Genomic DNA, 47,563 nt, shown 5'->3' on the forward strand with positions numbered 1-47,563 from the left:
GACTAATGTTCAGTGTTCGGCAGACATGGCTTTTCTTCTCTCCTTTTTCTACTGCACTTACCGCTTTCTCTCTTAGATCTATACTGTAGGGGGCTGGCATCGCTTTTTTCCTAACTCTTTCCCTATATTATGTCCTAACCTTAGCAATCTTTGCTATAAAAGTTAAGTAGAGGTTAAGGATCCATTAAGCAAAGTTTAATGGGGTAGAGCACTTATAAAAATATTTTATGAATAAGACGACAGCATATATGGAGTTGCCAAACTTGGGGTGGAAGTCTGGGGAAGGCAAAGGCTCAAACCAGATAAATTGATCAGCCAAAGGCTTACTCTATGGTGGTTATACGTTTTTTGCATAGCTTTTGGTCAGTGCCCTTGGAATTGTTCAAAATAGATGCTAGAATCCCTATCGAGGAATTTCTTGGTCTTCGCTGATCAAGGATCAGGTCAATAAACCAAGTTTCAACTGCTATCCAATTTATCAGTTGTGCCTGGCTTGATTAATGTCATCGGTGTGAGGATCCCCCTGTTATGAATAAGTTGACCAGTAATTTACTAAAGTTATTTCCGTTGGCCCTGGGTAGTTCTTTGGCAGTGGCCCCTGGCGCCATGGCGGAACCCGTAGCTCAGTTAGCTACCCCCGCAGATTTTCCCCAAATTAACCACCGGGGCGACAGTCTGGAACTGATGCGTCGTCGTCAGAATGCTGGCACCTTCAATGCGGCTACCCCAGATGTGACTAATATGTCCCAGGTGACCAGTGTGTCTGAGTTGCGGGATGTGCAACCCACTGCCTGGGCCTATGAAGCACTAAAAAGTTTAGTTGAGCGCTACGGGTGTATTGTTGGTTACCCTGACCGGACTTTCCGGGGCGATCGGGCCCTGTCCCGTTGGGAATTTGCCGCTGGTTTGAACGCCTGTATGAACGTAATGGAACGTTTAATCCAGGAGAACGTAGCGGTTCTACGGGAAGATATTGATAAGCTCAAACGCTTGATGCAAGAGTTTGAAGCGGAATTGGCCGCCCTGGGAGCTCGCATTGATAATCTAGAAGTCCGCACTTCTTTTCTGGAAGACCATCAGTTCTCTACCACCACCAAGTTAAACGGGGTAGCGGTTTTTGCCCTGGTTAACCAATGGGGAGAGAACAAAGCAGTGGATTGGCGACAACAGGACAACATCAATAACTTTGGTGCCGCCGCCCCTGCTCCCGTGGATGAAAATGCCACCCTTTCCAGTCGGGTGCGTTTGAACTTCGACACCAGCTTCACTGGCAAAGACTTATTGCGGACCCGTTTGCAGGCAGGCACCGTGCCCAACCTAGCTGGTCCCACCGGCACCAACATGGCTCGTCTTGCCTTTGATGGTTCTAGCCCTGATAACAACGTTGACATTAATAAGTTGTTCTACCGTTTCCCGGTGGGTAACTTGACCACTTGGGTTGGGGCCCGGGGCTTGGATTTGGATGATGTCTTCAAAACCTATAACCCTTACTTGGAAAGTGGCGACAGCGGTGCTTTGAGCCGTTTCAGTCGGTACAACCCCTTTGTTAACCGGGGGCCTGCCGGTACCGGTGGGGCGATGCGCTATAAGTTCAATGACATTTTCACCGTTAGTGCAGCTTATTTGGCGGACCAAGGACAGGCCAGCAATCCCAGTGATGATGTTTTCACCAGCGGTGGCAATACCTTCCGCAGTGGTAACGGTTTCTTGAATGGTAGCTACAGCACCGGGGTTCAGTTTGACATCAAGCCTACCCAGGACTTTAGCTTTGGTATTTCTTATCTGCATAAGTACTTCACCCAAGGTGACGTTAACTTAACCGGTAGCACTGGTAGCCGTATTGCCAGCAACCCCTTCTACCAAGCGGCCACGACCATGGATACCTACAACATCCAAACGTCCTGGCAGATCACCGAGAAGTTTAATCTCTCCGGTTGGTTTGGTTATGCCAATGCCACGGCCCAGGGCTTCAACACTGGCGGTAATCCCCAAAATCGTAATGGTTTAGGGGCTGACCTGTGGACTTGGAATGCGGCCCTATCTATCATCGATGTGTTCAAGGAAGGGGCGGTGTTCTCCCTGAGTGGTGGTTTGATGCCCTACGCTCCCTATGTGGCTAGCCTCAACGGCGATCGGATCAGCAATGACCGCAACTCTCCCTACATCATCGAGGCTCAGTACCAGTTCCCTGTGAACAAAAACATCCAGATTACCCCTGGTGCCTACGTAATCCTTAACCCGGAAGCCAACAGCAATAACAGTGCTATCTGGGTTGGGGTACTCCGCACCACCTTCAAGTTCTAGAAACTTTGTTGGGGTAAAACCAACACTCACACCAAAACTTCCAGATATTTGGCCCCCACTTCGTTGCTGGGGGTTTTTTATCAACTTTGGTGCGATTGAGGCTCCCTCAGCCAGATCTAGATTTTCCAAACTTGGGCAATCAAAGCGGGTTCTAGGGATTGTGCTCAATTTTTAATTTTTACTTTGCTTTTATGCTTTTGCCTGACCAATCTCGGCGATCGCCTATGGGAGAGAGAAGAAAATCTATATCTAGCAAAACTATTTAGACGGTACAGTTCGTCGGTTAGGATTATTTAGGGATGATGCTAATCGGAAAAATTCTTAGATAAGCCCTAGTTTTGCCCCCGATCGCCAAGGTCACCCTGGTTAACCTGCAAGAATTAATCGCCATGAGCCAATCCAAGGAAAATTATCATCTATTGTTGGTGGACGACGATCCCAACCTACTCCTTTTGGTCAAGGATTATTTGGAATATCAGGGTTACCAAGTCACCACCGCTGGTAACGGTCGTGAAGCCCTGGCTGCGTTGGCAAACATGGTGCCTGATATGATTATTTGCGACATTATGATGCCGGAGATGGATGGCTACGCTTTCATCGAGCAGGTGCGCCAAAACCCCAGTATTAGTTGGATTCCGGTGATGTTTCTTTCCGCCAAGGGCCAAAGCCACAATCGGGTGAAGGGCCTCAATGTGGGGGCGGATATTTATATGGCCAAACCCTTTGAGCCGGAAGAACTGGCTGCCCAAGTACAATCTTGTCTCCGTCAAGCCGATCGCCTATTGCAACACAATAACCATCCTCTGGGGGAAAACTCCCGGGTGCAGGTAGCTAGGGACGTGGAACTCACCCCCACGGAAACCAAGGTAATTCAACTGGTGGCCCAGGGATTGGCTAATCGAGAAATTGCCGACCACTTAAAAGTCAGTCAGCGCACCGTCGAAAGTCATGTGTCGAATATGTTAAACAAGACAGGACTACATAACCGCACCGAGTTAGCCCGTTGGGCCATCCAAAAAAGTATTGCTTGAGGTTCTTTACCACTGGTTTTCTAGTGGACCAGCACCAATCAGAAAAATAACATATTCATGAACTATTTTTCCTGTTCCCTGCAAAAAAGTCTGGGCCTAATTTGTGCCAGCTTGCTGAGTTTACCGGCCCTGGCACCACTGGTCTGGGCTGGCTCTTTGGAATATTGGAAATTTGACCTGCGGGATAGTCGTCTAGACATCATTACCGATGAGGATGTCAGGCCACAGGTAAATGTGCTGCGCAATCCCACTAGGGTGGTGGTGGATTTACCGGGCATTGAACACCGGGGCCCCACCATTTATAAGCCTTTGACCCAGTATGTTAAAGAGGCAAGGGTTGGTCGATGGAATAATAATTCGACTCGCATTGTTTTGGAATTGACGGAGCCTTTCACAGTCAAGCCCTGGGAGGTGCAGGTGCGGGGGTTAGCGCCCAATCGATGGTATGCCCGCCTGCCCACCATCCTCCAACCTTCGGAATATAGTTTGCCCCAGGAAACAGTGGCGGTTAATGTACCAGCCCCAGCCCCCAGACCCCTACGACGCTTTACGGTGGTGTTGGACGCAGGGCACGGCGGTAGGGATCCAGGGGCGATCGGACAGCGGGGCATGCGGGAAAAAGATGTGGTTCTGGCCATCACTAGGGGCGTAGCCAGGGAGCTGGAGAAACAGGGCATTGGGGTGGTGATGACCCGCAACAGTGATGTGTTTATTTCTCTCCAGGGTCGGGTGCAAAGGGCGGCGGCGGCCCGGGCAGATATCTTTGTGAGCATCCATGCCAACTCCATCGGCTTAGGGCGACCGGAAGTCAATGGAGTGGAAACCTATTATTTCCAAACGGGGCGTTCCCTAGCCCAGAGCATCCATCGCAGTATCCTACAACGGCTTAATGTCCGCGATCGCCGGGTAAAGCAAGCCAGATTTTATGTTTTGCGCCGTACTTCCATGCCTTCCACCCTAGTGGAGGTGGGTTTTGTGACGGGGAGTCAAGACAGCCGGAACCTCAGCAATCCCCGCTTTCAACAGCAAATGGCTGAGGCGATCGCCGCCGGTATCGTACAGTATTTGAAGTAAGTTTATCTACGACTGCAGTCGCATGTTTTCCCCAGACCCCGTGCTTCCCGACGATGGCCAACATCCCTGGCGTTACCGACTAGACCAGTTCACCAAGGAAGAACAGACCACCCTAGCGGCCCTGGCCTGGGCCTTTTACCAGCAATGGCCGGCCAAAGAACAGTATTTGGGGTTAGACCTCCATCCCCAAGCCCATTTCATTAGCTGTGCCCCCCAGGCGATCGCCCAACTAAATGACCAGGTGAACGGGCGTATCCAGGAAATGGTGGGGATTTTGCACGGCTATGATCCGGTCAAGGAAGTGGCCATTTTTGTCATTGGCCACACCCAGTTCAAACTGCTCTTTTTCCAGCCAACCCCTGATCCTGCTAACTGTTTTGCTGAATTGGGGCTGACCATCGAAGAACTCAAACACAGACTAGAAAAGACCCTCCAGGAAAAACTGACCTAGCGACCAGTGGACTTAATCAGTTCTAAATTGGCGCCCGGGTTAATAAATGTTTGACTATTACCCCCAGCATTGCCGCAGGCAGAACTACTGTCCGATTGGAATGCGGTGAAGCGGTCATTAACTTGACATAGTTTGATGGACTCACTGCCTGCCATCTCAGCCATGGCTTTGCGGTTCGGTGCCACCCCATCGCTAACTTTGAAGTAGGTAAAAGCATTATCGGAGTAGACCACACACTCCCCCGGTTCCACCACCCACCAACCTTCACTCACCCAGATCCCATTGGGATTTTCGTAGCCCTGGGCCATGAATAAATTAGTGTTGAGATAGTTGCAACTTTTTCCGGCGATCGCCGGGGCTGGGGTAAAAACACTGCCCACCAGAGCAGACCCCATTACCATCACCGCTGCAGACCATAACCCTTTATTAACCATAAAAACTCCTCAAACCACAGAAATTGTTAACGCCAATCTTACTAGAACTAGGCTGGCTTTGCCCACGGCCATGGACGGGGTTCTCCGGGGGGTAAATAGTTTCTCGGTATTAAACTAAACAAGCCGTAACGGACAATACGGAAATTGTCGCCCCTAAAACACAAAATGGTCAGCACATCGACATAATTGACGGCGATCGCCTAAATTACTAGAGTTGGGGCCGGTTTTGCCGTTGCCGTTTTTTCTTTTGTGTGAGGAGTCAGGATTATGCCGTTTAACCCCCAGGTTGTGGCGAGGGATGTTTTCTATCCCCAGGGCACATTGAGTGCCGCCGTCACCCAAGCTTTTCAAGCTGATTTAGCCAGTTGGTTAGCCACTACCTCCAGTCCGGCGGTGGTGATCGACTTTAGCCAGGTGGATTTCCTCGATAGCGCTATTTTGGTGGTGCTGGTTAACGCTTACAAAGAACTCCAAAGTCAAAAGAGAACATTACTGTTAAGTGGGGTTTCCCCGGAACTGAAAATCATTTTTGAGTTGACCCAACTAAATCGAGTTTTTCCCATTTATAGCAATCCAGAGGCGGCCTTGGTCAATGGGGAAAAGCCCGCCATGGCTGCATAGAACCTAAGAACTAGCAAAGGCAAACGAATTCACCTCCCTGGTCAATTTTTATCAGGGTCGATGGGGTTGAATGGACTTTGGGGACTAAAATCTAGGTAATCCGCCCGGTTCATCGTTATTTTTTGCCATCGTGTCTTCCCCGAAAAGCAAAGCCATCACTGTTCGTCCCACTCCCCCCCTGTCCCCTAGATTGGCCGCAGAGGAAAAGTTCAAGCAGGAAAAACTCCACGACACGGAGCTCCTGTTACAGGATATGTTTATTCGAGAGGAAGCTACCATTAAATTAATTCTTGATTCCCTCTACGACATTGGCGCCATCAACATAATCAATAAAAAATTTCCCTTCCGCCCCCTAAATCGCTTGCTCAAATCTATTGTCGGGGTGCCAAAGCCCATTGCCAGGATATTGTTATTTCGCTGGTTTGTGGCCAATTGTCCTGGCTTGCTCACCAATTTCCTCCACAGTAAAGTCCGCTTCAAGTAGGGGGTCAATCTAGATTATGGTAGCTCCGGGTCGGTGTGAACAGCCAGGGCATCAACGGCAACCAAGGCATTGGGGCCCATGGCTGGTATTGTGGACTGCCAGTCTCGCTATTTTGCCCCTAGCCCCCAGTTTGGCCCAGTCTCCGGTCCTACCTCCCCCGGATGACATTCCCGAAGAAATTTTGCGCACAGAAATCATCCTCGAAGGGCGATCGCCTCTGGATGGAGAACCGTTAACGGCAACGGAATACACAGAATTAATGGAAGCTTTGGCAGAAAACCCCAATCCGCCCCAACTTAGTCCCCGAATTCGCCATCTGGTCTTTTTGTTGAGGGTAAGGAAATTTTTTCGGACTTTCCTACCGTTTCTTTGATGGTTGTCCCCATAGCTAAGGCATAGCTAATTCAAATAATAATGAAGTCACATAGCCAGCCAACACGTTCCTAATAGAAGTTTTTTGGAAAATACCCCTATCCTAGTTTTGTATTTCATTTCGGGTAACTATACCACTACTCCAAAATCAAAGTATCTTTAGTTTTTTGTCGACGTTGCCTCTCCTTATCTTGATATTCTTGGATGCAACCATCCTGTTCCACCATTACACAACTGAGGTAATCGGTAATCTCGACTAATCCAGCCCTTAAGGCCTTGCCCACAGGAGCTCTGGCGGTGCTTTGGTTATCCTGTCCCGTATTAACAATGCCTAAAATACTGACGTTATTAGCAGAGCTAGCGGCGGTATCAGCGGCACGGCCCTCCACTGTTCTGGCATAAACCACTTCCCCTGTGCTGCTATCAACCACCCGCAGATCTATGGCAACATAGGCCTCCTGTTTAGCCTGACGCTCACTGTTGCCAATGCTGAAAAGTCCTAGGTTAAGCCCAAAATTATTGCCTCCAGATTCCGAGCTTACCCCTTCCTCATAGGCGGTAACTCTACCCAAAACAATATACTGAGCCCCTGTCAACTGTCCTCTTTGGGCAGAGGTTTCCGGTCTAGTTAATCCTAATTCTGCCAATTCCTGTTCCGACAGAACACTACCGAGATTTTGTCTTTCTACTACTTGAAAGTTACCGGTAGAGGTAAGTTCATTGCTGAGGGCATCGGCCAGTTCCCGCGAAGTATTGCCACTCCACCACCACCAACTCATATTAGTGTCATTTTTAAACTCCGGCACGGAAATAGTGGGTTTACCTTGGGCTTCGGCCGTCAGGCTTCCCGAGAACATTCCCGCCAATACCAGGAAGAATGGTAGAGCCTTCGATGTCAAGGAGGCAGCGACTCTGTCTAGGTTTTGAGTGGCCATGGTATTTCCAGCAAATTTTTTAACCAAGGCTACAGTAGTGATGAGACAACAGTCAATAGATATTTGATTTTCGATTAACTTTGACTTCCTAGGCTCAACGAGATAGGTGTTTTGCTGCGATATTTAACCTAATAATTGCCGCCGTTTTTGTTCAAATTCGTATTCTGTTAGCAGTCCCTCTAGGCGTAACTGTTCTAACTCTCGCATAGCTTCGGCCATGGTAATGACCTGTTGGGATGGTTGCAGGCTATCTCCATTTTGGTGCCAGCTTCCCTCAAGGCTGTTGAACTGACGGTTAAAATCCTCTTCCCCTTGGACAAAATACCAGACTGCATCAATGGCGCAGGCAATTCTGGGTATGGGAGTATTCCACAGTAACCAATAGACCCCCGCCCACACCGGTTGCCCCAGGTAAAGTTTATGGAGACCCGCCATGGGCCAGGGCAGCACCGCCGATGTCACCGCCAAGGCGATCGCCCAGTAGCGACGTTTTGGCAGAGATAACAGGGGACTTAAAAAAGACATAATTGCAATGCTGAACAAGTTCTGAATCAGTGGTAATTTTAGCCTTAGCTAGGGGCGATCGGGGTGGGTAGACACTAGTCCATGGCGTTGTTTCAAGGCTAGTCTGCCAACCATAACTCCGGCGATCGCCGGCAAATTCGGGAAACCGTATTTTACTAAGCAAAAATAAGCTTTTACAATGGGAAAGACTCCATGATATGGGATCCCCCGTAAATACAGAGAGTCTTTGCTCCCCTTTGGTTCCCCCGGGGGTTAAGCATAACTTCCCTCAGGAACTCACTTAAAATTCCCAAGAAACTTCAATTTCTAATTCATTTTTTGTTCTTATTATTTTAGATTTTTACAGATTTTTACTGAATTTTTTTACTAAATTTTCATTGTTAATCGAGTTAAATTTGATTGAATTTTTATTGGTTGCTGAATTGGGATAATCATGGCTCCTCCTTTCATCCAGTTGCTTTAATTACGTTTCACTCGACTGCACCATTTACCCCAGAGGTCATAACCATGAGCTTTTTTGATTCAGATATTATTCAACAAGAAGCCAAACAATTGTTTGAAGACTATCAATCCCTGACCAAATTGGGTGGTGACTATGGCAAATTTGATCGGGATGGCAAAATGATTTTCATCGAGCAGATGGAAGCTCTGATGGAACGCTATAAAATCTTTATGAAACGCTTCGAGCTTTCCGATGACTTTATGGCCAAGATGACCGTCGAGCAGATGAAAACCCAACTAGGACAGTTTGGTATGTCTCCTCAACAAATGTTCGACCAGATGAATCTCACCTTGGAAAGAATGAAAGCCGAAATTAAGTAAATTCCCTGATGTCAGCATTGCCTAGCCAGACGCTCCCCCCAATGTCAGAATGGTGAAAGTAGGTTCCCCGTAGCAACTGCGAGAACTATGCCCACCCTGGATCTTTTGGGTTTTCCTCACCACTATCAACAATCTGGCTCTGGTCAACGGGGGTCTGCCCCCAGCTTGATTTTTGTCCATGGTTGGCTCCTTAGTCACCATTATTGGTTGCCCTTAATGGAAATGTTATCTGGGCAATATTCCTGCGTGGGCTATGATCTGAGGGGGTTTGGGGAATCCCAGAGTCCAGATCGTCTCCATTCAAACTATGACCTAGAAGCCTACGGCCGAGATTTGGTTGCTCTACTGGAAAAATTGAATATTGAACAAGCTTGGTTAGTGGGCCATTCCCTAGGGGGAAGTGTGGCCATCTGGGCGGCTCACCTGTGTCCGGAGCGAGTTAAGGGGGTAATTTGTGTTAATGCTGGCGGCGGAATTTACCTCAAGGAAGAATTTGAAAAGTTTCGCACCGCCGGGGAAAGATTATTGGATTTTCGTCCCCCTTGGTTGGGGAAATTACCGTTGCTGGATTTGGCCTTCAGTCGGTTAATGGTGCAAAAACCCCTGGCTAGAAAGTGGGGCAAACAACGGTTGCTGGATTTTTTGCGAGCGGACCAGCAGGCTGCCCGGGGCTCTTTGTTGGAAAGTACAACGGAAGCGGCGGTGCATTTACTGCCCAAATTGGTAGCGGAGTTACCCCAGCCCATGTATTTCCTGGCAGGACAAAATGACCGGGTAATGGAATTGCAATATGTTAAGTATCTAGCCAGCTTCCATAGTTTATTTGCCCAGTTAGGGACAAATGTGTTGGAAATAGAAGACTGCGGCCATTTTGCCATGCTGGAACAGTTGCCGGTGGTGGCGGATAAACTCCAACAAATTCTGGCTACTTCCCTCTAGATAGGGACAATTGCTGGCTGTTAACAATGCTTTTATCAGCAAATTCAGTCACCATAGAAATCAATGCTTCAAACTTGATTCGGCCCCGCTATGGTATCCCTAGAATCTTCTCCCCCAGCCCTGTCTCCCCACACTCCCCCCCTGTTTTGGCAATGGCGCGACCAGGCGATCGCCTATCAGCAAAGGGGCGATCGGGGACCAGCGGTATTACTAATCCATGGTTTTGGGGCCTCCTGGGGCCATTGGCGCAAAAATATCCCTGTCCTGGGGGAATATTGTCGTTGCTACGCCATCGATTTGTTGGGTTTTGGTGCTTCGGCCAAACCTATCCCTAGTCAAACATTGGGTTACACTTTCACAACCTGGGCGGCCCTGGTGGCGGACTTTTGCCGGGAAGTAATTGGTGGACCGGCGGTGCTAGTTGGTAATTCCATCGGCTGTGTGGTGGCCATGCAAACTGCCACGGACTATCCAGAACTGGTCACTGGTTTGATTGCCCTCAACTGTTCTCTGCGGTTACTCCATGACCGCAAACGGTCAGCTTTGCCCTGGTATCGCCGGGTAGGGGCGGGGGTATTGCAAACGGTGCTGGGCTATCCTCAGATTGGCAAACTGTTCTTCCGACAGGTGGCCCGGGCTAAAACCGTTCGTCAGGCTCTCTGCCAAGCCTACGGAGATAAAAATGCTGTCACGGATGAGTTGGTGGCTATGCTTCTGCGGCCAGCCCAGGATGAAGGGGCGGCGGAAGTATTTTTAGCTTTCACCGGCTATTCCCAGGGGCCTTTGCCGGAGGATTTGTTACCCCGAATCCATTGCCCAACGGTGCTGATTTGGGGGGAGGCCGATCCCTGGGAACCGATCGCCTTGGGGAGAGGGTTGCAAAACTATGAGTGTGTGGAACAATTCATCAGTTTGCCCGGATTGGGTCACTGTCCCCAGGATGAAGCTCCAGAGGTAATTAATCCAATTTTGCGACAATGGATCACAGAGTGGAGTTAAACCGGCCATGGTCACCATTGATCAGGGACGGGAATGGCTTTTCTCCCTAGGGAGGCGAGGATGTCAATGGTAAGATCTTTGGGCATACTGGATGTCAGCACTCCCAATCAAGCATTCAAGGAAATTCAACCAGAGGAGGTTTAGGACAATGGGTGAACAAACTCCCTATCAGACGTTGGGCATATCAGAGGAAGCAACTTTTGAAGATATCCAAGCCGTCAAAACTCGCCTGTTTCGGGAACATGAGGGGAACACCCAGTTGTTGGAAGAGGTGGAGGCCGCCTACGACGCCATTATTATGGAACGACTGCGTCTGCGCCAGGAAGGAAAAATTAAAGTACCGGAAAAAATTCGCTTCCCTGAACGCCAGGCAGAAAGCACCGGCAATGGCTTCCCCTCCCTTCCAGCTCCCACCGCTCCCAGCTGGCTAGCCAATTCCCTGGATACTCCTTCCCAAAACGATATTCTCTGGCCCGCTGGCTTTTTCGCTAGCCTGATTTTGATCAGTTGGTTGACCCAAGGGGCGGGGGGGTCAATCCAGTCCTTGCTGTTGGTGGTGGGGGTGTTTGGCAATATTTTCTTCCTCAACCGCAAGCAGCGCAAATTCGGTAAAGCCCTACTGCTCAGTTTGGGAGCCCTGTTGGTGGGAATTATTTTGGGCACGGTCTTGGGTCAGTTACTGTTGGGGGCAAATGTGGCGATCGGCCCCAACTTGGAACAAATTGCCGCCACCATCACCTTTGTCATCCTCTGGTTGATTAGCAGTTTTGTCCGCTAGCCACGGCTCCATTGATCCCCGGTGTCCATGAATAAAACCTGCCGGGGTAAATTTATTGCGGTTGGGAAGGGGGAATGCCCTTAATGGCAATGAGAGCTTCCATGACATTTTTAACCACCGGGGCGGCCACAGTGCCCCCATAGGCATTGGCTCCCTTAGGTTCATCGATAATGGCAACCACCACATAGCGGGGATTATCCACTGGCAAAATCGACACAAAGCTAGTGATTTTGGCGTTGGCTAAATAACCGCCCCTGGGGCCTGCCTTTTGGGCCGTGCCGGTTTTCCCTCCTACCCGATAGCCTGGGATCTGGGCCGCCTTACCGGTGCCTCCATCGCCACTAACTACCGATTCCATCATTTGCACCACAGAATGAGCCACTTCCGGCTTCACTACCTGCTCGACGGGGTGATCTGGTTGCCAGTGCAGATGGTTACGGGCATCCACCAGGCCCTTGACTACGTGGGGAGTAACTAATTTGCCCCCATTGGCCAACATGGCGTTGAGTTGGAGTAGTTTGATGGGAGTGAGGGAGAGACCCTGGCCAAAGGAAGTGGTGGCCTGCTCAATGGGGTCGTCCATAAAGCTTTTTCTGGGCTTGAGGTAACTGGCCGCTTCTCCCGGTAGGTCAATGCCAGTCTTACTGTCCAGTCCTACCCCCTGCAGTAATTCATAGTAGCGTTGCGGTTTAAGACGACGGGCGATCGCCACCATGGCGACGTTACTGGAATAGCGGATGGCTTGGGTGACATTAATCATACCGGCGCCACTTTTACTAGCATTGGAAATGGTCCAGGGGCCCACCCGCACCGAACCACTATCATTGATGCGGTCCTCTGGTTTCAGCACCCCTTCATTCATGGCCAGGGCCACAATCACCGGCTTAAAGGTTGAGCCTGGTTCATACAGATCGCTCACGGACCAGTTTTTGAAATACTCCACCTTGGCTTTGTAATATTCGTTGGGGTTGAAGGTGGGCTCATTAACCATGGCCACAATGGCTCCATCCTGGGCATCCATGACTAAAACAGTGCCCCGCTTAGCCTTTTGTTGGGCGACCTGGGCTTTCAGTAGTTCCCGGGCGGCCCGCTGCAAACGCATATCAATGGTCAACTGCATTTGCCAATCGTTGGACTGCAAGAGGTTATCCGGCAAGGACTCTGGCAACACAACGCCCTTACCAGTGCGGCGAATGGCGTAGGTTTCCACATCCCGTTCTAGGATTTCCCTCTGACTCAGTTCCAATCCCGCCTGTCCCTGGTGCTCGCCGTCCACATAGCCAACGATATCTGCCGCCATTTCATCCTGGGGATAGTAGCGACTATATTGCTTTTCCAGATCCACCCCCCCCATTCTCAAGGAACCAATGCGCACAGCCTGGGACTCGTTGAGCCCGGTGGCGAGTTTGATGCCCGATTCCTTGGCCTTGAATTTCTCCTTTAGTTGCGCTGGGGTAATATCCCCCAAAATTGCCGACAGTTCCCGCGCAATGTAGTCGGTGGGATCGGTAATTTCCTTCGTCGCTTCAAAGTAACGGGGATGGACAAATAGGGTGTAAGTAAGGCGATCGGTGGCTAAAACATTACCTTGACTGTCCACAATGGAACGGCGGGGCACATAGGGCTGCATACTAGTACTCTGTTGAGCCTTGGCCATGCGTTGTAGTTGGTTGGCTTCCACCACCTGGAGCCGATAAAGACGATAGCCTAGTCCCCCTATGGCTAGTAATAAAAATCCCCAGACCAATAGCAAACGCACCACCGGCACCCCCTGTTGTTGGGCCTTTTGCTTTTGCCTTTCCTGTCGGGAAATATGCTTGGTGAAGGGGGATGAATCGGCAGTTGAGGAATTTAGTTTGGGGTGGGAGGAGTCCATGGCTCGAATTATTTAGTAGGCAACGGGCCTGGTGGCAATGTTGAAATTGGTGGCCGAGGCAACGGTGGCATTGTCGGGAGAAGCAGGGGGAGCACTAGCTTGGGCAGGCAGAAAAATATTCTGGTTGGGGTTAGCTTTGACCAAACCAGAGCTTGGCTGATCCGCTTCCTGGGCCAGTTGATGTTTGATGGCTTCAGTGTTGGTGATCAGTTGGCGTTCCGTTTGTTGGAGCGCTTTAAGTTGTTGATATTCCTTACTCCAGAGGGTAGGGGTGTACACCGTCCAACCATAAACTCCTAAAACCGTCGCCACTACACCCAAGGTAAGGCAAGAAGTAGCCTGTTGAAACCGCAACAAGACCTGCAGAGAAGTGGGCAAAGATTCCCGGGGAGAGGTAATGAGGGGCGTAGGTTGGGAAGCAGCTACGGCGGTACGGCGGGAGGGAAAAGCCGGTTTAGGTAAGGCAGACATATAAAAGTTAGTTAGGACTACAAACGTGTGGTTGGTGAATTGTCTTCACTTTAACGGCAATGGGACAGAATTGGTGCTTTGGGGGGAAACTTTTAGGAGAATGTCGATAAAAACGACTTTTTGGTTTCCATGCCCTGTTAGTTAATGGCTTTGAATGGGGTTGGAGATGGACAGTTTTGCTAGTGCAAATTTCACAGCACAAGCGAACGTTTGAGGGACAACAAACTGGGGATCACTTACTGTGACTAGATTTCGTCCCAGTGTTTCCACTGTTGACCCTATGCCGCTGTGGTGGTAAAGATACCCATTCACACCCCCAAGAGTGGGTTCGCTCAGGAATTTCGATTCCCCTACTTTTTTGGAAGCGTCTCTGCCCCGGCCATTGCTAGAGGATGAAAAACCAGGATTAGACCTGGGTCAACCGGCTCTGAGCCTCAGCATTAGAGGTTGGTTAACTTTTCTCCCCGCAGGGATAAGTCCAGCAATTGGATAGGATGGATGACCCCGAGGCTCTGGCCTTGTTTCTGTAGGTGTTTTTCGATTTGCAGGGAGCAACCAGGGTTGGCGGAAATGATTAATTTGGCGCCGGTTTGACAGAGATTGCTGACTTTTTGCTGTCCCAATTCTTCGGCGATCGCCGGTTGGAGCATGTTATAGACCCCGGCACTGCCACAACAGAGGGCTGCATCCAGGGGTTCTCGCAATTGCAAATGGGGAATTTGGGCAATTAACTGCCGGGGTTGGAGACTGATTTTTTGACCATGGATCAGATGGCAGGCATCTTGATAAACCACAGGGGTTAATTCCTCGGTGACGGGGTGGAGGGTTTTGCTTAACCCTATCTCCATCAGGAACTCATTAATGTCTCGTACTTTACTAACAAAGGCTTGGGCTTTGGGTAAGTATTCTGGGTCGTCGGCCAGGATATGGTGGTATTCCTTCAGCGTGTGACCGCAGCCAGCGGCATTAATAATAATGTAATCCACCTCGGTGTCGGCAAAGCTGTCGATCATCTGTCTGGCGATCGCCTGGGCTTGGACCGTTTGACCTTGGTGGGCCGGGAGAGCGGCGCAACAACCCTGGGATTGGGGAATAACCACTTCACAGCCATTGGCAGTTAAAACTCGCACGGTGGCTTCATTGACGGGAGAAAAAAATAACCGTTGCACACAGCCGAGAATTACCCCTACCCGATAACGCTTTTCTCCTTGGGCAGGGATTTCCGTTGGATAATTGTCCCGAAATGAGGCGGCCGTCACCCGGGGCAAAATACTTTCCATAGCTGCTAAACGGGGAAAGAATCTGGTCAATAATCCCGTTGCTTGCACTAACTTTTGCAACCCACAATTTTGATAAACCCAGAGCAGAGGCAATAACAGCCGCAACCGCCAGGGATAGGGAAATAAATTAAAAATCATCCCCCGCAAAAGGCGATCGCCGAAGGGACGATCATAGTTACGCTCCACCTGAGGTCTGGTGGCGGAGATCAACTGGTCATACTGCACTCCAGAAGGACAGGCACTGACACAGGCCAAACAACCTAAACAACTATCAAAATGCTGGATGGTGGTGGCGTCTAAACTGGCTTGCCCCTGGTTAATACCATTCATCAAATAAATGCGCCCCCGGGGGGAGTCGGTTTCCTTGCCAATGACCCGGTAACTGGGGCAGGTGTTTAAACAAAAACCGCAGTGGACACAGCTATCCAACACAGCCTGGGGAGGGGGATTTTGGGCATCAAAACCAATTTCGGGATTGTTGACGGCCTGGGTCAAAGCAGTGAAGGAAGGGGGAGCCGACATAGGGACAAGGGGGAGAAACACTGTCCCCTATGATCACACTTTTTTCCCAATCTAGGGTTATCTTCCCCTCGGTCAAAACCTCGTTAAAACCCCAATGATTGCGATAGATAATAGTCAAATTTCCCCCCAATCATCAGATTTATGGAGTGGGAAAAACTATGTCGACGCAATCTGGCTGATTAATCGTGCACAACCAAGGTAATGGAGTCATGGCGGGCGAGGGATTGATCGTCTGAGCTTACCACTAGGAAAAGCAATGCTAATATTAAGAAAAATGTTGTAGTTTTTACATTTCTTAAGTTTTTTCCGATTGAAGATTTTAGCCAAAAGTTCATAAATCTCCGTCCCCACCCCGTGTCTAACCCCAAACCCCTGCCCCCCCAATCCGAACTCGATAATATTCGTCGCTACGACGTTAAGGCGATCGCCAACTATTACCGTCGTCGTCCCTGGAAAGTACTTAGCCGGGCCCTGGAGGTGCTCTGGTCCTTTGGTTTTTTCCTCACCTGTTTGCTCTGGGATCAATGGACCCATCAGGTGGAATATTACAAACGGCAACGGGCGGAGGATTTACGGGAATTACTAACCAAATTGGGGCCGACTTTTATCAAAGTGGGTCAGGCCCTCTCCACCCGGCCCGATCTGGTACGGCGAGACTTTTTAGAAGAATTAATCAAACTTCAGGATCAATTACCGCCCTTCGACAATGACCTTGCCTTTTGGCTCATGGAAGAGCAATTGGGCATGAAAGTGGACGAAGCATACCGAGAAATTTCCGCCCACCCTGTGGCCGCCGCTAGTTTAGGGCAAGTGTACCGTGCCATGCTTTTTAGTGGCGAAGAAGTAGCAGTGAAAGTACAGCGTCCCAATCTGCGCCCTCGGCTTAGCTTAGATCTATATCTGATGCGTTTGGGAGCGGAAAAATTTGGGCGATTTCTGCCCCTCAACCTCGGCCACGACTTAACTTTGATTGTGGATGAGTTTGGTATTAAGCTGTTTGAAGAAATTGATTATTTAAACGAGGGTCGCAACGCCGAAAAATTTGCCGAAAATTTCCATGGCGACGCCGATGTTAAAGTGCCGTGTATTTATTGGCAATACAGCAATCAAAAAGTCCTCACCCTCGAATGGATTCAAGGCTTTAAATTAACCGACATAGATAAAATTCGAGCGGCGGGCCTCGACCCCAGCAACATCATCAAAATTGGCGTTACTTCCGGGCTCCGACAACTGCTGGAACATGGCTTTTTCCATGCCGATCCCCACCCCGGTAACCTATTTGCCACCTTAGACGGTCGCATGGCCTATATTGATTTTGGCATGATGGACCAGTTAGAACCGGGTACCAAGGAAACCATTGCCAGTTCCATTGTCCAGTTAATTAATAAGGATTACCTAGCCCTCACAGAAGACTTTATTGCCCTCGGTTTTCTTGCTCCCAACACCGACATTACCCCTATTATTCCTGCCCTAGAGAATGTTTTTGGCAGTGCCATTGGCCAGAGCGTCCAAGACTTTAACTTTAAAACCATCACCGACGATTTTTCCGAGTTGATGTATGACTATCCTTTCCGAGTACCGGCCAAATTTGCTCTGATTATTCGTTCCTTGGTGACCCAAGAAGGTTTAGCCCTGAGTTTAGACCCCAATTTCAAAATTGTCGAAGTGGCTTATCCCTACGTAGCCCGTCGCTTATTAACCGGGGAATCTCCCCAACTGCGGCGCCAACTCATTGATGTGCTGTTTAAAAATGGCAAATTCCAATGGCAACGGTTGGAAAATATGCTCAGCATTGCCCGTTCTGATACCAAGTTTGACCTTTTGCCCACAGCCCAATTGGGTTTGCAGTTCCTCTTTTCCGAGGAAGGTTTATATTTGCGGCGGCAAATTCTCCTGGCTTTAACGGAGGACGATCGCCTACACACGGATGAAGTGCAAAGAATTTGGGGTCTGGTGAAGGATGACTTTAAGCCCCAGGAATTAGTAAGCGTCGCTTGGAACGCAGTGCGGGAATTTTCCCTCGCCGGGGTGAGCACTATTCTGCCCCAAAGGTAACTTTTGCCCAATCTACCAGGTTCAAACAATTAATTCCAATCGCAACCGGAATCAAGTTCTTTGCCTTGGGGTCAATTGACCTTGACTCTGTTGTTGACCTATCTACGTTACTGAATCGATTTCAATTCCCCCTTTGCCGTCCTTGCCATCCCCTTGGCGATCGCCGTTATTGTTGCTGTAGGGATTAGCGAATAACCTTTCGGGGTCGAGGGCATCGGGATGGGTGGAAAATTGGGGCAATACTTCTCGAATGAAAGCGGCGGAAGCCTTGGAACGGTAACGGTTGGGGTTAATAATCACCGAAAGAACCCGGCGAATTTCCACATTTTTAATCGGGGCGATATGGAGCACATTCATCTCCAATTCCTTTTCGATCGCCGTGGTGGAGACGAAGGCCGCTCCCAAACCGGACTGCACCGCATTTTTAATCGCTTCGATGGAATTGAGCTCCATTTCAACTTTAAGGCGCTTGGGGTCAATTTCTCCCTGGCTCAACACCTTATCAATCACTTTGCGGATAGTAGATTGGGAATCAAGACTAATAAATTTAAGCTTGTATAGATCTTCCTTTTGGATTGTCTCTGCCTGGGCCAAGGGATGGAACACTGGCAAAATCAGGGCCAATTCGTCCTCCGCGTAGGGCAATACTGTCAAAGTTTCCTGCAACTCCGCCGGTACCTCGCCGCCGATAATGGCCAAATCCACCTGACCGTTGGCCACGCCCCAGGCCGTCCTGCGGGTTGAATGGACTTGCAATTGCACCGTTACATCGGGATATTTCTGCCGGAACATACCGATCATCCGGGGCAGGAGGTAGGTACCTGTGGTTTGAGAAGCCCCCACAATTAGGGTTCCCCCCTGCAAATTCTGTAAATCCTCGATCGCCCGACAGGTTTCTTGGCAGAGGGTAATAATTTTTTCGCCGTAATTGAGCAGTAAATGCCCCGCCTCCGTCAATTGAGCCTTGCGCCCTCCCCGGTCAAATAAAGGCACGCTCAACTGCTTTTCCAGGTTTTGCACCTGCAAACTAACTGCCGGTTGGGAAACGTACAATGTGTCTGCCGCCCGTTTAAAACTGCCTTCCGAGGCGATCGCCTTGAGGATGCGAAGTTGATCCAACGTGAACGGGATATCCGACATAGATCCAGCCAAACGATGAACAAGACAGGGAGAAAGACAGGGACAGCCCTATTGCACTGACAGTACCACAATTAGAGCCTTTACAACGGTATAGCCCAGGGTCTAATTCCCCGATGGGAGCCTAGTTACCATCAAGACTAATCTCGCTCAAAAAAGTTAATTTACTCTGACCGACGCAAAAAAGAGGGCAGTTAATTTACTCCCTCCCTTTGCAAAATCCACAAAATGGTGGTTATTGGCTTATTTTTACTACTCCGCTGAACTCTAACCCCGTGCTAAAGCATTCAGCGTTGAATACCCTAGCTACAGTCAAACTAACTGAGGGAAGCATTACTACGGTCATAGGTCGTACGGAAACTGGATTGGGGTTTGCCCTGTACAGTGGTCCAAAAATCTTTTTCGGCTTCCACGCCAATCTCAGCGGCAGCCCGAGACAACATAGACTGTTGACGGTTTTTAATAAATTGATGGTGGCGCATCATGAGAGCGCGGGCCTGTTGTTGAGTAGACATAGTGAATACCTCTTGACGATTGCTGAAAAAAGTTTTGGTTAATTACCCTCTTTAATATTTATAACACACAATTCTGTAACATTTTATACAGAAACAAAAATTTACATCCCTTTTTTTCTGATTCTCAATTCTCCAGTTAGTCCTATGCGCTATCGCTTTTACACCCTTGACGTGTTCACCGACCAACTTTTTGGTGGCAATCCCCTGGCGGTTTTTCCCGACGCCCAGGGTTTGACCGATGGGCAAATGCAGAACATTGCCGCAGAAATCAATTATTCCGAAACCGTGTTTGTGTTGCCTCCAGCGACGGCAGTGGGGAATTTCCGCCTAAGAATTTTTACCCCCAAAACAGAATTAGATTTTGCGGGGCACCCCACCATTGGGGCCGCCTATCTGTTGGGTTTACTCCAGCCCCCCAGCCCTTTAGTCACCACTACTTGGCAGTTGGAAGAGCCAGTGGGCCTAGTGCCTGTCACTCTCCACTACGATCAAGGACAGTTGATACAAACGGAATTAACCGTGGCTCAACTTCCTCAAACCCAGGGGTCCGCCCCATCCGGCCAGGATTTGACCCTGCTTTTAGGGCTATCCATTGATCAACTACAGCAAGGGGAGTATGAAGCAAAAGCCTATTCCTGTGGGTTGCCCTTTTTATTTATTCCCTTAGTGGATGAGGAGGCGTTAAACGGAATTAGTTTTAACTTGGCGGTTTGGCAAGACCTATTGGCGGATCAATGGGCCCATTGCGTTTATTGTCTGGCCCCAGCGGATCCTGCCCTAGGTTTATTAGATAACAAGTTGATCCATGGGCGGATGTTTGCCCCTGGTTTAGGCATTGCCGAAGATCCGGCCACCGGCTCCGGGGTAGCGGCTCTGGGAGGTTACCTGGGCGATCGCCTGGGAGCATCAGGGCAATATCACTGGCAGATTGAACAAGGCCAAGCTTTGGGAAGACCCAGCCAATTACAGTTAACTGTGGTGAAGGAAAATCAAGCGATTACGGCAGTGAAAGTGGCCGGGCGATCGGTTTTAGTATCGGAAGGTTTGATGAATTTGGGAGATTAGAAAAGAGTTAGGGAGGTGTCACCCCTGGGGACAGAAATTTTTCTTCTTTCCTTACCCCAACCCCACTGAAAAAGGGATTTACCCATAGGTTGCTTGGACAACTGGGAAAAAACCGGGAGGATTGTGATAGGATGATTGGTCGGACGCGGACGTGGCGGAATTGGTAGACGCGCTAGATTTAGGTTCTAGTGTCTTTGGCGTGGGAGTTCGAGTCTCCCCGTCCGCATTAAAAAACGAAGTTAATGTTCCACCCTAGGGGTAAACATTAGGTAAACCTGTCCAGGGTGCGGTATTGGATTGCTTCCGCCAGATGGGATGCTTGGATATGATCCGATTGGCTTAGATCAGCAATGGTGCGGGATACCTTTAAAATTCGGTCCATGGCCCGGGCGGAGAGCCCCAGTTTTTTAATTGCTCCTTCCAGCAGTTGACGGCAGTTTTCATCCAACTGACAAAATTGACGTAATTGTCCCGCCTGCATTTCGGCATTACAACTAATTTTTGAGTCTTTGCTAAATCTGGCGATCGCCATGGCCCTGGCCTTGGCCACCCTTTGTCGCACTGGTTCTGAATTTTCTCCCTGGCCTTGGCTGGTCATTTCCTCCGGCTTAAGGCGGTTCACCGCCACCTGTAAATCAATGCGGTCCATCAGGGGGCCAGAAAGCTTAGACCAATACATTTCTCTCTGGCGGGGAGAACAGGAACAGGCTTGAATTGGATCGCCAAAATAACCACAGGGACAGGGATTGGTGCTGGCAATAAGGGTAAATTGGGCAGGAAACATGATGGTTTGCTTGGTGCGGGAAATGGTAACTTGCCCGTCCTCCAAGGGTTGACGCAAAAATTCCAACACATTGCGTTTAAATTCTGTCAATTCATCTAAAAACAGAACCCCTCGATGGGCCAAGGAAATTTCCCCCGGCCGGGGAAAGCTACCGCCTCCCACTAGGGAAGGGCCGGAAGCCGAATGGTGGGGACTGCGAAAAGGGCGCTGACGAATTAACTGCCCCCGTTCCTTCAGCAATCCTGCTACGGAATGGATTTGGGACACTTCCAGTGCTTCTTCAAAATGGAGCGGCGGCAGAATACCCGGTAAACGCCTAGCCAACATGGTTTTACCACTGCCCGGTGGCCCGACAAAAATCAAGTTATGGCCCCCCGCAGCGGCAATTTCTAAGGCTCTCCGGCCATGGGATTGCCCTTTCACGTCTTTTAAATCCAGGCAAGGTAGGGGCATGCTCCACTGTTGCTTGGCATCCTGGGTATTAACTGGGGTGAATTTTTCCGGTGCTCCAAGAAATTCCACCACGTCTTTAATATGGTCGAAGCCGTAGACTTTTAAGCCCTGCACCACGGAGGCTTCCAAGGCATTACCGGACGGTACTACTATGCCCGCTAGACCCATTTTTTGTGCTGTGGCCGCAATGGGAAGAACCCCGGCGATCGCCCTTAAACTGCCATCTAGGGACATTTCTCCTAAAAACAAATAATCCCCCAACAGTTGGGCATCCACCTGTTCCGATGCTGCAAGGACGCCAATGCTAATGGGGAGATCGAAACTGGGGCCTTCCTTTCGTAAATCCGCCGGGGTGAGGTTAATGACAATGCGTCGTACTGGAAAAGCAAAGCCCGCATTTTTTAACGCCGCCTTGACCCGTTCCCGAGATTCCTGCACTGCCGTATCTGGTAGTCCCACCACGGCGATCGCCGGTAACCCAGCGGAAACGTCCACTTCCACTCCGACCTTGATGGCATCAATGCCCAACAGGGAAGCACTCCAAACCCTTGCTAACATAATCGACCCATAAACTCAGTTCACTTAGCCTGATTTTATCTATCAAGATAGCATGGGAAAATTTTCACTAAAGCTCTCCCACCCTGGAGGTCGACAATGGGTTCTAAGTCTAGCCAGCCAGGGAGATAACTACTCTGCTTAAAGGCAACCAAAATTACTTAGCGCCATAGAAAAAAGCAATTTCCTTATCTTTAAGGGGGGCAAAGCCAGCGTCAATTAATTTTTGGTCTAATTCTGCCTGGGCAATGTGCTTGGCTCCAATGCGGACAATGCGGGAGCGCATAGTATTACTAACCCCACTACGTTGCCGCCCTGCTTCCAAGCCCATCACTTGATGATAGAGTTCCAGTTTGGCTGGGGGAATGGCACTGCCATCAAAATCAATGCCAGCGGCGATCGCCTGGTCAATGGCATCGGCTCCTTTGGTTGTATTAACCATAATCAATATTACCCTCGAGTTATTTTGCTTTAATTATCCTAGCGAAAAAAGGTCACTAAAATCACCAATATCCGCCAGATAATTGCCACGATTAAATCAAATCAGTGCCATCAATAAATATCATTAATCTCCACCTGGCTAGATGATTAATAATCTAGTGACTGTGGTGATGGGAGCAATAAACCCATGCGGCCGGATGATTGAGATAATGCTCCTTTTTCCAAATCGGTAATCTCAATTTAATTTGGTCAATAACATACTGAGTGCCTTGAAAAGCGGCTTGGCGATGGCTAGCCACTGTCCCCACCCACACCGCGGTTTCCCCTATTTTTAAATGGCCACTCCGATGGATGGCGATCGCCTGGTGAAGATCATATTTTTCCTTAGCTTCAGTAATAATTTTAAAGCCCTCGTTAATGGCTAACTCCTGATAAACCTGGTATTCCAAAGAGTTAACTTGTTTGCCATCATTGTGATTTCTGACCCAACCGGCAAAAGTTACCAAGGCTCCAGCCTGGTCATACTCTAAAGCCGCAATTAAAGGTTGGGTATTAATCGGTTGGTCACTAATGTCAAATAAAGCTAAAGCCATGGAAATTAGCCCCCAGCAACGGGGGGGATAAAAACGATAGTGGACTGGTCTAAAATTATATTTTCCATGGTGGTAAATTCATCATTGACTGCAACTTTTACTTGAGTAGAAGACAAATTAAATCTATAACGCTCCGACAATAAATCATAAAGTTCTCGGTAGGTATTTAGATCGGTGATTAAATTTTCCTCCGCAATCTTGGCCTGTTCCTGGAGAGAAGCAAAATACCTTAACTTAATTGATTTGGGCATAATCTTCTGGGCTATTGACGTTGGCAATGTCAAGTAAATTGTCAGGCTTGATCAATTGATAATCTGCCATTTGTAAAATTTTAACTGGACAATGTAAACTGATACGTTTCGCTTTAGTAAATAATTTTAGGGCAAGGGGAGTGTAAAGGCCACACAACGCTTCGGGAAAACCTTGATCAGCATTTTCGTAGCAAGTTGCCACCAAATCTTGGCGGGCATGGGCAATTAGCTTTTCTATCATTGTACTATTAATGTAGGCCAAATCACAGGCAATAATTAGCCAATTAACCCGGGGATAGCTCTGCAACGCCGTTAAAATTCCCGACATCGGCCCCACACTTTCTCCTTCGTCAACTAAGGTAGGTAAATTTTCTAACGCAGTGCCTTGCCACTGGCCGGGACGAGCAGAAAGGAAAACTTGTTCGCAGTATTTTGATAACAAATTATAGATATATTGCCCATGGGGTTGCCCTTGATAATTAATTAACGCCTTGTCCTTACCCATGCGTTTGCTTTTTCCGCCGGTCAACACTAAACCGTAGAGAGGAGTTTGCTTTTGCTTAATATCGGCTTTGCCACCGGTCTTTTCTATTAATTGAGTGTTTTTGATGATAATTTCTGAGCTGATGGATTTACACATATCATAAATGGTTAATGCCGCCACGGAGACTCCACAAAGGGCTTCCATTTCTACCCCAGTTTTGTAATTAGTGTTAACAGCACATTGCAAAATTATCTCCAAATAATCTTGTCCTTGATCAACAATTTTGACATCAAATTTACAGCCATGGATTGGTAAGGTATGGCAAAAGGGAATCAGATCCGCTGTTTTTTTCACTGCCATGGTGCCAGCAATAATCGCTGTTTGAATCACTGGCCCTTTCTTCAGAACAATTTCCTGCCCTGTTAAATAATCTTTGATGGCCTTAGGTAACTGCACTATGCACTGGGCCACCGCCCGGCGATCGCCAGCTACTTTTTGACTAATATCAACCATGCGGGGCTGTTGATTTTCGTCGAGATGGGTAAACATTTATCCTCCAATTTGATGCATGGCATGGCTAACTTCGGGGGGTCGCAAATAGGGCTTCATTCCCAGTAATTGCCAGTAAATTTGCTGACGTTCCAATGGCGAAAAGTTGCGAATGTTAACCCCTTCATTTTTGAGTAAACAAGCCCGTAGAGTACCATCTACCGATAGCCGCCAACGGGAACAATGACCGCAAAATGGCTGGGATTCAGAGGCAATAAAACCGATTACGCCCCCACAGCTAGTGCTATAACGAAATGCCGTAGCGTCCAAGGCCGATTGGATTGGCTTCAAACTATATTTTTGTTGAATTTTTGTCAGCAACTCTTGGGCAGAAATAAATGTTCTTTCCTGCTGTTGACAGGCATATCCAATGCGCATAATTTCCAAAAATCTAATCTCCATATCCCACTGCTTAGCATATTCAATCAAATCAAAAATTTCCTGATCATTAATCCCCCTCATTACCACCGTATTGAGTTTGATCTTAAATCCTTGATGATGAGCTAATTCGAGATTACGAAGGATTATTTTCAGGTAATTGCCATGGGTGATTTCCCGAAAAGTTTTAACATTTAAACTATCGAGACTAACGTTTAAATCCAGAATATTATTTTCCCTAAGGGTATCCAAATGTCGATCTAGAACAATACCATTGGTGGTCAAACCAATTTTTTTAAGTTTTAATTGACCAATGGCTCGGGCAATTTCGGCGAAGTTACTTCTCAGCAAAGGTTCTCCTCCGGTTAGGCGGACTTCTTCCAAGCCAAATTCAATTAATTCTCCAACAATTTCCCCATATTCCTGACAAGATAAATAAGTCGATTGATCAAGAAATGTTGCGTCCACTGGCATACAATAATGGCAACGCAAATTACACTGATCCGTGAGGGAAACCCTCAATTTACGAATGCGGCGGCCATAATTATCAACTAAGGTCTGGGACATGGGCAATGCTAATTCTACCAGGCATAAAAAGGAAAACATTCTCCAGCCTGAAAATATGCTTGGTGCTGAGGTAGTTCCAAAAAGCCATCACTGTTAGCTAGGGCAATAAATTCCCCGGAGTTTTTGACAGGCAATGGCTCAGCTTTAATCACTGCTTGGGGAGTATAACTTCGCTTAACAGGTAAAAAATAGGTCAAATCTTTTTTAAAAGTAAAATCCCTAGTTAACTGGGCGCAGATTGGAGGATTATCCAAAAAGTAGCGATGTAAACAAACAAGGCTAGAAATAGGATTTCCAGGCAGACCAATAATAACAGTTTTAGTCTGATGATCAACACCAAAATACATCGGCTTACCGGGCTTTTGGGCCACGCCATGGATATATTTAGTTACGCCTAGCTCAGACCAGACCTTTGGTAAATAGTCAAATTTACCTTTAGAAATGCCACCGGAATAAATCAGAATGTCATACTCTAGTTTAGCCCGTTGGTAATGGCTAATAATTACCTCTTGATCATCAGCTAAGTGATTCAAATTTAGATTCTGAAACCCTCGACTTTGTAGGGATACTTGGAGTCCATAAAGATTAGAACGACGTAGCTGATGAGCTTCTGGTTTTTGAGTAACTTCCACCAATTCATCTCCGGTGGAAATAATTTGGATGCGGGGCGTTTGCTTAACTTTGACTTTAGTTTTCCCAAAGGAAGTAATGATGCTCCAAGCGGGGCCGTTTAACTTTGAGGCAGATTCTAAAATAACTGTTTCTGATCGGCAATCACTAGCTTTTGAGTGAATAAATTCCCCTGGATTTCTTGACCGGAGATCAACAATTTTCACCTGATGATCGGCGATCGCCACCTCTTCGTAGGGAATAACTAAATCACAATTCTGGGGTAGTAGGGCCCCCGTCATCACCTCTAAGCAACCGGACTGGTCCGGCAAAATACATTGGCGATCGCCTGCGGCCACCGTCCCTAAAAGCTTGAACTGGCGACGGCCCTGGTTATATTCTGACCAAGCCAAGGCAATGCCATCCATCATTACCCGATCGCCAGGGGGATAATCCCGGTCGGCCTCAATGGATTCCGCCAGAACTAGCCCATAGCTACCATCAAAATCCATGGTAGTGTCACCAAAATCCGGCCAATGGGCTTGGATAATTTCAACAGCGGCGGCAACGGAAATCATTTCGGACGCTCCCCATTACCATTTCTTGTAGGGTAGGAATTTACCATTCATCGTCACTTTAACCCGATCGCCCTTGGGATCTGCTTCTTTTTCCACATCGAGGGTAAAGTCGATGGCACTCATGATACCATCCCCAAATTTTTCATGGATCACTTCCTTCATGGGCATGCCATAGACCTGCATGATCTCATAAAAGCGATAAATGAGGGGATCCGTGGGCACAACTGGCCCCAGCCCTTTAACCGAAGGAGCCGTCAGTTCGGGCACAAGCTCTTCACTCAAACTCAGACATTGCAGGAGTTTCTTGGCCTCATCAAAGGAAGCACTAGCCTGTCGATAAATCACAGCGGCAATCCAGACTTCATCCCGTTCGAGCAATTGCTCTAAATCGGCGAAGGTAACTCCCTTGACTTTTTTCGCTTCCAGAAGTTTTGTCGTAATAGCAGAAATTTCAGTGCTCGACATGGATTTCTCCTTATTAATTAAATAATTTCAATTCAACGGAATTAATTTTCGGACTACAGATTGACCCGCCTATCCAAGGACCATGGCCACCCAGGAAAATCTACCGCCATGGGGTTCTGACGGGAAAAGCCCAGAGAGTACTACTGCCGATAAATCTGGAGATGTTATCGATGGCCGAGTTAACCAGAACTTGGGTGCTAAAATCAACGCCGCACTGCACCAAATTGTTCAATTAAAATTTTGGCCAGCAAAGGTTGGAGTTCATCACAGGGAATGCTCTTATGGACACAGGTTCCCAAATGGGCATCTTTACCCACTTTCCCCCCTAGGTAAACGTCTGCCCCGTCCACTGTTTTGCCATCTTTGCGCACCTTTGTACCCATCAAGCCGATGTCTGCCACCTGGGGTTGGCCACAGGAGTTGGGGCATCCAGTCCAATGGATCCGCACTGGGCTCGGCACAGTAAGTTCTTTTTCCAACGCCTCCACCATGGCCAAGGCTCGATTTTTCGTTTCGATCAGAGCGAATTTACAAAACTGCGCCCCCGTACAGGACACCACCGATCTTTTTAGGTTGTCAGGATTAACCTTAAATTTATCCAGTAAAGGTTCCGCTAAAAGTGCTTCAAGTTTTTCGTCGGGGACATTGACCAAAATTAGATTCTGTTCCACCGTCAGCCGCACTTCCCCACTGCCGTAGCTTTCCGCCAAACGGGAGAATTCAAAAAAGTCATTGGCATAGAGACGGCCCACCGGCACATGGAGTCCCACATAGTTTAACCCCATCTGTTTCTGGGGATGCACTCCCAAATGATCCCGCTTATCCCAGTCCAACTCATCCTTGGGAGCCGCTGTTAACAAGGGAAAAGACAACTTAGCGGCCACTTCTTCCCGAAATTTAGCTACCCCCCATTCATCAATTAGCCACATGAGGCGGGACTTTTGGCGGTTAGCCCGCAAACCATGATCCCGATAAACTTCCAAAATAGCTCGGCACAGATCCACCACCTGTTGATCCGGTTGTACCCAAGCATCCAGGGGAATGGCCGCCTCACAACGACGGGAGGAGAAAAAGCCCCCTACCACCACGTTGAATCCTAAAATTCCTTCCCGATAGGCCGGCACAAAGGCCACATCGTTAATTTCTGCGTGGACAGAATTATCCCGACTTCCTTCAATGGCAATGTTAAATTTCCTGGGCAAGTTAGTAAATTCGGGATTACCCTGACCGCCATTGGTGATCATGTCCTGTACCCGTTGCACCAGGTCTCTGGTATCAATCAATTCATCCTTTTCCAACCCTGCCACCGGGGAGCCAGTAATGTTACGCACATTATCCATCCCGGACTGGACAGAGGTCAGGCCACAGCTTTCCAGCTTGCTAAAAATATCGGGAATATCTTCAATTTTGATGCCCCGAATCTGCAAATTTTGCCTGGTGGTGATGTCCCCATTGCCCCGATCGCCGTAGCGGTCAATAATGTCGCCAATGACATGCAACTGCTGACTGGTGAGCAAGCCGTGGGGAATGCGAAAACGGAGCATGAACTCCCCGGGGGTAACAGGGCGAAAAAAAATGCCCAACCACTTCAAGCGTAGATCCCGGTCCTCTTCGGGGATGTTTTCCCAACCAATCTGGGCAAAATGCTCCAACTCAGCCCGGACAGCCAAACCATCTTTGGTTGCCTTAACGGTCTCAAATTTATTAGCCACAACGCTTCAAGCCAGATAACAGTAGAAATCACTATAGGGTTCCCATTTCGTTAAATTTTGTAACGTAAATTACACTCAGCCTACCTATATGCGGTTTGTGCATTTAGCCTATGCATTAACTTTTGTTGGAATATCGAGCCGATAATTTGGTATTCCAGCCCATGGAATGGACGATAATTGGGGATGTCAATGTAGTATCGAAAGACTTACCCCAGGTTTTTGTTGGTAATTCATGGTTCAATTTCAACCCAGTGATAAAGGCGAACTGATTTGGTCGGTGGCGGATCTCCTGCGGGGAGACTATAAGCAGTCCGATTATGGCAAAGTTATTCTGCCGATGACGGTCCTACGGCGGTTGGATTGTGTGTTGCAACCCACCAAGGAAAAGGTATTGGGCTATTTACCGAAGGTAGAGAAGCTATCGGATAGTGCTAAGGATGTCACCCTAAATAAAATTGCGGGGCAAAATTTCCATAATCGCAGTCAGTTTGATTTTGCCAAGCTCATTGCTGACCCGAATAATATTGCGGCCAATCTCCGGAATTACATTAATGGTTACTCTGCCTCGGCACGGGAGATTATTGAGTATTTCAATTTTGAGGCTCAGATTGATCGCATGGATGACCCCAAAGCGGACATTCTGTTTCAGGTGGTAAAACGCTTTGCGGAAATTGACCTTAGTGCCATGACCTCCATGGATATGGGGTATGTGTTTGAGTACCTGATTCGGAAGTTTGCGGAACTTTCTAATGAGACGGCGGGAGAGCATTTCACCCCACGGGAAGTCATCAAGTTGATGGTGAATGTTCTCTTTGACGGCGATCGCCAAGCTTTGACCCAGAAAGGCATCATCAAAACGCTCTATGATCCTGCCTGTGGCACTGGGGGAATGTTATTGATCGCCGAACAGCACCTAAACGACTTTAACCCCGATGCCAAGTTGGAGGTGTTTGGGCAGGAGATTAACCCAGAGTCCTACGCCATCTGTAAATCGGATATGTTGATCAAGGGTCAGAACCCCAGCAATATCAAGTTTGGTAATACGTTCACGGTGGATGGTCTGCGGGAAGAGCGGTTTGATTATCTGCTCTCGAATCCGCCGTTTGGGGTGGACTGGAAAAAAGCCGAAAAAGTGATCAAAACGGAAGCGGAAAAGTCGGGGTTTGCGGGACGGTTTGGGGCCGGTTTACCCCGAATTAATGATGGATCGCTGTTATTTCTTCAGCACATGATCTCGAAGATGAAGCCGGAAGCGGATGGGGGAAGTCGCATCGGCATTGTGTTCAATGGTTCCCCACTGTTCACGGGGCAGGCGGGTGGTGGCGAGAGTAATATCCGTCAGTGGATTATTGAAAATGATTGGTTGGAGGCGATTATTGCCTTGCCGGATCAGCTTTTTTATAACACTGGGATTTCCACCTATATCTGGATTCTCAGTAATGATAAAAGTCCGGAGCGACGAGGTAAAGTGCAGTTGATTAATGCCACGGGCAGTAAAGATGAGGAGTTAATCGCTGAGGGTGATCGCGCTTTTAATCGTTTCTGGGAAAAGATGTCCCGTTCTTTGGGCAACAAACGCAAGCAGATTCCTGAGAATGGCGAAACGAAGGGCATCGGGTTTATCACCAAGCTCTATGGGGAGTTTCAGGAAAGTGAATTTGTCAAAATTTTTCCCAATGAGTTTTTTGGTTATTGGCGGGTGACAGTGGAGCAACCGGAGCGGGATGATAATGGCAAGGTGAAAAAGTCGAAGGGTAAACCCAAGGCGGATACATCGTTACGGGATTATGAGAATATTCCTTTCCTACGGGAGGATGACCAGGGACGATTAGTACCGCAAACCATCGAGGAATATTTTGAGCGGGAAGTTAAACCCCATGTCCCTGATGCTTGGATTGATGAGGGCAAGACCAAGACCGGTTATGAGATTAATTTCACCAAATATTTTTATGAGTTCAAACCGTTGCGGAGTTTGGCGGAAATTCGGGCGGATATTTTGAACCTGGAGCAGAGTAGTTTGGAGCTAGAGAAGGGGGTATTGAGTTAGGCTATGGCTATAGTGAGAGGTTAAGTTAATGGATAAATTAGTTTTATATCGGCAATCTATTCAACAGCTTTTATCTGGCTATGTGGGAGATGAAAAACAGAATACTTATTATGAATGCCAATTAATTTTTGATGAAAAGAACGATCATTATTTGTGGCTTGATCTGGGCTGGAATGGCTCTCAACGGATTTATTTTACGATTATTCATTTTGATATTAAGGACGGCAAAATCTGGCTTCAGCACAATGCGACGGATCTTAATCCTGCGGAGGATCTGGTGGCGATGGGGGTAGAGCGACAGAATATTGTTTTGGGGTTACAGGCTCCCCACAAGCGTCCTTATACTGATTATGGGGTGGCTTAATTTATGGATATAACTAAAAGATCTAAGATGCTTGATTTTCAATATATTCAAGAAGCCTTAAGGGCAAATCTTGGACAATTTGAACGGAGCTATGCTGTAAAGTCTCTGGGGGTTTTTGGCTCATTTGTTCGAGGAGAAGCAACACAAATTAGTGATCTGGATCTGTTGGTGGAGTTCGAGGGAAAGCCAACGTTTCGGCATTATATGGATCTGAAGTTTTTTCTTGAGGATTTGTTTGATCGGAGGGTTGATTTGGTTATTAAGGAAGATATCAAACCGGAAATCAGGGAGCGTATTTTAAGGGAAACTGTTTATGTCTCGTGAACTTCGTTTATATTTGGCTGATATTATTCGCAGTATTGATAAAATTAATGTTTATCTAGGAAATATGGGTTATGATGATTTTTCTGGGGATGAAAAAACGATTGATGCGGTGGTGCATAATTTACAGATAATCGGTGAAGCAACTAAACAAATTCCTGAATCATTACGACAACAATATCCCGATATTCCTTGGCGACAGGTGGCGGGTTTGAGGGATGTTATTGCCCATACTTATTTTATGATTAATTCTGCAATCATTTGGGATATTGTTAAGATTGAGTTAGAACCGCTACGGGAGCTAATTACTTTGATATTAGGTAATGAGACTTTAGAATTTTAGGGGTGGCTTAGTTATGGAAGTTATTCGCTCAATTGACATGGTTCAAGATGGTCAGGTTGTATTAAATCTACCGTCGGAATGGTCAGGACAACAGGTGGAGGTCATTGTTTTAACAAAGCAAAAGCCTTCTTCAAAGAGAAAGATTATGAGAGGGGCATTACGGCAATATGCAAAGCCAGAATTAATTCCTTTGGAGTCTGATGTTTGGGAACGAGCTAATTTCGTTTTAGGGGGTGGACAGTGATAGAACGGCACGAAAAGTATAAGAATAGTGGCATTGCTTGGCTCGGTGAGATTCCCGAACATTGGGAAGTCATTAAATTAAAGTATATAGGTGAATCAATAATTGGCATGACGTATAGTCCTGATGATGTTGTACCAAATCAAGGAACGCTAGTTTTAAGATCTTCAAATATTCAAGATGGAAAGTTAAGTCTTAATGACTGTGTATATATTCAAAAAGATATTCCTGATAAATTAAGAGTTAAAAAGGGAGATATATTAATTTGTTCAAGGAATGGAAGCAGGGCATTAATTGGCAAAAATATTACAATTGATGAAGCTACTGAAGGTCAAACTTTTGGAGCTTTCATGACTGTTTTTAGAACTGAGTTGTCAGAGTTTGTTTCAAAATATTTTAATTCTCAAGTTTTTAATGGTCAGTCAGGCTTATTTCTTACAGCAACAATAAATCAGTTAACAATTAATACAATTAATAACTTTTTCATTGCCTTACCACATCCCGAAGAGCAAGGGGCGATCGCCGCATTTCTCGACCGCAAAACCGCAGAGATTGACGAACTGATCGCGCAAAAGGAAAGACTGATCGAACTGTACGAGGAAGAGAAAACCGCCATTATCAATGAGGCTGTCACCAAAGGCATTAACCCCGATGTCAAATTAAAGCCCAGTGGTATTGATTGGCTCGGCGATATTCCCGAACATTGGCAGATTGTTCCAATGACAAAATATTTAGATAGTATCGTTGATTATCGAGGTAGAACACCCAAAAAAATTGATACCGGATTATTCCTAGTTACTGCAAAAAATATTAAAGGCGGAATTATTGATTATTCTTTATCTGAAGAATACGTTGATAGATTAGATGCTCAATCTTTGTTAGATAGGGGTACTCCAGAAATTGGAGATGTTTTATTTACAACTGAAGCACCATTAGGAGAAGTAGCAAATATTGATAGAGAAGATATTGCTTTAGCTCAAAGAGTTATTAAATTCAGAGGCAAAGAGAAAGTGCTTGACAATTACTTTTTAAAGTATTGGTTGATGTGTAATTCATTTCAACAAGACCTATACACTTATGCTACTGGTTCAACAGCCTTGGGTATTAAAGCTAGTAAATTACCCAAATTATTACTTTTACTTCCACCCCTCGAAGAACAAAGGGCGATCGCCGCTTATATTGAAAAAGAATGCGCTCGAATTGATGCCAAGATAGCTAAAACCAAACGCATTATCGAACTCCAGAAAGAATACCGCACCGCCCTGATTAGCGAAGCCGTCACAGGCAAAATCAAAGTCCCTGAATTAGTTGCCTAAAATACAACGATGGATAAACAACAGACAATTGTTTCACCCCCACCAACTTCAGAAAATGTTCTCCAAACTCTGAGAGAATATCCAAACCTCTTTGAAAAATTTCATATCAAAACCCTCGCCCTTTTTGGTTCAATCGCCAATGACTGTGCCACAGCAGAAAGTGACTTAGATTTCCTTGTCGAATTTAGCACTGAAACAACCCTCAGCCTTTACATGGATCTTAAATTTTTTCTAGAAGAGATTTTTAATAAACCCGTAGATTTAGTTACCAAAAAATCCCTAAAAGAAATTATTCGCGAACAAGTATTAAGCGAGGCAAAATATGTCTAGAAGCCTCAAACTTTACCTTGATGATATTTTGATTGATATTCACAAAATTACTGCTATGACCAAACAACAAATCCTTGAACTTCTCACCCAAAGCAAAGCCTTACTTCAGGAGCAGTACGGTGTAGCACAGTTAGCCCTTTTTGGATCAACCGCTAGAGATACAGCCACAGAAAAAAGCGATATCGATATTTTGATTAGCTTTGAAGGAAAAGCCACCGCAAAAAGATACTTTGGCGTATTGTTTTACCTCGAAGATCTCCTCAATCGTCCCGTTGACCTTGTGACAGAAAATGCTCTGCGTCCCGAACTAAAACCCTACATTGACGCAGAAAAAATCTATGTCTAGTAACACCCCAGAAAGGGCATGGCGATTTTACATTGATGACATGATTCATTTTGCTGAGAAAGTCCAACGCTATACCCAGAGCCTAGACCAAGACAGCTTTATTCAAAGTGAACCCTACTACGACGCAACCCTCAGAAACATAGAACTGATTGGTGAAGCTGCAAACCATATTCCCCAAGAAATTCATAAACAATATCCCAAAATCCCTTGGCGACAAATTATCGCAACCCGAAACCGCATTATTCATGACTATCTCGGCATAGACGACGACATTATCTGGAGCATTATCACCGACGAAATCCCCGTGCTACTCCTAGAACTTCAAAACCTAAAACAATCCTACTCAGATTAAATCCCATGAGTCTCACCTCAGAAGCCACCTTTGAAAGTGCCATCATTGAAAACCTGATTGAATTTGGTGGCTATCATCAAGGCAACGCGAAAGATTACAGTCCCGACACCGGATTTTCCCAAACAGAACTGATTCAATTTCTCCAGACGAGCCAACCCAAACAATGGGAAAAACTCACCAAAATCCATGGCGCAGATATCGATACCAAAATTATTCAACGCCTGAGCAAAGAAATGGAGTTGCGCGGTTCCCTCGATGTGATCCGCAATGGCATGACTGACTACGGCGTAAAGTTTAAACTCGCTTACTTCCAACCCGAATCCGGACTAAATCCCGACACCATCAAGCTTTATCAGCAAAACCGCCTCACCGTCACCCGCCAAGTTTATTTCAGCAGTAAAACCAAACAATCCATTGATTTAGTCCTTGCCCTAAATGGGATTCCTGTTGCGACCCTAGAACTCAAAAACCAATTCACCGGTCAAAATACCGCCAACGCCAAGAAACAATATAACGACACCCGTGACCCCAAAGAATTACTCTTTGCCTTCAAAAAACGGGCTTTGGTGCATTTTGCAGTGGATGACGAAGAAGTTTATATGACTACCAAAATCGACGGCGATCGCACCTATTGGCTACCCTTCAACAAAGGCTTTCAACATGGACAAGGCAACCCTACCAATGGCGAAAATTATCGCACCGCCTATCTCTGGGAAGACATTTTAAGCAAAGATAGTTGGTTGGAAATTATCGGAAAATTTGTCCATCTTCAAGTCGAAGAATATGAATTTGAAGGACGTACCTGTAAAAAAGAAAAATTGATTTTTCCCCGTTTTCACCAACTCGATGTCGTCCGCAGATTAACCGACCATGCTAGAGGCAATGGCGCAGGACAAAATTACCTAATTCAACATTCCGCCGGTTCTGGTAAAAGTAACTCGATCGCCTGGCTTGCCTACCGTTTATCTGGACTGCATGACGAGGAAGACGAGCGTATTTTTAACAGTGTTATTGTCATTACCGATCGCCTAGTCCTCGATAGTCAACTCCAGGAAACGATTTACCAGTTTGAACATAAATCCGGCGTTGTCCAAAAAATTGATCAAGACTCCACCCAACTCGCAGAGGCGATCGCCAACAGTGCCAATATCATCATTACCACCCTGCAAAAATTCCCCTATGTCATCGATAAAGTAGGCGAATTACCCAACCGCCACTATGCCGTCATCATTGACGAAGCCCACAGTTCCCAAGGGGGAGAATCTGCCAAAAAACTGAAAGAAGTCCTTGCTGCCAAAACTCTTGAAGAAGCAGTTAACGAAGAACAAGCCTTTGACTACAGCAGAGAAGATGACATTAATGAAGCCGTAGAAAAATCTGCCGCCACCCGTGGTCAGCAAAACAACCTCTCATTTTTTGCCTTTACCGCTACCCCCAAAGCCAAAACCCTCGCCATTTTCGGACAGAAAAACAGGGAAGGAAAACCAGAACCCTTTCACCTATATTCCATGCGCCAAGCCATTGAGGAAGGGTTTATCCTCAATGTCCTCCAAAATTACATTACCTATCAGCGATTTTTCCGCCTCTCCAAAGCCATTGAAGATGACCCCGAACTCAATAGGAAAAAAGCAGCCAAGGCGATCGCCCGATTTGTGAGCCTACATCCCCATGACCTTTGCCAAAAAACCGAGATTATCATTGAGCATTTCCGCCAATCCGTCATCCACAAAATCGGTGGTAAAGCCAAAGCGATGGTGGTGACATCCTCTCGACTCCATGCCAAACGGTACTTTGACAGCTTTAAGCAATACATCAAAGAAAAAGGCTATGACAAGGAAATGAAGGTATTGGTTGCTTTCTCTGGCAAGGTGAAAGACTCCGAATTTCCTGATGAAAGATACCCTGACGGCGTGAGCGAACCCCAGTTAACCGGATTTGGCATTAAGGAACTGCCGCAGATTTTTGAGCAAGAGGAATACAAAATTCTGATCGTTGCCGATAAATACCAAACCGGCTTTGATGAACCCCTACTCCACACCATGTATGTAGATAAACGCTTGTCAGGAGTGAAAGCCGTCCAGACCTTATCACGCCTCAACCGGATCGCCCCCGGCAAAGAAGACACCTTTGTGCTGGATTTTGTCAATGATCGTGAAACCATCCTCGAATCCTTCCAACCCTACTATGAACTGACAACCCTTACCGAAGAACCTGATCCCAACCATCTCTATGACCTCAAGGGAAAACTAGACCAATACCAGATTTACTTAACCTCAGAAATCAATAGTTTCGCCAAGATTTACTTTGACCCCAAAACGAAGATCACCCCCAAAGTACAGGGACAACTCTACGCCATTTTGGAACCTGCCGGCGATCGCTATCAAGCCTTAGCAACAGAAGATCAACAGGACGAATTTAAGAAGAGCCTACGCACTTGGACAAAACTCTACGCATTTTTGGCCCAGATCATGCCCTTCCAAGACGCCGAACTAGAAAAATTCTTTGCCTATGGCAAATTACTTTTAACTAAACTCCCTAAACCCAGCCTCGGTGAAGCTGTCCGGTTAACCGATGAAATTGCCCTGGAATATTACCGTCTCGACAAAATCAAAACGGGGGCAATCGCCTTAGAATCCAATCGCGTCGGTGAGCTAACCGGAACCTACGATGCAGGCATGGCAAAATCGCAGGAAAAAAAAGCCCCACTGTCCATCATCATCGATAGGCTGAACGACCGCTTTGGCACAGAGTTTGAGGCAGCAGACCGACTATTTTTTGAGCAAATCGAAACTGAATTAGTCGGGGATGAAATGCTTAAAACCCAAGCCCAAGCCAATAAACTCGACACTTTTAAATTTGCTTTTGAAGAACGTTTTCTCGAAAAGCTCATTGAACGCATGGAACAAAATCAAGAAATTTTCGAGCGAGTCCTTGAAGACCCATCCTTTGGTGATTTGGTCAAAGAATTAATGATGAAAAATGTCTATACTCGCCTCAATCAAGATGAAGTTGCCTAGTTAATTGCATCGACGATCGCCGTAGGATCTACCAACGTTAAGACTTCCCATTCACTGATTGCCAGCAAAAATGGGGGAGTGCTGGGGAGTTGCGGTTCTCCCCTTGGCATTCTGAACTTGTTTTCCTACATCCCCTGGGGCACTGAAATACCTGGTAAAGCATTCAATTGAGCCGCCGTGAGAGGATTGCCACCAAACTGTTCTACGGACCAAGCCAAGGCTCCAGTCAGACCCGCATTGTAGTCGATCGCCACTTCATTGCTGATGTAATCATCCCGGGAATCGTTATAACTAAAATCATTGGCCGCAGTGGGGCCTCCCACCAAAGCACCGAATAAAACATGTTCATTGGGTAAACCGTTGCGGAAACCGTCCCAGCCGACCCCCGAGGCGGCCCGATGGTGGGGTTGTTGGGGGAAATCGTTGCCGTAACCCACCATATAGCTAGCATTACGGGGATTACTGCCCAAAATATAATCCACCGTATCCTGGGCCAACTGGGCATATTTACCGGTGGGATCAGTTAGACCATCCGAGTACACCGCTGCCAACATTGCCGTATTAGCTGCATACCGCAGAGAACCCCATTGACTGATGAATCGTAATCCACCGTCAGTGATTTGGACTCCATCGGTGCCATTGACCCAGGCATCTAACCAGCGGGTAACATCTTGTTTGATAGCTTGATTGCCGGTGTCTTGGGCTAGGATCACCGCCGTGGCATAGGAAGCATCGTCCCAATTGTGGGTCCAACCCCGGCTTAGACCGCCAATGTCGCTGTTGTAAATATTTAAGGCTTTTTGCAGATAAGCAGAACCATCTCCCCCCGCACTATTAACTGCCCGGGATAACCACGCTGCCCCATAGGCTAATTCGTCTTCGTAACCACTCCAGGAATTGTAATAGTTCCGCACTTCGGGAATGGAGTCGGAATATTTACCCCGGTACGTATCGGCAAATCGGTACAAAGATTGGGCATTAACTAACAATTCATCGGCATAGGCAACATCCCCCGCTTCTCGGAACAGAATGGAAGCTGCCGCTAGGGCCGCCGCCGATCCCGCCGCTACATCGGAACCAGGTTTATCGGGGGTGACTGCCATGGCTGGCCGAGCAATGGTTTGGCTTTCCGGAGCACTCCAGAGGGAATGATCTGCAGATACATTCCCCACTTGAGCGACAAAAAATACGGTTTCCCCATTGGCATTGGTGACGTGGGCTTTGAGCAAATAATCTGTTCCCCACCGTATGGTTGCGAGGAGATCATCCATTTGGCCGCTGGTTTGATAACCGTCGCTAAATTCAACGCCGCCCCAAGCCAAGGTGGTCAAAGTAGAAGCGAGGGGTAAACCAAATTTGCCGTGGTCCCCCGCATCGTGGTAGCCCCCAGTTAGGTCTAGGCTCAAACCCGCTTGCAAATTACCATTACTTTGTCCACCAAAATAAATGCCATCTCGCCCATCCCTCATGCCAGAATCTCCCCGCCAGTCAATCCGTTTCGTGGCTTCATCCAAGTCTCCTGAACGATTCGCTTCGTAAAACAGGAAGGATTTTTGTAAAGCTTCGCCGTAATTATGGTCCCCATTGGCGATCGCCGGCGGATCAACAGGATTGGGGTCAGGGTTAATCGGGTCAGTGGGGGGATTGGGATTAGTGGGAGTTCCCCCGGTATTACCCCCAGAACCGGCACCGGGCTGGCCGACAATACCACCACCGAGGAACAACAAATCAGCGTTTAAACTGCCATCATCACCGATCGCCGTGCCTTGGGTACCGTTAAAGCCAACTTTGACTGAACCGCCAGGGGCAATGGCCGCCGCCCATTCACTGCCGGTGACCACATAACGGGTAATGCCTCCGCCTAAATCCGTCCCCTGTACAGTGGCGCCCCAGGGACTACCGGAGATTTTATGCACCGTATCGAAGCTAAAGCTCCAACTATTAAGCCGTTTATTAGAGGTATTGGTTATGGTCAATTCCGCCGTAAAACCATTCCACCAACGATTGCCTGCCACCGTGACAGTAAAAGGACTACCCGGAGAAACGGGATCAGTGGGTGGAGGAGTAACTGGATCAGGGTCTGTTGCAGGAGGATTGGTAGTGCCTCCTCCCATGCCATCACCGGGGTCAGAACCATGGTCCATACCGCCGCCGTGGTCATGATCATGGTGACTGTGGTCATCGCCACTGCCATGGCCCCCAGCCCCACCGCTAAATTCTCCTCCGCCAATGGGGGTTAAGCCATTGCCCGGCCGACTCTGATGGCCGTCGGTAATTTGCCCTGCTGGGCCCTGGGGCGTAGCTAAACCAGTGCGACTGACAATGGTAACTTGATCGACAGTAATACCAAAAGCATCTTCCAACCGGTCTTCCACTACCTGGTCATGGTGAAATTCTAAATTGGCAGGAATCAGTTGACTGCGGGTAATCCCCACCAGCAATAGAGTCTGCCCCGTGGGTTGGGTGGCAATTAATAAACCCTCCGCCGTATCTGTAACTGTTAATCTTTCCCTGGTGCCGTAGTAGAGAAAGCTCAGCTTCATGGTGGCAGGGTCAAAATTTTCAATCCGTTCCTGCACCCCATACTCATGGGAACGAACATAAACTGTGTTGCTATTCCTAGCCCCCAAACCCAATTCCCAACTGAGGACTCCGCCAATGTCCTGGCGTAAATGCTCGTTTTGCACAATGCCAAAATTTGCTGCCGTCAGATCGGTAAAACTAACCCCCCGAATAATTTGGAACTCAGGCGTCCAAGCCCAGGGATTGATAATGGCCACTTCCCCAGTGCTGGTCTTACCAACGATCAGGTTGTGCACCGACACATCGCCAAAATCTAATCTATCTAGAGCCGGATTAAAACCAACAATATCGGCCGCCGCAGGATTAATCGCAAACACTCTGCCGGTGCCAGGATTCGGATTAGGGTCCACCACGGGATCGGTAGGTGTTACGGGATCGGGATCCACAACCGGATCAGGGATAGGATCTGGGTCGTGATGATGATGATCTCCCCCCATGCCCCCCGTATTGCCCCCAGCGTTAGTGAACAATAGGGCGGAGGTTAAAGAGCCGCTGTTACCGATCGCCGTGCCCTGAGTACCGTTAAAACCAATGGTGACAGAACCACCAGGGGGAATACTTGATGCCCAACCGGCCCCCGTGAGGGTGTAGCGGGTGATGCCATTGCCCAAATCTACGCTAGTGAACGTCGCCCCCCAGGGATTACCGGAAATTTTATGGACAGTGTCGAAGGTATAGGTCCAGTTAGTGAGGGGGGTGCTGGAGGTGTTGGTGATGGTGAAATCAGCGGTAAAACCGTTCCACCAGAGGGAGCCACCCACGGCTACGGTGAGGGGGGATAGGGTACTGGTACTGTTCATGGCGAGGAGCTTTAAAGGGGATGGGGATACTTTTTACAACTTAAGCAACAATCCCTGGAAACCTAAACCCTTCAGGTGGAGGGTTTTTAACTGGCTTTGGCTTAGTATTGACTCAATATTCCATCTACGCCTAAAGATAAATACACTAAATTTGACAGATTTTTTGGTCAGTAAACCTCATCTAAAACTATTTCTTCTTGTAAATTTTCTTGATTTTTCTCAAAATTAAATATGATGCGGCAATCATACTCAACACTGCAAGCCCAGGCACCAGATAATTTACCCTTTAGTTTGTGGTTTCTGAGGACAGGATTATAAGGATCTGCGGCTAACAGTCTTATATTTTGCTTCAATCTTTCTCTTCAGATCTGGATTTCTCTTAATAACCACTTTGAACACCCTTTTAAAAGAGGTAGTTAAAACTAACTTATCATCATTTAGTTCGTCAATAATCTCGTCAATACTTCCTCGAAATTGTTCTCCTTGCTGATAATCTCGACAAGCTTTTTGGATATTTTGAACAATTTCTTCTCTTCTTTATTCTGTTTGACGACGCCGAACAAGATCAATTAATTCATGTTGTTCATTGATAGAAAGACCGTCTATAATTTCTGGGATTTGATAGAATTGCATTGCTTGTGGCATTATTCATTTTCCTCTTTGGGATAATCAGATAATAAGTAAATTCCTTTAGATTCCTTGAGTTTGTTGTGACGGTATAATACTAACGGTCTACGCTAAAGGTTTTGTGCTACCAGATGCTTCGCTGAATAACTTTAGGTACAATAACCAGAGACTGGGCAAGGAAAATACACCTAAAATTCGCTCTCCTTCTGGGTTGAACACCATCATCACTCGACTTAACATACCAAAAAAATTTTCAATGATTCCCTTTGCAAAAAAAAGTTTGGCTTTGCTGACTCCCTATCTATGGGGAATTTTACTGGTCGGTTTACTAATTCTCTGCCCTGCCCCAGTCTGGGCCACAGAAAATGTCAGTCCTGTCACCGATGAGGAGTTACAGGTAGGGGATAGCCTCGCCGATCAAGCCTTTGCCGCCACGGAAATGGGGGATTTTGTCACAGCTGAAAAATATTGGACGGAATTGATTGAGAAGTTCCCCCAGAATCCCGCCGTGTGGAGTAATCGGGGCAATTCTCGGGTGAGCCAAAACAAATTGGACGAGGCGATCGCCGATTTCAACCGAGCTATTGAGTTGGCACCGGGGCAGGCGGATCCCTACCTCAACCGGGGTACTGCCTTGGAAGCGAAAGGGGAATTTAAAGCCGCCATTGCCGACTATAACAAGGTTTTAACCGTTAACCCCGAAGATGCCTTTGCCTACAATAATCGGGGTAATGCGGAAGGGGGTTTGGGCCATTGGACCATCGCCCTAGAGGATTTTCAGCGAGCCACGGCGATCGCCCCTAATTTTGCCTTTGCCCAGGCCAACACTGCCCTAGCCCTGTATGAATTGGGGCAAAAAGAAGAGGCCATTCAAACCATGCGCCGTTTAGTAAAAAAATATCCCATGTTTGCTGATATGCGGGCCGCCCTCACCGCCGTACTGTGGGTAGATGGACAACAGGGGGAAGCAGAAAGCAATTGGGTGGCCGCTGTGGGGGTAGATAGCCGTTACCAAAATCTAGACTGGGTCAAACAAGTCCGCCGTTGGCCTCCCAGCGTGATCAGTGCGTTGGATAAATTTTTGAGTCTTAGTTAAGGCATCCCCACCCACGGGGGAATTGATAGCTCCCGGCCCCGTCCATTCGTTAAATTGGAATTATTCAGTCCTAATAATCACAAGACTATGCTCGATATTCAGGCGATCGCCGACCATGCCCACCAAGGAGCTGCCGCCCTGGGAATTAAACAATACGATATTTACGGTTCCTCCGTGGATGATGCCGGAGTGGAAGTAGATTCCGGCGAACCCAAACAGGTAGAAGCTTCCAACCGGGCCAGCGTGATTGTACGGGTTTGGAATGACAAAGGTTTAGTGGGGGTCACTAGCACCACAGATTTGGATGCGGCTGGGATTAGTTTAGCCCTAGAAACCGCCGCCGAAGCCAGTGCTTTTGGCATCACCGATAATATTCCGGACTTCAGTCCCGAAGCCCAAGTACCCATTGGTGGCGCTGAAAATGACGTGGCGGAACCGGCTCCCATGGGGGATTTAATTGCCACACTGGTCAAAGCAGAACAGGACTTGCTGAGTAGCCATCCCGCCATTACTGGAGTGCCCTATAACGGTTTATCGGAACAGACCACGGAGCGGTTTTACCTCAACAGTGCTGGGGCTAAACGCTATGAATGCCGTTCCTATGCCTCCATTTATCTCTACAGTCGGGCAGAACAGGAAGGCAAAAAGCCCCGTAGTGCTGGAGAAATGAAGATCAGCCGGGATTTGGCCAGCCTGGACATTGATGATTGTTTGCAAACGGTGAAGGAGAAAACCCTCAGCCATCTTGATTACCGCCCCATCCCCACCGGCAAATATACTGTGGTTTTTTCCCCCCGGGCCTTTTTAAGTTTGCTCAGTGCTTTCTCTAATCTTTACAATGCTCAAAGCATCCTCGATAAACAGTCCTTAGCCACCAAGGAAACCCTCGGCACGGCGATCGCCAGTGAATTACTTTCAGTCAGCGATGATGCTCTGCACCCAGGCAACATTTCCGCCGAACGTTTTGACGGGGAAGGCACCCCCACCAGAAGGGTGAACATCATTCAGAACGGAGTTTTAACCGGCTTACTCCACAGTGCTGGTACGGCAAAGCGTTTTAATACCCAACCCACCGGCCACGCCAACATCGGGGCCAAAATCACCGTCGGAGCCCACTTTTACCATGTGTACAGCGAGAAAGCTCCAGAAAAAAGCTATAGCTTGGACGAAGCAGAAAATGTAGTTTATATAGACAAACTCCAAGCTCTCCACGCCGGTGTTAACTCCCTCCAGGGTTCTTTTTCCCTCCCCTTTGACGGCTGGCTAGTAAACAAGGGTGAAAAGCAAAGCATTGATGCGGCCACGGTGGCAGGGGACTTCTTAGAAGTTTTAAAAACTATTGTTTACCTAGAACCAGAAGCAGAAGTTACCCCAGGGGGAGTCTGTCCCCGGGTGTGGGTGGAAGGATTGGCCATTACCGGGGAGTAGATTAGGCACTGAAATATTTGGGGGTGGGATGATAAGCCATGATCGCCCTGGTCGGATCATTTTGGGTAGAGACAATCGGTGTAATTATCGCCAGTAAGTAGTTCTCTCCCATATTCCGCTGCCATTTCCCCCACCGTCACAGCTTACAAAGGAAAAATATCGGTAATCCCCAATTCTTTTAGCGCAAAAAAATCCCCAATACAAAGCCGTCGCCCTGACTTTTGCCAGGGAAATTCAAACTGTGATTTGTATGAGAATGTTCTTCCCATTGGTTACACGGGGAATATGCTTGATGGGACTGGCGATCGCCATAAAATCACTAAATCGTTAGAATGAAAGCCTAATTATTTCTGAAAACGGTAGCCCATGTTAGCGCTCCAACCCCGCTTTAAAAGCTTTGACGAGTATCTTGCGTACGAAGACGATACCGATCAACTCTATGAATTATTCAATGGGGAATTAATAGCTGTGCCGACGGAATCGGGTTTAAACTTTGAAATTGCCACATTTTTGCTACTGAAGTTGGCTGAAATCGTTGGCTATCGACGGGTGCGGGGACACGGTTTAGAATTAGAAGTTCATGGTGAGCCCAAAAATCGCTTTCCTGATTTAACGATTATTCGAGAAGAGCATATTGCCCAATTAGCTAAACGCAATACGATTCGGTTATCGATGTTACCGCCCTTATTGGTGGTGGAAGTGGTTAGTCCGGGGGAATTGCAACGGGAGCGGGACTATATTGCCAAGCGTCAACAATATCAAGCCTGTAGCATTCCTGAATATTGGATTGTTGATCCCCAAACGCAATCGGTTTTGGTTTTAGAATTGGTTTCGGATTGCTATCAGGAAGTTGGCAATTTTAAAGAGACAATGGCAATTCAGTCCCCAACTTTTCCCCAGTTAGCGTTAACCGTTAATGAAATTTTTAAGAATCTTTGAGATAACGGCGATCGCCGAGATATTTCCTACGGGGGGCGCTATTTTCCCCAGCCGTTTTTATAAAAAAGTGATAATAGGGTTTTTAACATCCCCAATGCTCCCTTATGCCCTCATTTTCCTAAGGTTGCGGATGATCTCAACAAACCCAATGAGGCGATCGCCTGTTATAAATAAACTTTGGTATGACAAAACAAACAATGCCACCGTGGCAATATGGGCTAGGAGTTGGTTTCGCCGGACTTTTAACAGTCGGTGGAGCGGCAATGATTATCTTCGGTGTCAATTTTGTACAGGAGGCCCTAGCTGCCAAAAAATGGCCAGTTGTAGCGGGCGAGATTAAATCTGTGCAAGTTATCAGAGAAGTTGATCGTAATGGCAGCACCAGGGTGGAAACTCATCATTTGACGATTACCTATGACTACCAAGTGGATGGCAATGCCTACACCGGCGATCGCTATTCCCTTGGTGACGGTTCGACCGCCAGTAAACGCTTTAATGAAAGAAGTAAGGCGATCGCCGAAAAAAATAAATATCCAATTGGCAGTGCCATTGATGTATTTTACAAACCAACAGAACCCAGTTTAGCTATCTTAAAACCGGGCGCTAATTTTGGAACTGCTGTTCCCATTATTTTGGGGTTTATTTTCTTATCAACTGGACTATCTCTGCTGATTTTAGTAATACGTAACTAAGAGCCTGTTTGGAAGGTTTTAGTTCGCCTCCTAAATCCCTTAACTAAAGCTCTGGCAATACTGGGAGTCCCCAAACTTGGGAGGTAAGGGGGCTGTTAAAACACCCTCTGAACCAGATAGCATAATCGTCAAACAAAGGGTTGCCTATAACAAATGTCGGAATCAAGGGAAACTCTTTGAAGTTGGTAAACTTCTGACATCTTGAGTGCCTTAAGTCTAAATACTAAAATATTTGGCAGTGGGGTGGTAGGCAATAATCGCCGTTGTCGATTGTTCTGGATAAACCTGTTCACTTTCATCCATAAACAGGCCAATTCGGTCGGTTTGGAGTAAATCTAACTGGGTGTATTGATCCTGCATATTGGGGCAAGCGGGATAACCAAAACTATAACGGGAGCCTTGGTAACGTTGTTGCAGAATATCGCGGATATTGTCGGGATCTAAATCACCAAATCTCAATTCCCGCCGTACTCGTTGGTGGGTCCACTCGGCTAAACCTTCCGCCATTTGCACTGCCATGCCATGGAAGTAGAAGTAATCGGTGTAATTATCTCCGGCAAATAGTTTCCTGGCATATTCCGTCGCTATTTGCCCCACCGTCGTCGCTTGCAAAGGAAAAACATCGGTAATCCCTGATTCTTTTGGCGCAAAAAAATCCCCAATACAAAGCCGTCGCCCTGACTTTTGCCGGGGAAATTCAAACTATGGTTTGTATGAGAATGTTCTGGCCATTGGTTGCGCGGGGAATATGCTTGATGGGACTGGCGATCGCCATAAAATCGCTAAATCGCTAGAATAAAAGCCTAATTATTCCTGAAAACGGTAGCCTATGTTAGCGCTCCAACCCCGCTTTAAAAGCTTTGACGAGTATCTTGCGTACGAAGACGATACCGATCAACTCTATGAATTATTCAATGGGGAATTAATAGCTGTGCCGACGGAATCGGGTTTGAATTTTGAAATTGCCACATTTTTGCTATTGAAGTTGGCTGAAATCGTTGGCTATCGACGGGTGCGGGGACACGGTTTAGAACTAGAAGTTCATGGTGAGCCCAAAAACCGCTTTCCTGATTTAACGATTATTCGAGAAGAGCATATTGCTCAATTAGCTAAACGCAATACGGTTCGGTTATCGATGTTACCGCCTTTATTGGTGGTGGAAGTTGTCAGTCCGGGGGAATTGCAACGGGAGCGGGACTACATTGCTAAGCGTCAACAATATCAAGCCTGTAGCATTCCTGAATATTGGATTGTTGATCCCCAAACGCAATCAGTTTTGGTTTTAGAATTGGCTTCGGGTTGCTATCAAGAAGTGGGTGATTTTAAAGAATCAATGGCAATTCAGTCCCCCACGTTTCCCCAGTTAGCGTTAACCGTTAATGAAATTTTTAAGGATCTTTGATATGAGGGCAACCAGCACTTTCTTTGATATTTTTGTCAAACCCGCAGGATTGGATTGAATAAATACATTCAAAAACTGATTCGTAAGAGGTCATTTCCTGATTGACTGACAAAAGAAGTGAAAAGCAGTCTAGGTGGGGATTGTAGAAAAGAGGGGAGGTCGCGTTCTAGGATTAGATACCACTCAAAACCTGGAACGCTATGCATAATC

General features: G+C 47.3%; 46 protein-coding genes, 1 tRNA gene and 3 pseudogenes. 29 read left to right on the top strand and 21 right to left on the bottom strand.

The annotated features are described in order from the left end of the window. Positions 1-100: pseudogene (locus tag H6G45_RS19545) on the bottom strand (IS630 family transposase); the annotation flags it as partial. 428 nt (positions 101-528) lie between these two features. On the opposite strand from H6G45_RS19545, the gene H6G45_RS08925 reads away from it, so the two are divergent. The 4 genes from H6G45_RS08925 (at position 529) to H6G45_RS08940 (ending at position 4,860) form a co-directional block, all read left to right on the top strand. Beyond that, a complete protein-coding gene (locus tag H6G45_RS08925; protein ID WP_190598107.1) occupies positions 529-2,304 on the top strand; it encodes an iron uptake porin in 1,776 nt (591 codons plus the stop codon). 389 nt (positions 2,305-2,693) lie between these two features. After that, a complete protein-coding gene (locus H6G45_RS08930) occupies positions 2,694-3,335 on the top strand; it encodes a response regulator transcription factor (RefSeq protein WP_190598147.1) in 642 nt (213 codons plus the stop codon). 57 nt (positions 3,336-3,392) lie between these two features. Continuing rightward, positions 3,393-4,409 carry an N-acetylmuramoyl-L-alanine amidase gene (locus H6G45_RS08935; protein ID WP_190598108.1) on the top strand — a complete coding sequence of 339 codons (1,017 nt, stop codon included), beginning with the start codon at positions 3,393-3,395 and terminating at the stop codon, positions 4,407-4,409. Between the two features lie 22 nt (positions 4,410-4,431). Beyond that, positions 4,432-4,860, top strand: a complete 429-nt coding sequence (locus tag H6G45_RS08940) for a hypothetical protein (protein WP_190598109.1) — start codon at positions 4,432-4,434, stop codon at positions 4,858-4,860. Here H6G45_RS08940 and H6G45_RS08945 read toward each other — a convergent pair. Next, positions 4,857-5,294, bottom strand: a complete 438-nt coding sequence (locus H6G45_RS08945; protein WP_190598110.1) for a DUF1036 domain-containing protein — start codon at positions 5,292-5,294, stop codon at positions 4,857-4,859. The genes H6G45_RS08940 and H6G45_RS08945 overlap by 4 nt on opposite strands. Positions 5,295-5,561: 267 nt before the next feature. On the opposite strand from H6G45_RS08945, the gene H6G45_RS08950 reads away from it, so the two are divergent. The 3 genes from H6G45_RS08950 to H6G45_RS08960 all read left to right on the top strand — a co-directional run bounded on the left by H6G45_RS08950 (position 5,562) and on the right by H6G45_RS08960 (position 6,772). Then, a complete protein-coding gene (locus tag H6G45_RS08950; protein ID WP_199309660.1) occupies positions 5,562-5,915 on the top strand; it encodes an STAS domain-containing protein in 354 nt (117 codons plus the stop codon). Between the two features lie 130 nt (positions 5,916-6,045). Continuing rightward, entirely contained in the window at positions 6,046-6,399 is a 354-nt protein-coding gene (locus tag H6G45_RS08955) for a hypothetical protein (RefSeq protein WP_190598111.1), read from the top strand. Positions 6,400-6,415: 16 nt separating this feature from the next. Continuing rightward, positions 6,416-6,772, top strand: coding sequence for a hypothetical protein (locus H6G45_RS08960; protein WP_199309661.1), 357 nt, complete (start codon positions 6,416-6,418; stop codon positions 6,770-6,772). Between the two features lie 136 nt (positions 6,773-6,908). Here the strand turns inward: H6G45_RS08960 and H6G45_RS08965 are convergent, their stop codons facing one another. Continuing rightward, positions 6,909-7,706, bottom strand: coding sequence for a CsgG/HfaB family protein (locus H6G45_RS08965; RefSeq protein ID WP_190598112.1), 798 nt, complete (start codon positions 7,704-7,706; stop codon positions 6,909-6,911). A gap of 123 nt (positions 7,707-7,829) precedes the next feature. After that, on the bottom strand, positions 7,830-8,231 hold the full coding sequence (locus tag H6G45_RS08970; protein WP_199309662.1) for a hypothetical protein: 402 nt from the start codon (positions 8,229-8,231) through the stop codon (positions 7,830-7,832). A gap of 507 nt (positions 8,232-8,738) precedes the next feature. Between H6G45_RS08970 and H6G45_RS08975 the strand changes: the two genes are divergently transcribed. The 4 genes from H6G45_RS08975 (at position 8,739) to H6G45_RS08990 (ending at position 11,769) form a co-directional block, all read left to right on the top strand. Beyond that, positions 8,739-9,053: a DUF1825 family protein gene (locus H6G45_RS08975; RefSeq protein WP_190598113.1), complete on the top strand. Its 315-nt coding sequence runs from the start codon at positions 8,739-8,741 to the stop codon at positions 9,051-9,053. 87 nt (positions 9,054-9,140) lie between these two features. Further along, entirely contained in the window at positions 9,141-9,992 is an 852-nt protein-coding gene (locus H6G45_RS08980) for an alpha/beta hydrolase (protein WP_190598114.1), read from the top strand. 90 nt (positions 9,993-10,082) lie between these two features. After that, complete coding sequence (locus H6G45_RS08985; protein WP_190598115.1) at positions 10,083-10,991, top strand: alpha/beta fold hydrolase; 909 nt, start codon at positions 10,083-10,085, stop codon at positions 10,989-10,991. Positions 10,992-11,139: 148 nt separating this feature from the next. Further along, complete coding sequence (locus H6G45_RS08990) at positions 11,140-11,769, top strand: CPP1-like family protein (RefSeq protein WP_228024251.1); 630 nt, start codon at positions 11,140-11,142, stop codon at positions 11,767-11,769. 52 nt (positions 11,770-11,821) lie between these two features. On the opposite strand, the gene H6G45_RS08995 is transcribed toward H6G45_RS08990, so the two are convergent. The 3 genes from H6G45_RS08995 to H6G45_RS09005 all read right to left on the bottom strand — a co-directional run bounded on the left by H6G45_RS08995 (position 11,822) and on the right by H6G45_RS09005 (position 15,939). Then, positions 11,822-13,645 carry a penicillin-binding protein 2 gene (locus H6G45_RS08995; protein ID WP_190598117.1) on the bottom strand — a complete coding sequence of 608 codons (1,824 nt, stop codon included), beginning with the start codon at positions 13,643-13,645 and terminating at the stop codon, positions 11,822-11,824. A 12-nt stretch (positions 13,646-13,657) separates the two neighbouring features. Continuing rightward, the gene (locus H6G45_RS09000) at positions 13,658-14,116 is read right to left on the bottom strand and encodes a hypothetical protein (RefSeq protein WP_190598118.1); all 459 of its coding nucleotides are present in this window, start codon (positions 14,114-14,116) and stop codon (positions 13,658-13,660) included. A 440-nt stretch (positions 14,117-14,556) separates the two neighbouring features. Further along, positions 14,557-15,939, bottom strand: a complete 1,383-nt coding sequence (locus H6G45_RS09005; protein WP_347338259.1) for a (Fe-S)-binding protein — start codon at positions 15,937-15,939, stop codon at positions 14,557-14,559. Positions 15,940-16,272: 333 nt separating this feature from the next. On the opposite strand from H6G45_RS09005, the gene H6G45_RS09010 reads away from it, so the two are divergent. Then, positions 16,273-17,973, top strand: coding sequence for an AarF/UbiB family protein (locus tag H6G45_RS09010; RefSeq protein WP_190598120.1), 1,701 nt, complete (start codon positions 16,273-16,275; stop codon positions 17,971-17,973). Positions 17,974-18,075: 102 nt separating this feature from the next. Here H6G45_RS09010 and H6G45_RS09015 read toward each other — a convergent pair whose 3' ends face one another. Beyond that, positions 18,076-19,113 (bottom strand): LysR family transcriptional regulator, encoded by a 1,038-nt coding sequence (locus H6G45_RS09015; protein ID WP_190598121.1) that lies wholly within the window; start codon positions 19,111-19,113, stop codon positions 18,076-18,078. Positions 19,114-19,427: 314 nt separating this feature from the next. Continuing rightward, complete coding sequence (locus H6G45_RS09020; RefSeq protein ID WP_010871779.1) at positions 19,428-19,625, bottom strand: hypothetical protein; 198 nt, start codon at positions 19,623-19,625, stop codon at positions 19,428-19,430. A 144-nt stretch (positions 19,626-19,769) separates the two neighbouring features. Here H6G45_RS09020 and H6G45_RS09025 point away from each other — a divergent pair, with 144 nt between their 5' ends. Further along, the gene (locus tag H6G45_RS09025; protein WP_190598122.1) at positions 19,770-20,690 is read left to right on the top strand and encodes a PhzF family phenazine biosynthesis isomerase; all 921 of its coding nucleotides are present in this window, start codon (positions 19,770-19,772) and stop codon (positions 20,688-20,690) included. Between the two features lie 145 nt (positions 20,691-20,835). Next, positions 20,836-20,916: transfer RNA gene (locus tag H6G45_RS09030), tRNA-Leu, on the top strand. Positions 20,917-20,955: 39 nt separating this feature from the next. On the opposite strand, the gene H6G45_RS09035 is transcribed toward H6G45_RS09030, so the two are convergent. The 9 genes from H6G45_RS09035 to H6G45_RS09075 all read right to left on the bottom strand — a co-directional run bounded on the left by H6G45_RS09035 (position 20,956) and on the right by H6G45_RS09075 (position 29,109). Continuing rightward, positions 20,956-22,485 (bottom strand): YifB family Mg chelatase-like AAA ATPase, encoded by a 1,530-nt coding sequence (locus tag H6G45_RS09035; RefSeq protein ID WP_190598123.1) that lies wholly within the window; start codon positions 22,483-22,485, stop codon positions 20,956-20,958. Positions 22,486-22,639: 154 nt separating this feature from the next. After that, complete coding sequence (locus H6G45_RS09040) at positions 22,640-22,924, bottom strand: DUF4090 family protein (protein ID WP_190598124.1); 285 nt, start codon at positions 22,922-22,924, stop codon at positions 22,640-22,642. 154 nt (positions 22,925-23,078) lie between these two features. Beyond that, positions 23,079-23,516, bottom strand: coding sequence for a molybdenum cofactor biosynthesis protein MoaE (locus tag H6G45_RS09045; RefSeq protein ID WP_190598125.1), 438 nt, complete (start codon positions 23,514-23,516; stop codon positions 23,079-23,081). A 5-nt stretch (positions 23,517-23,521) separates the two neighbouring features. Then, positions 23,522-23,767, bottom strand: a complete 246-nt coding sequence (gene moaD, locus H6G45_RS09050) for a molybdopterin converting factor subunit 1 (protein ID WP_190598126.1) — start codon at positions 23,765-23,767, stop codon at positions 23,522-23,524. Then, complete coding sequence (gene moaC, locus H6G45_RS09055) at positions 23,751-24,800, bottom strand: cyclic pyranopterin monophosphate synthase MoaC (protein ID WP_190598127.1); 1,050 nt, start codon at positions 24,798-24,800, stop codon at positions 23,751-23,753. The genes moaD and moaC overlap by 17 nt, the downstream gene beginning before the upstream one ends. Further along, positions 24,801-25,784, bottom strand: a complete 984-nt coding sequence (gene moaA, locus H6G45_RS09060; RefSeq protein WP_190598128.1) for a GTP 3',8-cyclase MoaA — start codon at positions 25,782-25,784, stop codon at positions 24,801-24,803. Continuing rightward, the gene (locus H6G45_RS09065) at positions 25,760-26,932 is read right to left on the bottom strand and encodes a molybdopterin molybdotransferase MoeA (protein WP_190598129.1); all 1,173 of its coding nucleotides are present in this window, start codon (positions 26,930-26,932) and stop codon (positions 25,760-25,762) included. Before H6G45_RS09065 ends, moaA begins: the two co-directional genes overlap by 25 nt. Positions 26,933-26,947: 15 nt before the next feature. Next, positions 26,948-27,397, bottom strand: a complete 450-nt coding sequence (gene cynS / locus H6G45_RS09070) for a cyanase (RefSeq protein WP_190598130.1) — start codon at positions 27,395-27,397, stop codon at positions 26,948-26,950. A gap of 203 nt (positions 27,398-27,600) precedes the next feature. After that, complete coding sequence (locus H6G45_RS09075) at positions 27,601-29,109, bottom strand: ferredoxin--nitrite reductase (protein WP_190598131.1); 1,509 nt, start codon at positions 29,107-29,109, stop codon at positions 27,601-27,603. A gap of 232 nt (positions 29,110-29,341) precedes the next feature. Between H6G45_RS09075 and H6G45_RS09080 the strand changes: the two genes are divergently transcribed. Genes H6G45_RS09080 through H6G45_RS09125 form a run of 10 tightly spaced genes read left to right on the top strand, consistent with a single transcriptional unit; the run spans position 29,342 to position 37,786 of the window. Then, complete coding sequence (locus H6G45_RS09080) at positions 29,342-31,156, top strand: class I SAM-dependent DNA methyltransferase (RefSeq protein WP_190598132.1); 1,815 nt, start codon at positions 29,342-29,344, stop codon at positions 31,154-31,156. 28 nt (positions 31,157-31,184) lie between these two features. Next, complete coding sequence (locus H6G45_RS09085; protein WP_190598133.1) at positions 31,185-31,520, top strand: XisI protein; 336 nt, start codon at positions 31,185-31,187, stop codon at positions 31,518-31,520. 3 nt (positions 31,521-31,523) lie between these two features. After that, the gene (locus H6G45_RS09090) at positions 31,524-31,844 is read left to right on the top strand and encodes a nucleotidyltransferase family protein (RefSeq protein WP_190598134.1); all 321 of its coding nucleotides are present in this window, start codon (positions 31,524-31,526) and stop codon (positions 31,842-31,844) included. After that, positions 31,834-32,184: a DUF86 domain-containing protein gene (locus tag H6G45_RS09095; RefSeq protein WP_190598135.1), complete on the top strand. Its 351-nt coding sequence runs from the start codon at positions 31,834-31,836 to the stop codon at positions 32,182-32,184. Before H6G45_RS09090 ends, H6G45_RS09095 begins: the two co-directional genes overlap by 11 nt. A 13-nt stretch (positions 32,185-32,197) precedes the next feature. Continuing rightward, a complete protein-coding gene (locus H6G45_RS09100; protein WP_190598136.1) occupies positions 32,198-32,428 on the top strand; it encodes a hypothetical protein in 231 nt (76 codons plus the stop codon). Beyond that, a complete protein-coding gene (locus tag H6G45_RS19960; protein ID WP_190598137.1) occupies positions 32,425-33,741 on the top strand; it encodes a restriction endonuclease subunit S in 1,317 nt (438 codons plus the stop codon). The genes H6G45_RS09100 and H6G45_RS19960 overlap by 4 nt, the downstream gene beginning before the upstream one ends. A 9-nt stretch (positions 33,742-33,750) precedes the next feature. Beyond that, a complete protein-coding gene (locus H6G45_RS09110; RefSeq protein ID WP_190598138.1) occupies positions 33,751-34,071 on the top strand; it encodes a nucleotidyltransferase family protein in 321 nt (106 codons plus the stop codon). Further along, entirely contained in the window at positions 34,064-34,417 is a 354-nt protein-coding gene (locus H6G45_RS09115) for a nucleotidyltransferase family protein (RefSeq protein WP_242018115.1), read from the top strand. The genes H6G45_RS09110 and H6G45_RS09115 overlap by 8 nt, the downstream gene beginning before the upstream one ends. Then, a complete protein-coding gene (locus H6G45_RS09120) occupies positions 34,410-34,769 on the top strand; it encodes a DUF86 domain-containing protein (RefSeq protein ID WP_190598139.1) in 360 nt (119 codons plus the stop codon). The genes H6G45_RS09115 and H6G45_RS09120 overlap by 8 nt, the downstream gene beginning before the upstream one ends. A gap of 5 nt (positions 34,770-34,774) precedes the next feature. Then, on the top strand, positions 34,775-37,786 hold the full coding sequence (locus H6G45_RS09125) for a type I restriction endonuclease (protein ID WP_190598140.1): 3,012 nt from the start codon (positions 34,775-34,777) through the stop codon (positions 37,784-37,786). 125 nt (positions 37,787-37,911) lie between these two features. Here H6G45_RS09125 and H6G45_RS09130 read toward each other — a convergent pair whose 3' ends face one another. Beyond that, positions 37,912-41,169: a glycoside hydrolase family 9 protein gene (locus H6G45_RS09130; RefSeq protein ID WP_190598141.1), complete on the bottom strand. Its 3,258-nt coding sequence runs from the start codon at positions 41,167-41,169 to the stop codon at positions 37,912-37,914. Between the two features lie 883 nt (positions 41,170-42,052). Between H6G45_RS09130 and H6G45_RS09135 the strand changes: the two genes are divergently transcribed. Both H6G45_RS09135 and H6G45_RS09140 read left to right on the top strand, forming a co-directional pair. Next, on the top strand, positions 42,053-42,892 hold the full coding sequence (locus H6G45_RS09135) for a tetratricopeptide repeat protein (RefSeq protein ID WP_190598142.1): 840 nt from the start codon (positions 42,053-42,055) through the stop codon (positions 42,890-42,892). A gap of 87 nt (positions 42,893-42,979) precedes the next feature. Beyond that, the gene (locus H6G45_RS09140; RefSeq protein WP_190598143.1) at positions 42,980-44,320 is read left to right on the top strand and encodes a TldD/PmbA family protein; all 1,341 of its coding nucleotides are present in this window, start codon (positions 42,980-42,982) and stop codon (positions 44,318-44,320) included. 65 nt (positions 44,321-44,385) lie between these two features. On the opposite strand, the pseudogene H6G45_RS09145 reads toward H6G45_RS09140, so the two are convergent. Next, a pseudogene (locus tag H6G45_RS09145) lies at positions 44,386-44,565 on the bottom strand (hypothetical protein); the annotation flags it as partial. 121 nt (positions 44,566-44,686) lie between these two features. Here H6G45_RS09145 and H6G45_RS09150 point away from each other — a divergent pair. Both H6G45_RS09150 and H6G45_RS09155 read left to right on the top strand, forming a co-directional pair. After that, positions 44,687-45,259 carry a Uma2 family endonuclease gene (locus tag H6G45_RS09150; protein WP_190598144.1) on the top strand — a complete coding sequence of 191 codons (573 nt, stop codon included), beginning with the start codon at positions 44,687-44,689 and terminating at the stop codon, positions 45,257-45,259. A gap of 182 nt (positions 45,260-45,441) precedes the next feature. Next, positions 45,442-45,951: a DUF3592 domain-containing protein gene (locus H6G45_RS09155; RefSeq protein WP_190598145.1), complete on the top strand. Its 510-nt coding sequence runs from the start codon at positions 45,442-45,444 to the stop codon at positions 45,949-45,951. A 216-nt stretch (positions 45,952-46,167) separates the two neighbouring features. Here the strand turns inward: H6G45_RS09155 and H6G45_RS09160 are convergent. After that, positions 46,168-46,653, bottom strand: a pseudogene (locus tag H6G45_RS09160) (vitamin B12 dependent-methionine synthase activation domain-containing protein); the annotation flags it as partial. Between the two features lie 127 nt (positions 46,654-46,780). Between H6G45_RS09160 and H6G45_RS09165 the strand changes: the two are divergent. Continuing rightward, positions 46,781-47,353, top strand: a complete 573-nt coding sequence (locus tag H6G45_RS09165) for a Uma2 family endonuclease (protein ID WP_190598146.1) — start codon at positions 46,781-46,783, stop codon at positions 47,351-47,353. The last annotated feature ends 210 nt before the right edge of the window (positions 47,354-47,563 follow it).

It is taken from the genome of Synechocystis sp. FACHB-383, from assembly GCF_014698605.1.
Classification (GTDB): Bacteria; Cyanobacteriota; Cyanobacteriia; order Cyanobacteriales; family Microcystaceae; genus Synechocystis; species Synechocystis salina.

Bases quoted from the DNA above. Each gene is read 5' to 3' on its own strand.
- H6G45_RS08925 (WP_190598107.1), top strand. From the start codon at position 529: ATGAATAAGTTGACCAGTAATTTACTAAAGTTATTTCCGTTGGCCCTG.
- H6G45_RS08930 (WP_190598147.1), top strand. From the start codon at position 2,694: ATGAGCCAATCCAAGGAAAATTATCATCTATTGTTGGTGGACGACGAT.
- H6G45_RS08935 (WP_190598108.1), top strand. From the start codon at position 3,393: ATGAACTATTTTTCCTGTTCCCTGCAAAAAAGTCTGGGCCTAATTTGT.
- H6G45_RS08940 (WP_190598109.1), top strand. From the start codon at position 4,432: ATGTTTTCCCCAGACCCCGTGCTTCCCGACGATGGCCAACATCCCTGG.
- H6G45_RS08945 (WP_190598110.1), bottom strand. From the start codon at position 5,294: ATGGTTAATAAAGGGTTATGGTCTGCAGCGGTGATGGTAATGGGGTCT.
- H6G45_RS08950 (WP_199309660.1), top strand. From the start codon at position 5,562: ATGCCGTTTAACCCCCAGGTTGTGGCGAGGGATGTTTTCTATCCCCAG.
- H6G45_RS08960 (WP_199309661.1), top strand. From the start codon at position 6,416: ATGGTAGCTCCGGGTCGGTGTGAACAGCCAGGGCATCAACGGCAACCA.
- H6G45_RS08965 (WP_190598112.1), bottom strand. From the start codon at position 7,706: ATGGCCACTCAAAACCTAGACAGAGTCGCTGCCTCCTTGACATCGAAG.
- H6G45_RS08970 (WP_199309662.1), bottom strand. From the start codon at position 8,231: ATGTCTTTTTTAAGTCCCCTGTTATCTCTGCCAAAACGTCGCTACTGG.
- H6G45_RS08975 (WP_190598113.1), top strand. From the start codon at position 8,739: ATGAGCTTTTTTGATTCAGATATTATTCAACAAGAAGCCAAACAATTG.
- H6G45_RS08980 (WP_190598114.1), top strand. From the start codon at position 9,141: ATGCCCACCCTGGATCTTTTGGGTTTTCCTCACCACTATCAACAATCT.
- H6G45_RS08985 (WP_190598115.1), top strand. From the start codon at position 10,083: ATGGTATCCCTAGAATCTTCTCCCCCAGCCCTGTCTCCCCACACTCCC.
- H6G45_RS08990 (WP_228024251.1), top strand. From the start codon at position 11,140: ATGGGTGAACAAACTCCCTATCAGACGTTGGGCATATCAGAGGAAGCA.
- H6G45_RS08995 (WP_190598117.1), bottom strand. From the start codon at position 13,645: ATGGACTCCTCCCACCCCAAACTAAATTCCTCAACTGCCGATTCATCC.
- H6G45_RS09000 (WP_190598118.1), bottom strand. From the start codon at position 14,116: ATGTCTGCCTTACCTAAACCGGCTTTTCCCTCCCGCCGTACCGCCGTA.
- H6G45_RS09015 (WP_190598121.1), bottom strand. From the start codon at position 19,113: ATGTCGGATATCCCGTTCACGTTGGATCAACTTCGCATCCTCAAGGCG.
- H6G45_RS09020 (WP_010871779.1), bottom strand. From the start codon at position 19,625: ATGTCTACTCAACAACAGGCCCGCGCTCTCATGATGCGCCACCATCAA.
- H6G45_RS09025 (WP_190598122.1), top strand. From the start codon at position 19,770: ATGCGCTATCGCTTTTACACCCTTGACGTGTTCACCGACCAACTTTTT.
- H6G45_RS09035 (WP_190598123.1), bottom strand. From the start codon at position 22,485: ATGTTAGCAAGGGTTTGGAGTGCTTCCCTGTTGGGCATTGATGCCATC.
- H6G45_RS09040 (WP_190598124.1), bottom strand. From the start codon at position 22,924: ATGGTTAATACAACCAAAGGAGCCGATGCCATTGACCAGGCGATCGCC.
- H6G45_RS09045 (WP_190598125.1), bottom strand. From the start codon at position 23,516: ATGGCTTTAGCTTTATTTGACATTAGTGACCAACCGATTAATACCCAA.
- moaD (WP_190598126.1), bottom strand. From the start codon at position 23,767: ATGCCCAAATCAATTAAGTTAAGGTATTTTGCTTCTCTCCAGGAACAG.
- moaC (WP_190598127.1), bottom strand. From the start codon at position 24,800: ATGTTTACCCATCTCGACGAAAATCAACAGCCCCGCATGGTTGATATT.
- moaA (WP_190598128.1), bottom strand. From the start codon at position 25,784: ATGTTTTCCTTTTTATGCCTGGTAGAATTAGCATTGCCCATGTCCCAG.
- H6G45_RS09065 (WP_190598129.1), bottom strand. From the start codon at position 26,932: ATGATTTCCGTTGCCGCCGCTGTTGAAATTATCCAAGCCCATTGGCCG.
- cynS (WP_190598130.1), bottom strand. From the start codon at position 27,397: ATGTCGAGCACTGAAATTTCTGCTATTACGACAAAACTTCTGGAAGCG.
- H6G45_RS09080 (WP_190598132.1), top strand. From the start codon at position 29,342: ATGGTTCAATTTCAACCCAGTGATAAAGGCGAACTGATTTGGTCGGTG.
- H6G45_RS09085 (WP_190598133.1), top strand. From the start codon at position 31,185: ATGGATAAATTAGTTTTATATCGGCAATCTATTCAACAGCTTTTATCT.
- H6G45_RS09090 (WP_190598134.1), top strand. From the start codon at position 31,524: ATGGATATAACTAAAAGATCTAAGATGCTTGATTTTCAATATATTCAA.
- H6G45_RS09095 (WP_190598135.1), top strand. From the start codon at position 31,834: ATGTCTCGTGAACTTCGTTTATATTTGGCTGATATTATTCGCAGTATT.
- H6G45_RS09100 (WP_190598136.1), top strand. From the start codon at position 32,198: ATGGAAGTTATTCGCTCAATTGACATGGTTCAAGATGGTCAGGTTGTA.
- H6G45_RS09110 (WP_190598138.1), top strand. From the start codon at position 33,751: ATGGATAAACAACAGACAATTGTTTCACCCCCACCAACTTCAGAAAAT.
- H6G45_RS09115 (WP_242018115.1), top strand. From the start codon at position 34,064: ATGTCTAGAAGCCTCAAACTTTACCTTGATGATATTTTGATTGATATT.
- H6G45_RS09120 (WP_190598139.1), top strand. From the start codon at position 34,410: ATGTCTAGTAACACCCCAGAAAGGGCATGGCGATTTTACATTGATGAC.
- H6G45_RS09125 (WP_190598140.1), top strand. From the start codon at position 34,775: ATGAGTCTCACCTCAGAAGCCACCTTTGAAAGTGCCATCATTGAAAAC.
- H6G45_RS09130 (WP_190598141.1), bottom strand. From the start codon at position 41,169: ATGAACAGTACCAGTACCCTATCCCCCCTCACCGTAGCCGTGGGTGGC.
- H6G45_RS09135 (WP_190598142.1), top strand. From the start codon at position 42,053: ATGATTCCCTTTGCAAAAAAAAGTTTGGCTTTGCTGACTCCCTATCTA.
- H6G45_RS09140 (WP_190598143.1), top strand. From the start codon at position 42,980: ATGCTCGATATTCAGGCGATCGCCGACCATGCCCACCAAGGAGCTGCC.
- H6G45_RS09150 (WP_190598144.1), top strand. From the start codon at position 44,687: ATGTTAGCGCTCCAACCCCGCTTTAAAAGCTTTGACGAGTATCTTGCG.
- H6G45_RS09155 (WP_190598145.1), top strand. From the start codon at position 45,442: ATGACAAAACAAACAATGCCACCGTGGCAATATGGGCTAGGAGTTGGT.
- H6G45_RS09165 (WP_190598146.1), top strand. From the start codon at position 46,781: ATGTTAGCGCTCCAACCCCGCTTTAAAAGCTTTGACGAGTATCTTGCG.